At 68.0% G+C, this 55,295-nt stretch carries 53 protein-coding genes and 1 pseudogene (2 of these 54 running past the window's edge); 23 read left to right on the top strand and 31 right to left on the bottom strand.

Translation table 11 applies throughout. From position 1 onward, the window contains the following. The 3 genes and pseudogenes from HUK68_RS18485 to HUK68_RS18475 all read right to left on the bottom strand — a co-directional run. A protein-coding gene (locus HUK68_RS18485) for a GSU2403 family nucleotidyltransferase fold protein (RefSeq protein WP_175505519.1) crosses the window boundary here: on the bottom strand, positions 1-151 show its 5' portion. The gene continues 806 nt to the left of window position 1, outside the view; 151 of the gene's 957 nt are visible here — the first part of the coding sequence; it begins with the start codon at positions 149-151; its stop codon lies beyond the left edge, outside the window. A 348-nt stretch (positions 152-499) separates the two neighbouring features. Further along, a pseudogene (locus HUK68_RS18480) lies at positions 500-1,381 on the bottom strand (magnesium chelatase domain-containing protein); the annotation flags it as partial. 111 nt (positions 1,382-1,492) lie between these two features. Beyond that, positions 1,493-2,419: a LysR family transcriptional regulator gene (locus HUK68_RS18475; protein WP_175505517.1), complete on the bottom strand. Its 927-nt coding sequence runs from the start codon at positions 2,417-2,419 to the stop codon at positions 1,493-1,495. 122 nt (positions 2,420-2,541) lie between these two features. Between HUK68_RS18475 and HUK68_RS18470 the strand changes: the two genes are divergently transcribed. After that, on the top strand, positions 2,542-2,946 hold the full coding sequence (locus HUK68_RS18470) for a RidA family protein (RefSeq protein WP_175505516.1): 405 nt from the start codon (positions 2,542-2,544) through the stop codon (positions 2,944-2,946). A 37-nt stretch (positions 2,947-2,983) separates the two neighbouring features. On the opposite strand, the gene HUK68_RS18465 is transcribed toward HUK68_RS18470, so the two are convergent. The 3 genes from HUK68_RS18465 to HUK68_RS18455 are packed head-to-tail and all read right to left on the bottom strand — an operon-like array spanning position 2,984 to position 6,383. Further along, on the bottom strand, positions 2,984-3,979 hold the full coding sequence (locus HUK68_RS18465; protein WP_175505515.1) for a Bug family tripartite tricarboxylate transporter substrate binding protein: 996 nt from the start codon (positions 3,977-3,979) through the stop codon (positions 2,984-2,986). Positions 3,980-4,016: 37 nt separating this feature from the next. After that, positions 4,017-5,183 carry an acyl-CoA dehydrogenase family protein gene (locus HUK68_RS18460; protein ID WP_175505514.1) on the bottom strand — a complete coding sequence of 389 codons (1,167 nt, stop codon included), beginning with the start codon at positions 5,181-5,183 and terminating at the stop codon, positions 4,017-4,019. A gap of 12 nt (positions 5,184-5,195) precedes the next feature. Then, complete coding sequence (locus HUK68_RS18455; RefSeq protein ID WP_175505513.1) at positions 5,196-6,383, bottom strand: CaiB/BaiF CoA transferase family protein; 1,188 nt, start codon at positions 6,381-6,383, stop codon at positions 5,196-5,198. 139 nt (positions 6,384-6,522) lie between these two features. Here HUK68_RS18455 and HUK68_RS18450 point away from each other — a divergent pair, with 139 nt between their 5' ends. Beyond that, positions 6,523-8,118, top strand: a complete 1,596-nt coding sequence (locus HUK68_RS18450) for an IclR family transcriptional regulator (protein ID WP_175505512.1) — start codon at positions 6,523-6,525, stop codon at positions 8,116-8,118. Between the two features lie 7 nt (positions 8,119-8,125). On the opposite strand, the gene HUK68_RS18445 is transcribed toward HUK68_RS18450, so the two are convergent. From HUK68_RS18445 to HUK68_RS18415, 7 genes are all read right to left on the bottom strand, one after another. Then, on the bottom strand, positions 8,126-9,052 hold the full coding sequence (locus tag HUK68_RS18445) for an SMP-30/gluconolactonase/LRE family protein (RefSeq protein WP_175505511.1): 927 nt from the start codon (positions 9,050-9,052) through the stop codon (positions 8,126-8,128). 32 nt (positions 9,053-9,084) lie between these two features. Then, entirely contained in the window at positions 9,085-9,963 is an 879-nt protein-coding gene (locus tag HUK68_RS18440) for an amidohydrolase family protein (RefSeq protein ID WP_434082449.1), read from the bottom strand. Between the two features lie 2 nt (positions 9,964-9,965). Further along, positions 9,966-10,922: a tripartite tricarboxylate transporter substrate binding protein gene (locus HUK68_RS18435; protein ID WP_175505510.1), complete on the bottom strand. Its 957-nt coding sequence runs from the start codon at positions 10,920-10,922 to the stop codon at positions 9,966-9,968. Between the two features lie 22 nt (positions 10,923-10,944). After that, on the bottom strand, positions 10,945-11,913 hold the full coding sequence (locus HUK68_RS18430) for a Bug family tripartite tricarboxylate transporter substrate binding protein (protein WP_175505509.1): 969 nt from the start codon (positions 11,911-11,913) through the stop codon (positions 10,945-10,947). Positions 11,914-11,981: 68 nt separating this feature from the next. After that, positions 11,982-12,911 (bottom strand): NAD(P)-dependent oxidoreductase, encoded by a 930-nt coding sequence (locus HUK68_RS18425; RefSeq protein ID WP_175505508.1) that lies wholly within the window; start codon positions 12,909-12,911, stop codon positions 11,982-11,984. After that, positions 12,908-13,594, bottom strand: coding sequence for an RraA family protein (locus tag HUK68_RS18420; protein ID WP_175505507.1), 687 nt, complete (start codon positions 13,592-13,594; stop codon positions 12,908-12,910). The genes HUK68_RS18425 and HUK68_RS18420 overlap by 4 nt, the downstream gene beginning before the upstream one ends. 225 nt (positions 13,595-13,819) lie before the next feature. Then, positions 13,820-14,824 carry a Bug family tripartite tricarboxylate transporter substrate binding protein gene (locus HUK68_RS18415; protein ID WP_175505506.1) on the bottom strand — a complete coding sequence of 335 codons (1,005 nt, stop codon included), beginning with the start codon at positions 14,822-14,824 and terminating at the stop codon, positions 13,820-13,822. A gap of 116 nt (positions 14,825-14,940) precedes the next feature. Here HUK68_RS18415 and HUK68_RS18410 point away from each other — a divergent pair, with 116 nt between their 5' ends. From HUK68_RS18410 to HUK68_RS18380, 7 genes are all read left to right on the top strand, one after another. Continuing rightward, positions 14,941-15,744, top strand: coding sequence for an IclR family transcriptional regulator (locus HUK68_RS18410; RefSeq protein ID WP_175505505.1), 804 nt, complete (start codon positions 14,941-14,943; stop codon positions 15,742-15,744). A gap of 192 nt (positions 15,745-15,936) precedes the next feature. Further along, complete coding sequence (locus tag HUK68_RS18405) at positions 15,937-16,638, top strand: TorF family putative porin (protein WP_175505504.1); 702 nt, start codon at positions 15,937-15,939, stop codon at positions 16,636-16,638. Positions 16,639-16,679: 41 nt separating this feature from the next. After that, positions 16,680-17,018 carry a P-II family nitrogen regulator gene (glnK, locus tag HUK68_RS18400; RefSeq protein WP_175505503.1) on the top strand — a complete coding sequence of 113 codons (339 nt, stop codon included), beginning with the start codon at positions 16,680-16,682 and terminating at the stop codon, positions 17,016-17,018. Between the two features lie 32 nt (positions 17,019-17,050). Continuing rightward, a complete protein-coding gene (locus tag HUK68_RS18395; RefSeq protein WP_175505502.1) occupies positions 17,051-18,499 on the top strand; it encodes an ammonium transporter in 1,449 nt (482 codons plus the stop codon). 316 nt (positions 18,500-18,815) lie between these two features. Continuing rightward, positions 18,816-19,925 (top strand): glycolate oxidase subunit GlcE, encoded by a 1,110-nt coding sequence (gene glcE, locus HUK68_RS18390; protein ID WP_175505501.1) that lies wholly within the window; start codon positions 18,816-18,818, stop codon positions 19,923-19,925. 25 nt (positions 19,926-19,950) lie between these two features. Next, entirely contained in the window at positions 19,951-21,204 is a 1,254-nt protein-coding gene (gene glcF, locus HUK68_RS18385; protein WP_175505500.1) for a glycolate oxidase subunit GlcF, read from the top strand. Between the two features lie 103 nt (positions 21,205-21,307). Next, positions 21,308-22,240, top strand: a complete 933-nt coding sequence (locus HUK68_RS18380) for a ProQ/FINO family protein (protein ID WP_175505499.1) — start codon at positions 21,308-21,310, stop codon at positions 22,238-22,240. Positions 22,241-22,322: 82 nt separating this feature from the next. Here the strand turns inward: HUK68_RS18380 and HUK68_RS18375 are convergent, their stop codons facing one another. Then, entirely contained in the window at positions 22,323-22,823 is a 501-nt protein-coding gene (locus HUK68_RS18375; protein WP_175505498.1) for a glutathione peroxidase, read from the bottom strand. 97 nt (positions 22,824-22,920) lie between these two features. Further along, positions 22,921-24,213 (bottom strand): lysophospholipid transporter LplT, encoded by a 1,293-nt coding sequence (gene lplT, locus HUK68_RS18370; RefSeq protein ID WP_175505497.1) that lies wholly within the window; start codon positions 24,211-24,213, stop codon positions 22,921-22,923. Between the two features lie 133 nt (positions 24,214-24,346). Between lplT and alr the strand changes: the two genes are divergently transcribed. Next, positions 24,347-25,441 carry an alanine racemase gene (gene alr / locus HUK68_RS18365; protein WP_175505496.1) on the top strand — a complete coding sequence of 365 codons (1,095 nt, stop codon included), beginning with the start codon at positions 24,347-24,349 and terminating at the stop codon, positions 25,439-25,441. A gap of 365 nt (positions 25,442-25,806) precedes the next feature. On the opposite strand, the gene HUK68_RS18360 is transcribed toward alr, so the two are convergent. Beyond that, positions 25,807-26,235 (bottom strand): MarR family winged helix-turn-helix transcriptional regulator, encoded by a 429-nt coding sequence (locus tag HUK68_RS18360; RefSeq protein ID WP_175505495.1) that lies wholly within the window; start codon positions 26,233-26,235, stop codon positions 25,807-25,809. Positions 26,236-26,321: 86 nt separating this feature from the next. Here HUK68_RS18360 and HUK68_RS18355 point away from each other — a divergent pair, with 86 nt between their 5' ends. The 6 genes from HUK68_RS18355 to HUK68_RS18330 all read left to right on the top strand — a co-directional run bounded on the left by HUK68_RS18355 (position 26,322) and on the right by HUK68_RS18330 (position 31,753). Then, positions 26,322-27,116 carry a siderophore-interacting protein gene (locus HUK68_RS18355; RefSeq protein ID WP_175505494.1) on the top strand — a complete coding sequence of 265 codons (795 nt, stop codon included), beginning with the start codon at positions 26,322-26,324 and terminating at the stop codon, positions 27,114-27,116. A 181-nt stretch (positions 27,117-27,297) separates the two neighbouring features. Continuing rightward, a complete protein-coding gene (gene radA, locus HUK68_RS18350; RefSeq protein ID WP_175505493.1) occupies positions 27,298-28,683 on the top strand; it encodes a DNA repair protein RadA in 1,386 nt (461 codons plus the stop codon). Between the two features lie 70 nt (positions 28,684-28,753). Continuing rightward, positions 28,754-29,188, top strand: coding sequence for a glycerate kinase (locus tag HUK68_RS18345; RefSeq protein WP_175505492.1), 435 nt, complete (start codon positions 28,754-28,756; stop codon positions 29,186-29,188). A gap of 35 nt (positions 29,189-29,223) precedes the next feature. Continuing rightward, entirely contained in the window at positions 29,224-30,162 is a 939-nt protein-coding gene (locus HUK68_RS18340) for a branched-chain amino acid transaminase (RefSeq protein WP_175505491.1), read from the top strand. 36 nt (positions 30,163-30,198) lie between these two features. Next, positions 30,199-30,405 carry a zinc-finger domain-containing protein gene (locus HUK68_RS18335; protein ID WP_175505490.1) on the top strand — a complete coding sequence of 69 codons (207 nt, stop codon included), beginning with the start codon at positions 30,199-30,201 and terminating at the stop codon, positions 30,403-30,405. A 223-nt stretch (positions 30,406-30,628) separates the two neighbouring features. Continuing rightward, the gene (locus HUK68_RS18330; RefSeq protein WP_244146204.1) at positions 30,629-31,753 is read left to right on the top strand and encodes a glycosyltransferase; all 1,125 of its coding nucleotides are present in this window, start codon (positions 30,629-30,631) and stop codon (positions 31,751-31,753) included. A 19-nt stretch (positions 31,754-31,772) separates the two neighbouring features. On the opposite strand, the gene HUK68_RS18325 is transcribed toward HUK68_RS18330, so the two are convergent. Together HUK68_RS18325 and HUK68_RS18320 are read right to left on the bottom strand one after the other, a co-directional pair. Beyond that, entirely contained in the window at positions 31,773-32,525 is a 753-nt protein-coding gene (locus HUK68_RS18325; protein WP_175505488.1) for a glycosyltransferase family 25 protein, read from the bottom strand. Between the two features lie 5 nt (positions 32,526-32,530). Beyond that, positions 32,531-33,250 (bottom strand): hypothetical protein, encoded by a 720-nt coding sequence (locus HUK68_RS18320; RefSeq protein ID WP_244146203.1) that lies wholly within the window; start codon positions 33,248-33,250, stop codon positions 32,531-32,533. Positions 33,251-33,357: 107 nt separating this feature from the next. Here HUK68_RS18320 and HUK68_RS18315 point away from each other — a divergent pair, with 107 nt between their 5' ends. After that, a complete protein-coding gene (locus HUK68_RS18315) occupies positions 33,358-34,665 on the top strand; it encodes an O-antigen ligase family protein (protein ID WP_175505487.1) in 1,308 nt (435 codons plus the stop codon). Positions 34,666-34,667: 2 nt separating this feature from the next. On the opposite strand, the gene HUK68_RS18310 is transcribed toward HUK68_RS18315, so the two are convergent. From HUK68_RS18310 to HUK68_RS18300, 3 genes are all read right to left on the bottom strand, one after another. Then, complete coding sequence (locus tag HUK68_RS18310; protein ID WP_175505486.1) at positions 34,668-35,888, bottom strand: ATP-binding protein; 1,221 nt, start codon at positions 35,886-35,888, stop codon at positions 34,668-34,670. A 4-nt stretch (positions 35,889-35,892) separates the two neighbouring features. After that, positions 35,893-36,615 (bottom strand): response regulator transcription factor, encoded by a 723-nt coding sequence (locus tag HUK68_RS18305; protein ID WP_175505485.1) that lies wholly within the window; start codon positions 36,613-36,615, stop codon positions 35,893-35,895. 123 nt (positions 36,616-36,738) lie between these two features. Continuing rightward, a complete protein-coding gene (locus HUK68_RS18300) occupies positions 36,739-38,094 on the bottom strand; it encodes an AmpG family muropeptide MFS transporter (RefSeq protein WP_175505484.1) in 1,356 nt (451 codons plus the stop codon). A 98-nt stretch (positions 38,095-38,192) separates the two neighbouring features. Between HUK68_RS18300 and HUK68_RS18295 the strand changes: the two genes are divergently transcribed. Further along, the gene (locus HUK68_RS18295) at positions 38,193-39,083 is read left to right on the top strand and encodes a M48 family metallopeptidase (RefSeq protein ID WP_175505483.1); all 891 of its coding nucleotides are present in this window, start codon (positions 38,193-38,195) and stop codon (positions 39,081-39,083) included. 403 nt (positions 39,084-39,486) lie between these two features. Here the strand turns inward: HUK68_RS18295 and HUK68_RS18290 are convergent, their stop codons facing one another. Both HUK68_RS18290 and HUK68_RS18285 read right to left on the bottom strand, forming a co-directional pair. Next, positions 39,487-40,125: an MBL fold metallo-hydrolase gene (locus HUK68_RS18290; RefSeq protein WP_175505482.1), complete on the bottom strand. Its 639-nt coding sequence runs from the start codon at positions 40,123-40,125 to the stop codon at positions 39,487-39,489. Between the two features lie 13 nt (positions 40,126-40,138). Further along, entirely contained in the window at positions 40,139-41,047 is a 909-nt protein-coding gene (locus HUK68_RS18285; protein ID WP_175505481.1) for a LysR family transcriptional regulator, read from the bottom strand. A 150-nt stretch (positions 41,048-41,197) separates the two neighbouring features. Between HUK68_RS18285 and HUK68_RS18280 the strand changes: the two genes are divergently transcribed. From HUK68_RS18280 to HUK68_RS18270, 3 genes are read left to right on the top strand one after another with little or no spacing between them, the layout of a single operon-like run. After that, complete coding sequence (locus HUK68_RS18280; protein WP_175505480.1) at positions 41,198-42,373, top strand: porin; 1,176 nt, start codon at positions 41,198-41,200, stop codon at positions 42,371-42,373. Positions 42,374-42,390: 17 nt separating this feature from the next. Beyond that, the gene (locus HUK68_RS18275; protein ID WP_175505479.1) at positions 42,391-43,395 is read left to right on the top strand and encodes a tripartite tricarboxylate transporter substrate binding protein; all 1,005 of its coding nucleotides are present in this window, start codon (positions 42,391-42,393) and stop codon (positions 43,393-43,395) included. A 10-nt stretch (positions 43,396-43,405) separates the two neighbouring features. Then, on the top strand, positions 43,406-44,212 hold the full coding sequence (locus HUK68_RS18270) for a cyclase family protein (protein WP_175505478.1): 807 nt from the start codon (positions 43,406-43,408) through the stop codon (positions 44,210-44,212). 157 nt (positions 44,213-44,369) lie between these two features. Here the strand turns inward: HUK68_RS18270 and HUK68_RS18265 are convergent, their stop codons facing one another. Beyond that, the gene (locus HUK68_RS18265; RefSeq protein WP_175505477.1) at positions 44,370-44,699 is read right to left on the bottom strand and encodes a hypothetical protein; all 330 of its coding nucleotides are present in this window, start codon (positions 44,697-44,699) and stop codon (positions 44,370-44,372) included. Positions 44,700-44,742: 43 nt separating this feature from the next. Between HUK68_RS18265 and HUK68_RS18260 the strand changes: the two genes are divergently transcribed. Continuing rightward, positions 44,743-47,121 carry a membrane-bound PQQ-dependent dehydrogenase, glucose/quinate/shikimate family gene (locus HUK68_RS18260; RefSeq protein WP_175505476.1) on the top strand — a complete coding sequence of 793 codons (2,379 nt, stop codon included), beginning with the start codon at positions 44,743-44,745 and terminating at the stop codon, positions 47,119-47,121. Positions 47,122-47,193: 72 nt separating this feature from the next. Here HUK68_RS18260 and HUK68_RS18255 read toward each other — a convergent pair whose 3' ends face one another. The 4 genes from HUK68_RS18255 to HUK68_RS18240 form a co-directional block, all read right to left on the bottom strand. After that, entirely contained in the window at positions 47,194-48,408 is a 1,215-nt protein-coding gene (locus HUK68_RS18255) for an MFS transporter (RefSeq protein ID WP_175505475.1), read from the bottom strand. A 145-nt stretch (positions 48,409-48,553) separates the two neighbouring features. Beyond that, positions 48,554-49,393: an undecaprenyl-diphosphate phosphatase gene (locus HUK68_RS18250; protein ID WP_175505474.1), complete on the bottom strand. Its 840-nt coding sequence runs from the start codon at positions 49,391-49,393 to the stop codon at positions 48,554-48,556. Positions 49,394-49,428: 35 nt separating this feature from the next. Continuing rightward, entirely contained in the window at positions 49,429-50,955 is a 1,527-nt protein-coding gene (locus tag HUK68_RS18245; protein ID WP_175505473.1) for a tripartite tricarboxylate transporter permease, read from the bottom strand. Between the two features lie 12 nt (positions 50,956-50,967). Beyond that, the gene (locus tag HUK68_RS18240) at positions 50,968-51,414 is read right to left on the bottom strand and encodes a tripartite tricarboxylate transporter TctB family protein (protein ID WP_175505472.1); all 447 of its coding nucleotides are present in this window, start codon (positions 51,412-51,414) and stop codon (positions 50,968-50,970) included. Between the two features lie 394 nt (positions 51,415-51,808). Between HUK68_RS18240 and HUK68_RS18235 the strand changes: the two genes are divergently transcribed. Beyond that, positions 51,809-52,159: a hypothetical protein gene (locus tag HUK68_RS18235; protein ID WP_175505471.1), complete on the top strand. Its 351-nt coding sequence runs from the start codon at positions 51,809-51,811 to the stop codon at positions 52,157-52,159. A 14-nt stretch (positions 52,160-52,173) separates the two neighbouring features. On the opposite strand, the gene HUK68_RS18230 is transcribed toward HUK68_RS18235, so the two are convergent. The 3 genes from HUK68_RS18230 to HUK68_RS18220 all read right to left on the bottom strand — a co-directional run. Next, positions 52,174-53,631, bottom strand: a complete 1,458-nt coding sequence (locus HUK68_RS18230) for a sensor histidine kinase (protein WP_175505470.1) — start codon at positions 53,629-53,631, stop codon at positions 52,174-52,176. Next, positions 53,618-54,358, bottom strand: a complete 741-nt coding sequence (locus tag HUK68_RS18225) for a response regulator (protein ID WP_175505469.1) — start codon at positions 54,356-54,358, stop codon at positions 53,618-53,620. The genes HUK68_RS18230 and HUK68_RS18225 overlap by 14 nt, the downstream gene beginning before the upstream one ends. A gap of 112 nt (positions 54,359-54,470) precedes the next feature. Next, a protein-coding gene (locus HUK68_RS18220) for a putative Na+/H+ antiporter (RefSeq protein WP_175505468.1) crosses the window boundary here: on the bottom strand, positions 54,471-55,295 show its 3' portion. It continues 435 nt past the right edge of the window; 825 of the gene's 1,260 nt are visible here — the last part of the coding sequence; the start codon falls outside the window, past its right edge — the gene reads right to left on this strand; its stop codon occupies positions 54,471-54,473.

Genomic DNA, 55,295 nt, shown 5'->3' with positions numbered 1-55,295 from the left:
GCTGCGCGCGCAGGTACTCCTCGTAGATCGTGGTTGAGTTGATGATCTGGAGGGCTGCACTGTCAGGGATGGGCTGATGGCAGAGTGCTGTCATGAGATTGGCCGTATGAATTGGGAAATAGATTTTTATACGGCCAAACTGAATCGACAAGGCTTTTCCAAGATAGACAGAAGCTTCAAAGATCGGTGCCTCTCGAGCTGTCCTACACTGGAGACAGTTTGCAGTGCGACAAGAAGCTGCAACTCAGCTTTAGAGCCGGTAACACAACCCTTGCTGCGTCGTTGCGTCGCCTTGTCGTGCTACTCGCACTGCCTGCGGCTGCGCGCCTAGCAACAACCGCAAATCTTCGATTTGCTGGGTCGTGTTAGCGGCTCTTAATGAACGGCCCGGTGCGGTTCAGACTGCCAAAGGATCTACAGCCGCAGCAAGTCAAGTCGATCGCAAAATTAGCCAGTCGCATCTATTTCGGAATCGTCTCACTTATTTAGAAAACTCACAGCCCCCGCCGACCAGCGCCACGGCGCTGGCCGTATGGTGCGGGCTGGCCGTGGGGCGCTGCGCCCAGCGCTGCGCGCAAAAGCGCCCGCTCAGGCTGGCCAGCGCCGCGGCCTGCAGGGCTTCATCGACCGACATCGGCGGCAGCAGATCGGCAAAGCGCTGCGCCAGCATCGACTTGCCCGCGCCCGGCGGGCCGACCAGCAGCAGGCTGTGGCCACCCGCCGCCGCGATCTCCAGCGCGCGCTTGGCCTGGGCCTGGCCCTTGACATCGGCCATCTCGGCGCGGCTGTCGCACGCCGGCAGGGGCGCGCTTTCAACGCGCCGCCAGCCGGCGCGATTTGCCGGTTCGGCAAGGTCTTCGGGACGGGGCATGAAGGCCTGGACCACATCGAGCAGATGCCGAGCGCGGAAGACGCGCGCCTCGGGCACCCAGGCCGCCTCCTCGGCGCTGCCCGGCGGCAGCACCTGCAGCACCGGCTCGCGCTGCTGGTGCAATGCCAGGCTGGTGGCCAGCGCGCCGCGCACCGGCCGCAGCTCGCCCGACAGCGACAGCTCGCCGGCGAACTCCCAGCCCGCGAGCCGCGCGGCATCGAGCTGGCCACTCGCGGCCAGGATGCCGATGGCGATCGGCAGGTCGAAGCGCCCCGAATCCTTGGGCAGGTCGGCGGGCGCGAGATTGACCGTGATGCGCTTGTTGCCGGGAAACTCCAGCCCCGCATTGACCAGCGCGCTGCGCACGCGCTCGCGCGCTTCCTTGACCTCGATATCGGCGAGCCCGACCAGCGTGAAGCAGGGCAGGCCATTGGCCAGATGCACCTCCACCGTCACCTGCGGCGCATGCAGCCCGAGCAGGGCGCGGCTTTGAACTTGGGCAAGGCTCATGGGATGGCGCCGCAGCGGCAAGTGGGCCGAGGCGGGCGCGAAACAGTTTGCCATGCGCGTGCATGCGGGCCCGCATGACCTTGCCGGTTGCAGGGCGGGCCGCGCGCGGCGCTACCCGCCGCTGCGGCGCATCACGGGCGCATGCACGTCCATCAGCGCCACCATCCAGTCGATGAACACGCGCAGTTTGGCGCTCACATGCCGGTGGGGCGCGAACGCCAGATACAGCGGCATGGGCTCGAGCTGCCAGTCTTCGAACAGCGGCACCAGTTCGCCGCTTTGCCGGGCGGCCCTGGCCATGTATTCGGGCAGCCACAGCACGCCCAGGCCGGCCAGGCCCGCGGCCAGATAGGCGTTGCCGTCGTCGACCGAAAGCGCATGGCGTCCGCGCACCTCCAGGCTCTCCTCGCCGCGCCGCATGGCATAGGCGGCGGGCTTGCCGTGGCGCGCCCAGTGGAAGCCGACGATGCGCTGGTGCGTGTCCTGCAGCTCGCGCGGGTGCGCGGGCACGCCGGCCAGCGCCAGATAGCCGGGCGCGGCGTAGACCCCCAGCGGCAGGTCGGCGATATGGCGGTGCATCAGCGACTCGTCTGTGAGCCGGCCGCCGCGCACCACGCAGTCGACGTTCTCGCCAATGATGTCCACCATGCGGTCGCTGACGCCCAGATCGAGCTGGATCTCCGGATAGCGCGCATGGAAGCCCGGCAGGGCCGGCACCACGATCAGCCGCGCCAGCGGGCTGGGCATGTCGACGCGCAGCCGGCCACGCGGTGATTGCGCCGCGCCCGACAGGCTGGTCTCGGCATCGTCGACATCGGCCAGCACGCGCAGCACGCGCTCGTAATACGCCGCGCCATCGGCGGTGACGTTGACCTTGCGCGTGGTGCGATGCAGCAGCCGCACGCGCAGCCGTGCCTCGAGCTGCTGCACCAGTTGCGTGACGCTGGTCTTGCTCATGTGCAGGGTTGCGGCGGCCTTGGTGAAGCTGCCGGTTTCCACCACCCGGGCAAACGCCTGCATGGCGTCGAAGCGGTCCATTCGCACTCCAGATGCTGTGATGATTGTTTGGATTCTACGAACAATGATGCACAGGCTTGCTGGTTTATCCAGCGCGCCTGGATGCCTACAGTGGGCTGCATCTCCACTGCAGAAAGATTCCCATGACGCAACGCGATGTCGTTTTCCCGCCGGGCCGCCAGGCGCTCTATGAACGCAACCGCTATTCGCCGGCGGTACGCGCCAATGGCCTGCTGTTTGTCTCGGGCCAGGTCGGCAGCCGCGAGGACGGCTCGCCCGAACCCGAACTCGAAGCCCAGGTGCGGCTGGCGTTTTGCAACCTGAATGCGGTGCTGCAGGCGGCCGGCTGCACGTTTGCCGATGTGCTGGACGTCACCGTGTTCGTGGTCGACCCCGAGGCCCATTTCGAGACCATCTGGAAGATCGTTCCCGAGTTCTGGGGCCAGGCGCCGTATCCGGCGCTGACCGGCGTTGGAGTGACCTGGCTTTACGGCTTCCAGTTCGAGATCAAGGTGATCGCCAAGCTGCCGGAGGCGGGCCGGGCGTGAAGCCCCAGCCCATGCTTCGCCGGGCCAGGCCGGCGCTTCAGTCGGCCTTGATGCCCGCGGATTTCACCACCGCCGCCCACTTGCCGGTCTCGTTCCGGATCAGGGCGGCAAATTCCGCGGGCGAGCAGCTCTCGGGCTCGATGCCGACGCGGGCCAGTTGCTCGCGCATTTGCGGCGTTGCAAGTGCCTCGACCATCGCCTGGTTCACCTTGGACAGCACCTCCGGTGGTGTGCCTGCGGGCGCCAGCAGTCCCCACCACGAAAACGCCTCCATGGCATAGCCAAGTTCGCCCATCGTCGGCACTTGCGGCATCAGCGCACTGCGCTTTGCCGCGGTCAATGCGATGGCGCGCAGCTTGCCGGCTTTGAGCATGCCGCTGATCGGCGTCAGATTGTCGAAGCTCAGGTCCAGTTGGCCGCCCACCAGCGCCGCGACGGTCTCGGAACTGCCCTTGTAGGGAACATGCTGGAGGCGGACGCCGGCAAGCGAGGAGAACAGCTCGCATGCCAGATGCGGAATGCTGCCGTTGCCGGGCGTGCCGTAGTTCAGCCCGGCCTGGCTGGCCTTGGCGTGGGCAATCAGGTCCTTCAGGTTTTTGATCGGGGAGTCGGCACGGACGACGACATAGACCGGCGCCTTGGTGATCAGGGAAATCGGCGCCAGGTCCTGCACGGCATCGTACGGCAGCTTCTGGTACAGCGCGGCGTTGGTGGCGAGGTTCGCCGTGCCCAGCAACAGCGTATGGCCGTCGGCCGCGGCGCGCGTCACGGCGACCGTGCCCGCCTGGGTGGCGGCGCCCGCGCGGTTCTCCACCACGAAGTTCTGGCCCAGGCTTTCGGCCAGGCGCTGGGCAATGGCCCGCGCCGCCGTGTCGGAGCCGCCGCCGGGCGCGTACGGCACGACGATGCGCACCGGCTTGGCCGGGTAGGCCGCGGCTTGCGCCGGCAGGTGCAGCGCGCCGAGAGCCAGCATTCCGACAACGCAACGGCGCGACAGCGCCGGGGCCGGGTTGGATGCATCTGTGTCAAACATGGGCCATGTCTCCTGTAGTTTTTACGACCAGGCCGCGTTAGCCGCGGTATCCGGCACGCGCCAAGGTGCGCTTGGCGATATTGAGCTGATGCATCTGGCTGGTGCCTTCATAGAGGCGGAACAGGCGCACGTCACGATAGAAGCGCTCGATGGCGTGTCCCCGGATGAAACCCGTGCCCCCCAGCATCTGCACGCAGCGGTCGGCGATCCGTCCGCAGGCCTCCGAGGCGAAATACTTGCAGATCGAGGCCTGCATGGTCACGTCCTGGCCGTCGTCGCGGGCCCGGGCCGTCTCCAGGATCAATGCCCGCGCGGCATGGATGTCGGTCTGGCAGTCGGCGATCAGGGCCTGAACCAGCTGGAACTCTGCCACCGGCTGGCCAAACTGCCGGCGCTGCGTGACATGCGCCACGGCCTCGTCGAGCATGCGGATGGCCGGGCCTATGCACAAGGCCGCCAGGTGGATGCGCTGCTTGTTCAGCACCTTCATCGTCGTCTTGAAGCCCTGACCGATGTTGCCGCTACCGCCGATGATCTGCCGGGACGGTACGCGGCAGTTGTCGAAGTAGACCTCGGACACCGGGGAGCCGGCCTGGCCCATCTTGTCGTAGGGCGCTCCGGTGCTCAGGCCCGGTGTGTCCCGTTCGACCAGGAACGCCGTGATGCCGCGCGCCGTGCTGTCTTCGGGGTCGGTGCGGGCCAGCACGGTGAACAGGCCGGCAATCGGCGCATTGGTGATGAAGCACTTGCTGCCGTTGAGCACGAAGTGATCGCCGTCCCGCAGCGCGCTGGTCTTGAGGGCGACGGCGTCCGATCCGGCTTCCGGCTCGGTGAGCGCCAGGCAGCCGGTTATCTCCCCGCTGGCCATGCGCGGCAGGTACTGGCGTTTTTGCTCGGGCGTGCCGTCGGCCACCAGCGCTTCCGAGCCGATTCCGGTGTTGGTGCCGACGCGGGCCCGAAAGGCGACCGAGGCCTGCGACAGTTCCAGGGCCGCCAGCACCAGCTCTTCGGTCGTGAGGCCGGCGCCGCCGAACTCCTGCGGAATCGACCAGCCGAAGTAGCCACCCGAGGCGAGTTCCGCCACCAGGTCGGCGGGCACCTCGTCCAGGCGTTCGACCTCGGCCTCGCGCGGAATCATGCGTTCGTGCACCTGGCGGCGCACGTTCGCCAGGAAAGCGGCGAAATCTTGCGGGTTTCGAATCATGGTCTTGATGGGTTAGATGACGCGCGCAGCGCGCAGCTTGGCCAGATCGGCCGCGGTGAGTCCGAGCGGCCCATAGATGGCAGCGTTGTGCTCGCCGGTGGAAGGGCCGGTTCTCGGCGCCGCTGCCGCCACGGCGCCGAAGCGGGGCACCGCCGCCGGCGCTGGCACGGAGCCGAGCTCCGGGTCGGGCAGGCGCACGATGGCCTGCCTGGCGACGAAGTGCGGGTCCTCGATGACGTCGGCGATTGAATAAATCTTGCTGAAGGGCACCGCGTTCGTCTCGAGGCAGGCGCCGAGGTCCGTGAATTCCCGTTGTGCGCTCCATTGCGCGATGATCGCGTCCAGCGCCTCGAGATGCCGCACCCGGCCGGGGTTGTTCGTGAAGCGTGCATCGGTTGCCAGTTCAGGCATCTCCATCGCCGCGCACAGGCGCCGGAAGATCGCATCCGAGGATCCCACCAGCGTGAACCACTGTTCGTCGCGGGTACGGTAGATGTTGGAGGGCGCGGTATAGGTTGCCCGGGCCCCGGCACGGCTGCGGACCACATCCTCGAATTCATGCTCCGCGGCCAGCGGCTCCAGCACGCGCAGCAGGGCCTCGGTGGCGCTGAGGTCCACATCCCGCCCCGGGGCCTCGGGGCACAGGGCGCGCTCGTGCGCCAGGCTGGCGATGGCAAACGCCGCGAACAGGCCGGCAATCGAATCTCCCAGCGGGAAGTTGATGTGCAGCGGGCCGCCGCCGGACTCGCCGGTGAGGTTCGCCAGGCCGCTCATGGCTTCGAAGATCCGGGCGAAGCCCGGCCGGCCCGCGTAAGGCCCGGTCTGGCCAAAGCCGGTCAGCCGCAGCACCGACAGCCTGGGGTTGTGGCGCTGCAGGGTGTCCCAGTCGAGCCCCCATTTGTCCAACGTGCCCGGCCGGAAGTTCTCCACCAGCACATCGAAGTCGGCGATGAGCTTCAGGAACAGCTCCCGGCCCGCAGGCTGCCGGACATCCAGCGAAATGCCTTTTTTGCCGCGGTTCAGAACCTTCCAGTAGAGCGCGGTGGGAGCGAGGCCGCGCAGCGCGTCATTGCCTTCGGGAAGCTCGAGCTTCACCACCTGCGCACCGGCATCGGCACAGAGCGTGGCGCCAAAGGGCGCGGCCACCACGGTGGCCATGTCCAGCACCCTGAGCCCGGTCAGTGGTCCTGCCCTGGTCATGCGCCCTCTCCCCGCCCCGTGGGGTGATCGGTCTCGTTCATCTGGTCTCCCACTTCGCGGTGACGCTGCAAAGCGCAGCACAGCCAAGGTTAGTGACGGGCTGGTGGCAGTGCAACACCTGTTTCGGTATATTGAACGCATGAATGACCCGCGCTTTGCCTCCAGCCTCGCCCACGGCATGTCGGTCCTGGACGCGTTCCGTGACGCCGCCGACGGGTTGACGAACAAGCAGCTGGCGCAGCGCTCAGGCTTGTCGACGGCCAGCATCTCCCGGCTCTGCGTGACCCATGTCGATCACGGCATGCTGCGCTTCGATGCCGCCGCGGGGCGCTATTGGATAGGCCCGGGCGCGCTCACCCTGGCTTATCCATTCCTGGCGCGCCTGGGCCTGCGCCGGGTCGCGCGGCTGCCGATGGCGCGCCTGGCGGCGGCACTCGGGGGGACCATTTCGCTGGTCATGCGCGATCGCACGCAGATGGTGTATGTCGAGACTTGCTGGGCGAATCGGCCCAGGTCGTTTCGCCCGGACGTGGGGGCGGTGCTCCCCATGCTGCAGACGGCGGCGGGGCGTGCCTGGCTGGCAAGTGCCGAAGCCGCCGAACGCGACGAGGTGCTGGCGCAGTTGCAGGCTGCGTCCCCCACGGCGCTGCGCAAATGGCGGCCGCAGGTGGCGCAGGCCGCCAGCGATCTGCAGAAGCAGGGCTTTTGCGTTTCGCCGGGCCACTGGCTGCCTGACGTCCATGCGGTGGCCATACCGTTGGGCATCGATTTCAGCGGCCACCGCATGGTGTTGAACTGCGGCGTGCCCGCGGCGCGAGCCCAGGAGGGGCGTCTGCTCGGGAAGATCGGCCCCGAGCTGCGGCAACTGGCGGCGCAGATCGAGCAGGAGTGGCGCAGCGCGCCTCAAGCCACCGAGCCTGGGGTGGTCGCGCGCGGCCCGAGCCGGCATGTGCAGCCGCCGCCCTCCCGTGTGCGCTGTGCCCCTGACTCGGCCCAGACGCTGGGCCGGGGGCTGGATGTGCTGGCCTGCTTCACTCCAGACCAGCCGGTGCTGGGCAACGCCGCGCTCGCCCGGCAGGCCGGCGTCTCGCCGCAGACCATGGTCCGGCTGACCTACACGCTGGTGCAGCTCGGTCTGCTGCAGCGCAGCCGGCACGCAGCGGGATACAGCTTGGCGGTGGGCTGCGTGGCCCTGGCCTATCCCATGCTGGCGAACCTCAGGATGAGAACGTTGGCGCGGCCGGGAATGATGGCCCTGTCGAAGCAACTGGGTGGGGCCGTGTCGCTCGGGCTCCAGCATCGCCTGGGCATGGTCTATGTCGAAACCGCATGGCGCACCGATGGCCGCTACCTTCCGCCGGACACCGGAGCCGTCATGCCCATGCTGGCGACAGCCATGGGCCGGGCCTGGCTGGCACAGGCCGCGGCCTCCGAGCGGCAGGCATTGCTGAACCAGATCGATGTGCTCGATCCGGCGATGGCGGCGCGCTTCGGGGCGGAAGTGCCGAAGGCCTTGAAGCAGTACGACAAGCACGGCTACTGCAGTTCCCGGGACTTCAGGCCGGACATCGAGGCCATCGCCGTGGCGTTCAGCCGGCCCTGCGGCGGAGTGCGTTTCGTGATGAACTGCGGGATCCACGCGCCCAAGCCGTTGTCGGCGGCTCAGAGAACAGGCATAGGGAGCGCGCTCATGGAACTGGTCGCGGGCCTGGAGGAAAAATGCATCGGGCTCTGAGAGGACCTCAGGCCGCGTTGCGCCGGGCGTGCAGCGCCAGGCCCGGCGCATCCATCTGCGTGCGCAGGATGCTGCCATGCGTCGAATCGGTCACATACAGCGTTTTGCGGTCGGCACCGCCAAACGCCAGATTGGTCGTCGAGCTGCCGGCCGCGCCGCGCAGGACTTCGACCGGCTCGGCGCGCGCGTTGAGCACCCAGACATAGCCCAGGCCGGGGTTGGCCACCAGCAGCCGGCCCTCGGCATCCACGGCCAGGCCATCGGGGCCGCTCGGGCCGTAGGAGGTGAAGAACTGGCTGACCTTGGCCACGCTGCCGTCGGGCAGCAGCGGCACGCGCCAGACGCAGTTGCCACGCGTCACGGCCAGGTACAGCACGCGGCCGTCGGGCGACAGCGCGACACCGTTGGGGCTGGGCACATTGGCCAGCAGCAGGTCGAGCTGGCCGTTCGGGCGCAGCCGGTACAGGCGGCCGCTCGGGTCGTGCAGGCCGCTCTGGCCCTGGTCGGTGAAGTACAGGTTGCCTTCGGCGTCGAAGACCAGGTCGTTGACGCCCTTGAAGCGCTCGCTGTTGCGGCGCTCGAGAAACGGCGTGACCTTACCGCTGGCGAGATCGAGGCGCATCAGGCCGTTCTTGTAGTCGGTGATCAGCAGCGTGCGTTCATCGAGAAACTTCATGCCGTTGGGCTCGCCGTCGTACTCGGCCACGAGATGCCACGCGCCCTGCGCGTCGATGCGCAAGATGCGGCCCCAGGGAATGTCGCTCACATAGAGATTGCCGGCCGCATCGAACACCGGGCCTTCGAGAAACGAGTCGCTGATCGCGCCGCCGCGGTTGGCGTCGGCCCAGGCGCTGCGCTCGCGTCGGCGCAGCGATTCTGGCATCGAGGTGAACAACTCCAGTTCACGGACTTGGGGGGCTTGCAGCAGGAACATCAAAAGCACTTTCTGGGTGTGGCGCGCAAGGCTCAGGCAGGTGGGAAGCCATACAGCCGCGCCGGGTTGTCCACCAGGATACGGTCCATCGTGGCGTTCGAATCGCAGTACGCCTGCAGCAGGTCGACCAGGTCGGCGTCGTTGACCGTGCCCGGCGTTTCGGTAGTGTGCGGCCAGTCGCTGCCCCACACCAGCTGCCCGGGCGACGCTTGCACCAGCGCGCGGCCCCAGGCCAGGGTGTCGGCATAGCCGGGACCATGCACCGCCGAGCGCATGTAGGCGCCCGAAAGCTTGACCCAGCAGTGGCCGGTTTCAAGCAGCCGCAGCACCAGCGCCTGGGCCTGCGTGTCCGGCACGGCGGGATCGTTCAAGCCCATGTGATCGATCACCAGCGGCACCGGCAGCGACTGCAGCACGGGTGCGAGCGCGACGATCTGCTCAGGGCTGGCAAACAACTGGATATGCCAGCCCGAGCCCGCGATCTTGCGCGCCAGGGTCTGCAGCATTTGCGGCGTGGTGTCGCCCCAGGATTGCGGCGAGACGAAATTCACGCGCAGGCCGCGCACGCGCTGCGCATCGAGCCGCGCCAGTTCCGCGTCGCCGACCTCCTGGTCCACCACCGCCACGCCGCGCGCGCCGTCGCCGAGCTGGCGCAGTGCATCGAGCGTGCAGGCGTTGTCGGTGCCGTAGGTCGACGGCGTGACCACCACGCAGCGCGCCGTGCCCAGGCGCTGCTGCAGCTGGCGGTAGTCGCCCACGCGCGCCACCGGCGGCGTGCGCGGCCAGTGCGGCGACGGCGCGAACTCGGGCGCGAAGATATGCATGTGGGCGTCGCAGGCGAGTGCGGGCAAGCGCCGTGCGGGACGGTTCAGGCCCACGGAATGCGGCACGGCTTGGGGCAGCTCGGGCATGTTCAGTCCTGCTTGATGTCGCCCTTGCGCACGACCTCGCCCCACTTGGCATCTTCCTTGGCCAGGAAGCTGGCGAACTCGGCGGGCGTGGAGCCCACGCTCCTGGCGCCGATGTCGGCCAGGCGCTGCTGCACGGCGTCTTCCTTGAGCACCTCGACCACGGCCTGCTGGAGCTTGCCGGCAATGGGCGCGGGGGTGCCCGCGGGCAGGAACATGCCGTTCCATTCATAGACTTCGTAACCCGGGATCACCGTCTCGGCCACGGTAGGCACCTCGGGCAGGCGCTTGGAACGCTCGGGCGCGGAGATCGCCAGCGCGCGCAGCTTGCCGCCGGCCACCAGCGAATACGACGCGGCGACGGTGCTGAACATGAAGTCCACCTGGCCGCCCATCACGTCGGCAATGGCCGGGCCGCCGCTCTTGTAGGGCACATGCACCATGTCGAGCTTGAGTTGCTGGCGAAACAATTCCGAGGCCAGGCGCTGCACCGTGCCGCTGCCGCCGGACGCGAAGTTGATCTTGCCCGGCTGCGCCTTGGCCTTGGCTATCAGGTCGCCGACGTTCTTGAGCGGCGAGTTGGCGGGCACGATCAGCAGGTTCGGCGCCAGCAGCACCAGCGACAGCGGCTGCAGGGCATTTGCCGCATACGGCATCTTGGGGAACAGATGCGGGTTGATCGAATACGGCGTCGCGTCGTAGAGCATGGTGTAGCCGTCGGCCGGCGCCTTGGCCACCGCGCTCGCGCCAATCGTGCCGCTCGCGCCCGCGCGGTTCTCGACGATCACGCTGGTGCCCAGCTTGGGGCCCATGTGCGTCGCGATCAGGCGCGCGACCGCATCGGCGGCGCCACCCGGCGCATAGGGCACGACGATGGTGATCGGCCGGTCGGGATAGGCCGCCTGCGCGGCGGCGGCGGCAAGGGCCAGGCTGGCGATGAGGGTGTTGGCAAAGGCACGCATGGGATGTCTCCGGTTCTTGGGTCTAGTTGGCTTGCAGGTTCAGGTCTTTGGCGATCTGCGAGTAGGTCGTGACTTCGCGCCCGAGCTGGGTGGCAAACGCCGCGCCGCAGGTGGCGGACGTGTCGAGGCCCAGCTGGCGCAGCTTCTGCACCGTGGCTTCGCTGCTGGCGAATTCGGTGGCCGTGCGCTCCAGGGCCTGGGCCACCGGGGCTGGAATGCCCGCGGGGGCGAGCACGCCATACCAGGCGTCGGCCGCATAGCTGCCGCCGCCGGCTTCGGCGAATGTCGGCACGCCGGGCAGCAGTGGCGAACGCTGCGGCGCGCCCACGGCCAGCGCGGCCAGCTTGCCGCTCTGGATCTGCGGCAGCACCGAGCCCAGCGTCGCGAACGAGCTGTCGATCTGCCCGCCCATCAAATCGGTGATGACCGGCGCCGCGCCCTTGTAGGGCACATGGTTGAGATCGATGCGCTGGGCGCGCGCGAAGATCTCGGTGGCGAAATGTCCCGAACTGCCGCTGCCGGCGCTGCCCGCGGTCACGCGGCCGGGTTCCTTCTTGGCCTTGTCGATGTACTGGCCCAGGGTCTTGATCGGCATGGAACGGCCCACCACCAGCACCGTGGGGCTGGTCGCGACGCTGCAGACCGGGCGGAACGAGCGCTGCGCATCGAACTTCACCTGGCTGGCGTAGAGCGCGGGAATCATCGTGTGGTTGGTGGCGGCAAACAGCAGCGTGTAGCCGTCATTGGGCGCGGCGGCCACGGCTGCGGCCGCGAGAATGGTGTTGGCGCCGGGCTTGTTCTCCACCACGAAGGGCTGGCCCAGCGCGCGGCTTGCATGGTCGGCAAACGCGCGCGCCACCACGTCGGTCGGGCCGCCCGCGGCAAAGCCCACCACCAGCTTGACGGGCTTGGCGGGATAGGTCTGCGCCTGGATGCCGGGCGCCGTTGCCGCAAGGGCCAGCAGCGCCAGCGCGTGGTATTTCTTGAACATTCTTGTCTCCTGGTTCATCGGGCGGGCCTGGCGCCGCGGCAACCCCGCCGCGGCGCCAGGCCCTCGCGTCAGTGCGCGGCTGCGCCGCTGCGCGCCAGCACCTGCAGCAGGTTCTTTGCCGCGCCCACGCCCATGTTCACGTAGGCATCGCTGGTCACGCCGCCGATATGCGGGCTCAGCACGAAGTGCGGCTCGTGCTGGAACGGATGGCCGGCGGTCATGGGCTCGACCGCAAAGCTGTCGAGGCCGGCGCTCATCACCTGGCCCGAGCGCACGGCGGCAAGCAGCGCGTCTTCGTCGACCAGGCCGCCGCGCGCGGTGTTCACCACGATCACGCCGCGCTTGCACTGCGCCAGCGTCTGCGCATCGAGCAGGCCGCGATTGTCGTCCGTGAGCGGACAGTGCAGCGAGATGGCATCGGACTCGCGCCAGATCGTTGCGAGGTCCACGCTCTGCACGTAGTCGGGCAGCTTGCGCGCGTACGGATCGAAGCCGATCACGCGCATGCCCAGCGCATCGGCCATGCGCGCAAAGCGCAGGCCGATCGCCCCCAGGCCGACCAGGCCGATGGTGCGGCCCCCCAGTTCGAGGCTCTTGTGCGTGGACTTGTCCCAGTGGCCGTCGTGCATGCGGTCATTGAGTTCGACCACGGACTTGGCGCAGGCCAGCAGCAGTGCGAGGGCCTGCTCGGCCACGGCGGCGGCATTGGCGCCGACGGCGGCAACGACTTCGATGCCGCGCGCCTGGGCCGCGACCTTGTCGATGGTGTCGGTGCCGCTGCCATGCTTGGAGATCACTTTCAGCGCGGGCGCGGCGTCCATCACCGCGGCGCCGACCTTGCCGTAGCGCACGATGATGGCCACCGGGTCATGCGCGCGGCACAGCGCGACCAGGCTGTCCTCGGTGGGCGTCTTGCCGGCGTAGACGATGTCGTAGTCGCGCAGCAGTTCCAGCGCCGGCGCTGCCAGGTCGGCTCCGGTAATGAGAATGGTGCTCACAGCGACTCTCCGTCCTTGAGCACGCCGGCGGCGCGCAGCGCGGCGGGCAGCCACTTCGAGGCGGTGTCGCCGCGCGCGATCGCTTCGATGCGTGCGGCCTCGTCAGCGACCTTCTTGTCGGCCAGCGCCAGCATGCCCGGCGCCTTGGCGCGCTCGATCACCACCACGCCGTCGGCATCGCCAACCACCAGGTCGCCCGGGTTCACGCTGGTGCCGCCGGCCGAGATCGGGTGGTTGATGCGGCCGGGCACGTACTTGGTCGGGCCCGCGGGATTGAAGCCCGCGCTGAACACCGGAAAGTCGAGTTCGAGGATTTCAAGCTTGTCGCGGATCGCCGCATCGACGATCACGCCGGCCAGGCCCAGCTTCTTGCAGGCGCTGAGCATCAGCGTGCCCATCAGCGCTGCCGCCAGGTCGCCCTTGCCGTCGATGACCAGCACGTCGCCGGGCTGGGCCAGCGCGATCGCGGCATGGATCATCAGGTTGTCGCCGGGGCGCACTTCGACGGTGAATGCCGGGCCGGCCACCTTCATGTTTTGGTGCACGGGCGCGACGCGGCCGTGCATGGTGCCGCGGCGGCCGGCGACGTCGGCCAGGATCGCGGCCTGGAAGCTCGCGGCCTGGCGCACGACGTCGGGGGCCACGCGTTCGATATCGCGGATGATTTCGGGGAGTTGGGTCATGGTGCTGTGGTCCGGTTGAAATGAAATGGGCAGGGTGGGACGCGTGTAACAGGACGCAGGCAACAGGCGCGTGCAACAGGCGCGTGCAACAGGCGCGTGCAACAGGCGCGGGCAATGGGCGCGGGCAATGGGCGTGCGCATCCCGCGGACATGCCGCCGGGGCATGTCCTGTGATCTGCGGTGGTGGTGTGGGCGCGCCGGGTCGGCGCGCCGGGTTGCCAGGCGTCAGTCGAGACCGGCGCCCGAGTCCTTGACGATCTGCGCCCAGCGCGGGATTTCCGCCTTCAGCAGCTGCTGGAAGTTCTCGACGGAGCCGCCCAGCACTTCGCCGCCTTCGGAGCGCAGGCGTTCGGCCGCATCGGGCTGCTGCAGCGCCTGGTTGATGGCCTTGTTCAGCTGCTGCACGATGGCCGGCGGCGTGCCTGCGGGCGCGAGCACGCCGAACCAGGTGATGGCCTCGAAGTTCTTGTAGCCGGATTCGGCCAGTGTCGGCGTCTGCGGCAGTTGCACCGAGCGCTTGGCCGAGGTGACCGCGACCGCGTGCATCTTGCCGTTGCGCACCTGGCCGATCAGCGTGGGAATGGACGACACATAGAGATCGATCTGGCCGCTGACCACATCGGTCAGTGCCTGGGCCGCGCCCTTGTAGGGCACATGGCGCAGCTTGATGCCCGTGGCGTTCTGGGCCAGCTCGCCCGCGAGGTGGGCCACGGTGCCATTGCCGGGATAGCCCAGCGTGATGCCGTCGGGCTTGGCCTTGGCCGCGGCCACGACATCGGCAATCGTCTTGTAGGGCGAACCGGCGGCCGTGACCATCACGATGGGCGAGGACGACACCAGCGCCACCGGCGTCAGGTCCTTGAGCGGGTTGTAGGGCAGCTTGGCGTACAGCGCGGCGTTGATGGCCAGGTTGCTGGTCTGGCCCATGACCAGCGTATAGCCATCGGGCACGGCCTTGGCCGCGGCATCGACACCCAGGTTGCCGCCCGCGCCGGGGCGGTTGTCGATCACGACCGTCCATTTGTTCAGGTCGGTGAGCTTTTGCGCCACGGTGCGCGCGATCATGTCCGTGCCGCCACCGGGCGGGAAGGGCACGATCAGGCGGATCGGCTTGGCAGGATAGGTGGCCTGCGCGTGCGCGCTGGCCAGGGGCAGGGCGGCTGCCACGAGGCCCAGGGTGGCGGCGCACAGCGGCGCGAACAACGCGTGACGGCGAAAAGTCTTTGGCATGTTGTCTCCATTGATTTAGTTGTCAACTACCTCAATGCGCTTTGGTAGTTGCGTGCAGTTTAAAAAAACGTTTCAACCCATACAATGCCGTTTCGTACAGCGAAACATGTTGCGCCATGAAGTCATCCGCCTCCGATCCCAAGAACTTGTCCACGGCCGCCGTGGCGCAACCCGATGCGTCCGCAGCCGAGCCGGCCGGCTCCAATGGCGCGGTCACCGCGGTGGCGCGCGCGCTGCAGATCCTCGACGCCTATGCACTGGGCGAATCGCACCTGTCGCTGGCCGAGCTGAGCCGGCGCTGCGGGCTGCACAAGACCACGGTGCTGCGGCTTGCGCGCACGCTCGCGCTGTCCGGCTACATGGTCCAGCGCGAGGACGGCGACTGGCGCCTGGGATCGGCCGCGGGCTGGCTGGGAGCACGCTACAAGGCGGGTTTCGATATGCAGAACGTGCTCGAGCCGGCGCTGCGTGCGCTGACGCTGGCCTGCGGCGAAAGCGCGGCGTTCTATGTGCGCGAAGGCAATGCGCGCACCTGCATCGTGCGCGTCGAGGGCCCGCAGGCGCTGCGCCACCACGTGCGCATGGGCGAGGAACTGCCGCTCGACAAGGGCTCGCCGGGCCGCGTGATCCTGGCGTTCTCGGGCGAACCCGGCGCGCTCTACGAGGAAATCCGCGAACGCGGCTACCACTACTCGATTGGCGAGCGCGAGCAGGGCGTGGCCACGGTGTCCGCGCCGGTGTTCGGCATGCACTGGCGCCTGTTCGGCTCGGTCTGCATTTCGGGCCCGGCCTCGCGCCTGCCGGTGCAAAAGCTCGAAGCGCTGGCCCAGGCGCTGCTGGCCACGGCCAAGCAGCTGTCGTATGAACTGGCAGGCACGCCCAGCACCGCGGCGGTGCGCGGTTCCCGCTGGCATCCCTGAGCGCAGGCGCCGTCCACTTTGGTGCAGCCCGCCACCAGGGGAACGCCGGTCTTTTTGCACCAACAAGGTGCATTCTCCTGAATGCGCACCGCGCCGGACATGCGGGCCCACGGTGGCGGCTTCGACCGACATTGGCTGGCACAGTTCATGCTTTTCTCCGTTTGTCGAAAATTTTTACAACTGGAGAGCCTCATGTCCCGTGCCTGGATGAAGACCGTCGGTGTTGCCTTTATCGCCGCCCTGCCCATGTTGGCCAGCGCCCAGCTGACCGCCAACGTCAGCGTGACCAGCAACTACAAGTTCCGTGGCCAGGACCAGGACACGGGCCGTACCAAGGCGTTCAAGCCGGCGCTGCAGGGCGGCTTCGACTACAGCTTTGGCGAGACCGGCTGGTATGTCGGCAACTGGAACTCCAGCGTCAACTGGCTGCCCAATAATTCGCTGGAAAGCGACTTCTACGGCGGCTACAAGTTCGAGGGCGGCGGCATTGCCTGGGACCTGGGCGCGCTGACCTATGTCTACCCCGGTGCCAGCGACGCCAACACGACCGAGCTGTACCTGGGCGCCGGCTTCGGCCCGCTGACGGCCAAATATTCGCACACCGTGTCGAAGAAGTACTTCGGCACCGCCGAAGGCCGCAACACCGGCTACTTCAACCTGGCATTCGCACAGGAAGTCATGCCCAAGGTCACGCTCAAGGCCGCCGTCGGCTACACGCGCTTCTCCAGTGACGTCGAAGGCGTGCCCAACTATGTCGACTACAGCGTCGGCGGCGCCTATGACTTCGGCGACGGCCTGTCGCTGGGCGCGGCCGTGGTCGGCGCCAACAAGAAGAACTTCTTCGGCGACATCAACAAGAACCGCTTTGTCGTCACGCTGACCAAGGCCCTGTAATGCAAGGGGCGCGGCGCGCCCCGTCCAAGGAGGAACGAATCATGAAAATGGTGACCGCCATCATCAAACCCTTCAAGCTCGACGAAGTGCGCGAAGCACTGTCCGACATCGGCGTGCAGGGCATCACCGTGACCGAGGTCAAGGGCTTCGGCCGGCAGAAGGGCCACACCGAGCTGTACCGCGGCGCGGAATATGTCGTCGACTTCCTGCCCAAGCTGAAGATCGAAGCCGCGATTGCCGACGACATGGTCGACCGCGCGCTCGAAGCCATCGAAGCCGCGGCGCGCACCGGCAAGATCGGCGACGGCAAGATCTTCGTCTCCCACCTCGAGCAGGTGGTGCGCATCCGCACCGGCGAGACCGGCCAGGAAGCCCTCTGAGGCCTGCATCCGTACCGATCAGAAAGATTGCCATGAAAAAATTGCTTGCCTCCCTGTGCCTCGGCCTGGGCCTGCTGTCGGGCGGTTTCGCGCTGGCGCAGACCGCGCCTGCCGAAGCCCCTGCCGTGACGACCACGGCGGAACCCGCTGCTGCCGCCCCTGAAGCCGCAGCGCCCGTAGCCGCCCCGGCCCCCGAGGCCGCTGCAGTGGCCGCTCCGGCTCCCGTTGCCGAGGCACCTGCCGCGGCCGAAGCCGCCGCGCCCACGCTCAACTCCGGCGACACCGCCTGGATGCTGACCTCGACCATGCTCGTGATCCTGATGATCATCCCCGGCCTGGCCCTGTTCTACGGCGGCCTGGGCCGCTCCAAGAACATGCTGTCGGTGCTGATGCAGGTCTTCGTGATCTTCTCGCTGATCACCGTGCTGTGGACCATCTACGGCTATACGCTGACCTTCGGCGGCGCGGGCAAGTTCTTCGGCGGCTTCGACAAGCTGTTCCTCAAGGGCATCACCCCCGACACGCTGTCGAGCGCGCTGGCGACGATTCCCGAATACGTGTTCGTGTCCTTCCAGGCCACGTTCGCGGCCATCACCGTGGCGCTGATCGTCGGCGCCTTCGCCGAGCGCATCAAGTTCGCCGCCGTGCTGATCTTCGCCGTGCTGTGGTTCACCTTCAGCTACATCCCGATGGCCCACATGGTCTGGGGCGGCGGCCTGCTGGCCGAAGACGGCGCGCTGGACTTCGCCGGCGGCACCGTGGTGCACATCAACGCCGGTATCGCCGGCCTGATCGGCGCCTACGTGATCGGCAAGCGCCTGGGCTTCGGCAAGGAATCGATGGCCCCGCACAGCCTGACGCTGAGCATGGTCGGCGCCTCGCTGCTGTGGGTTGGCTGGTTCGGCTTCAACGCCGGCTCCGCCGGCGCGGCCAACGGCATTGCCGGCCTGGCCTTCGTCAACACCATCGTCGCCACCGGCGCCGCCACCCTGTCGTGGCTCGCTGCCGAAGCGCTGCACAAGGGCAAGGCCTCGATGCTGGGCGCGATCTCGGGTGCCGTGGCCGGCCTGGTCGCCATCACTCCCGCCGCCGGCTTCGTCGGCCCCATGGGCGCCATCGTGATGGGCCTGATCGTCGGCCCGCTGTGCGTCTGGGGCGTGGGTGGTCTCAAGCGCATGCTGGGTGCCGATGACGCGTTCGACGTGTTCGGCGTGCACGGTGTCGGCGGTATCGTCGGCGCCATCCTGACAGGCGTGTTCTGCGCCGCCAGCCTGGGCGGTGTCGAGCCGGCCAACTACTCCATGGGCCACCAGGTCTGGGTGCAGATCAAGAGCGTGCTCGTGACCCTGGTGTGGTCGGGTGTCGTGGCTTTTGTCTCCTACAAGATCGCGGATCTGCTGGTCGGCCTGCGCGTCAGCGAGGAAGAAGAGCGCCAGGGCCTGGACATCAGCTCCCACGGCGAAACCGCTTACGTCCGGTAAGCCCCCGGAACAGACGGCCTCTGGCTGGTGGCAGGGCCGTCTGCTTCCCCGCATTGCGAATACCAGGTTCTCCTCGGACGCTGGAACTTGGCCCACTTCGGTGGGCCTTTTTTTGGCCTGGAGAAACTTCCACACTTCGACAGGATGCCTTGTGCCAAGGTCAGTGCCAAAGGAAGCAACCGTTCGTCCTGAGCCTGTCGAAGGATGACGGGCCTCGCCTCCGGTGCCCCCAACGGCCCAACCTTCACACCCTGCGTGCAAAAAATTCACGCGCCCCAGGCAGCCGCGTGGCGCCCCCTGCCGCTACGATCTGGGCATGGATTCAGCCCTCAGCCAGATCACCGAGCGCGTGCGCGCCGCCATTGCCGACCGCACCCCGCTGCGCCTGCGCGGCGGCGGCAGCAAGGACTTCCATGCGCGCGCGCTTGCCGGCGAGATTCTCGACACGCGCGCGCTGCAGGGCGTGGTGAGCTACGAGCCCAGCGAGCTGGTCGTGACCGCGCGCGCCGGCACCGCGCTGGCCGAGTTGCAGGCGCTGCTGGCCGCGCAGGGCCAGTGCCTGCCGTTTGATCCACCACACTTTTCCCTGGATTCGACCGTCGGCGGCATGGTGGCCGCAGGCCTGAGCGGACCGGCGCGCGCCAGCGTCGGTGCGGTGCGTGACTACATGCTGGGCGTCGAGCTGCTCAATGGCCGCGCCGAGCTGCTGCGCTTTGGCGGCCAGGTCATGAAGAACGTGGCCGGCTACGACGTCTCGCGGCTCATGGCCGGCTCGAGGGGCACGCTGGGCCTGATCACCGAGGTCAGCCTCAAGGTGCTGCCCATGGCCCCGGCCGAGGCCACGCTGCGCTTCGAGTGCACGCAGGCGCAGGCGCTGCAATGGCTCAATACCTGGGGCGGCCAGCCGCTGCCGCTCAACGCCAGCTGCTGGCTCGAGGATGCGGGCCGCGGCACGCTGTTCCTGCGCCTGCGCGGCGCCAAGGCCGCGGTGCAGGCAGCCTGCAGCCTGCTGGGCGGCGAGCGCCAGGACGATGCGCGCGTGGCCGCCGACTGGGATGCCTGCCGCGACCAGCAACTGCCCTGGTTCAAAGAGCGTCTGGCCGACCCGGCGCTGGCGCTGTGGCGGCTGTCGCTGCCGGCCCATGCCCCGGTGCTGGCGCTGCCCGAAGGCGCGCGCGGGCCGCTGATCGAATGGCATGGCGCGCTGCGCTGGGTGCAGGCGCCGCGCGCGCTGGGCCCGCAGCTGCAGGCGCTCGCGGCGCAGGCGGGCGGCACGGCGCAGATGTTCCAGCCAGAAGCGGCCGCCGCCACCGCCACATCGGCTACGGCGCTTGCGCCCGCGCTGGCCGCGCTGCAGGCGCGCCTGCAGCAGGCCTTCGATCCCGCCGGCATCTTCAACCCCGGGCGGCTGCTGCCGCTCGCCTGAGCCAGGTCTTCCAAAGACAGTAGCCATGCAAACCCAACTTGCCCCCGCCTACCAAGGCACGCCCGAGGGCGCCGAGGCCGAAGCCATCCTGCGCAAATGCGTGCACTGCGGCTTCTGCACCGCGACCTGCCCGACCTACCAGCTGCTGGGCGACGAGCTCGACGGCCCGCGTGGCCGCATCTACCTCATCAAGCAGGTGCTCGAAGGCCAGGCGCCGACGCGCTCCACCCAGCTGCACCTCGACCGCTGCCTGACCTGCCGCAACTGCGAAAGCACCTGCCCGAGCGGCGTGCAGTACGGCCATCTGGTCGATATCGGCCGCAAGGTGGTCGATGCTCAGGTCGAGCGGCCCCTGGCCGAGCGCGCCAAGCGCTGGGCCTTGAAGGAAGGCCTGAGCTCGCCCTTGTTTGCCCCGGCCATGAAGCTGGGCCAGGCCGTGCGCCCGCTGCTGCCCAAGGCGCTGCAGGCCAAGGTCACGGCGCCGCGCCCGGCCGGCGCCTGGCCCGCCCGCGAACATGCGCGCAAGCTCATGCTGCTGGCGGGCTGCGTGCAGCCGGCGATGCTGCCGCGCATCAACTACGCCACGGCGCGCGTGCTCGACGCGGCCGGCATCCAGACCGTGATCGCGCCCAAGGCGGGCTGCTGCGGCGCGGTCAAGTTCCATCTCAATGACGAGGACGGCGCGCTGGCGCAGATGCGTGCCAATATCGACGCCTGGTGGCCGCAGGTCGAGAGCGGCGCGGTCGAAGCCATTGTCATGAATGCCTCGGGCTGCGGCGCGATGGTCAAGGATTACGGCCATGCGCTGCGCAATGACCCGGTCTATGCGGCCAAGGCGGCGCGCATCAGCGCGCTCACGCGCGACCTGAGCGAGTTGCTGCCGGAGCTGCTGCCCGAGCTGGCGCAGCGGCTGCAAGGCAAGATCGTGCCGCCCGCGGGCGTCATGGCCTACCACCCGCCCTGCACGCTGCAGCACGGCCAGAAGCTGCGTGGCGGTGTCGAGACCTATCTGGGCCAGCTGGGCTTTGCGCTGCGCGTGGCGCGCAACGAATCGCACCTGTGCTGCGGCTCGGCCGGCACCTATTCGGTGCTGCAGCCGGAAATCGCCACGCAGCTGCGCGAGCGCAAGCTCGATGCGCTGGGCGAGGCCTGCGGCGAAGCGCCGCCCGTGGCCATCCTGTCGGCCAATATCGGCTGCATCACGCACCTGCAAAGCGGCACCGAGGTGCCGGTGCGGCATTGGGTGGAAGTGCTGGACGAGGCCTTGCCGGCGCGCTGAGCGCGCAGCCCGCGCGCCGTGTAGAGACAACGCCGCTGTGCAGCGTATGCCAATGCTGGCATGATGTGAGGTTGTCTTTTATTTCGCCGAGCTGCGCTACGCCATGACTGAACCCGTGTCTGAACCTCAAGAACAGAATGCCGCGATCCCGGCCACCGGGAACGCCCCGGTCGCTGCTGCCGCGCAGGCTGACACCGGCGCCGGGGCTTCTGCTGCAGCCGGCTCCTCGGAGGCCGGCGCCCCGGCCACCGATTCCGCGGCGGGTGATCCCGCGCGCAAGCCGCGCCGCCGCGGTGGCCGCGGCCGCAAGGCCAGCGCCGGTGCGGGTGCCGAAGCACCTGCCGCGCAGCGCGCCAAGCCCGCTGCCGCCGCGCCCGCCAATCGCACGGCACAGGCGCCGCGCAGCCAGCACCCGCTGCTGCTGCAACTCGCCGAGCTGTATCCGCAGCTGTTCGGCGAAACGCCGCTGCCGATGAAGCGCGGCATCTTCCAGGACCTGCTCGACGCCCAGCCCGAGGTCTTCGACCGCGACGGCCTCAAGGTCGCGCTGTCGATCCATACGCGTTCGTCGCGCTACCTCACGGCCGTGGCCGCGGGCCAGCCGCGCCACGACCTGCAGGGCCAGCCGGTCGAGGCCATGGCACCCGAGCATGTGCACCACGCGCTGCTCGAAGTGTTCCGCCGCCGCCAGCAGCGCTCCAACGAAGACCTGCGTCCCAAGCTGCTCAACCGCATCATCCAGGCCTTCGACGCCTCGGGCCTGAGCCGCGAGGCCTATGCCGAGCGCGTGCAGACGCGCGATGATGCCACCAACGCCCTGGTCGACGAAGCGCTGGCCGAAGCCGCAACGCGCGCCGCCAAGGACGAAGCCCTGCTGCGCGCCTTCGAGGCCAGCGGCCAGGACCTCGCGGCGTTTGCCGACATGTATGGCATGGTCGCGCGCAGCGCCGCCCAGACCATCGAGCGCGCGCGCCGGCGCAAGGCGCTCGCGGCCCAGGTGGCGGCCGCCGCGCCCGCGGCCGACGACCAGGCCTGACGCCCGGCGGCGCAGCCGCCGCCACGCTTCATCAAGCCCCGTGCGCGCCAGCGCCCGGGGCTTTTTTCCTGGGGCCGCGCGATCAGCCCAAGGCCGCTTCGATGTCCTTGGCCAGCTTGGCCGGTGCATCCTGCGGCGCATAGCGGCGAATCACCTGGCCGTCGCGGTCCACGAGGAACTTGGTGAAGTTCCACTTGATGGCCTTGCTGCCCAGCAGCCCGGGTGCCTGCGCTTCGAGCCAGCGGTACAGCGGATGGGCATTGGCGCCATTGACGTCGATCTTTTCCATCAGGGGAAACTGCACGCCGAAATGGCGTTCGCAGAAGCCCGCGATCTCCTCGGCGCTGCCGGGCTCCTGGTGGCCGAACTGGTTGCATGGAAATCCCAGCACCGTGAGCCCCTGGCCTGCGTATTGTTCGTGCAGCGCCTGCAGGCCTGCGTATTGCGGCGTGAAGCCGCAGGCGCTGGCGGTGTTGACGATCAGCAGCACCTGGCCCTCGTAGAGCGACAGCGGCACTTCGCGGCCCTGGATGTCGGTGGCGGTGAAGTCGTAAACGGAGCCGGGGGTGTCGTCATCAGCCATGGTTGTCCTTTGGGTGTCGTGCCGGCCAGCTTAAGCCGGCTGCCGGCACGGCGCCTGTACGAAGGCATCCCGGCTGGATGCACGCCAACGCAGCGCGTCAGTGGGAATCGTCCTGGCGGGCGATTTTGCGCAGCCGCACCACTTCGCGCGGATAGCGGCGCACGTTGTACGCATGCCAGCGGCCGATGCACAGCATGATGCCGGCCACGGCCAGGCCGAACAGCGTGATCGCGCCAAACGCCGACAGGCCCAGCTTGGTCGACAGGCTGTAGAACGCGCCCAGCAGCAGGATGCAGGCCTGCTCGTTGAAGTTCTGCACCGCGATCGAGCGGCCCGCGCCCATCAGGTTGTGGCCGCGGTGCTGGAGCAGCGCGTTCATCGGCACGACCAGGAAACCGCCGAGGCCGCCCAGCACGATCAGGAAGGGCACGGCAATCCAGATGGTGTCGATGAAGTTCATGCAGATCACCAGCACGCCCATGGCGATGCCCAGCGGAATCACGCGGGTCGCGGTTTCCAGCTTCATGTAGCTCGAGGCCGCGACCGCGCCCACGGCGGTGCCGATGGCCACGACGCCCACCAGCGAGGACGCCTGCGTGGTGCTGTAGCCCAGCGCCGCGGCGCTCCAGGCCAGCACGATGTAGCGCAGGTTGCCCGAGACGCCCCAGAACAGCGTGGTGGTCGACAGCGAGATCTGGCCCAGCTTGTCGCTCCACAGGCGCTGGCTGCAGTTCCAGAAATCGGGCAGCAGCGCCAGCGTGTTGCTCAGCAGGCTCTTGCCCGGGTCCTGGCGCAGCGGGCGCATGGCCACGCCGGTATGCGGAATGCGGGTGTTGATCCACGCGGCCAGCACATAGATCAGCACCAGCGCGGCAATCGAGGCTTCGGCCGCGTTCTCGACGCCCGGCAGATTCAATGCCAGCAGATAGGACGACAGCACGGGGCCGACCAGTTGGCCGCCCAGCAGCACACCCAGGATGATCGAGGTGATGGTCAGGCCCTCGATCCAGCCGTTGGCCTTGACCAGTTGCGACGCGGGCAGCAGCTCGGTCAGGATGCCGTATTTGGCCGGGGAATAGGCAGCCGCGCCCAGCCCGACCACGGCATAGGCCACCAGCGGATGGTGGCCGAACAGCATCATCAGGCAACCGACCACCTTGATCGCGTTGCTGAAGAACATCACGCGCCCCTTGGGCAATGCGTCCGCGAAGGCTCCGACAAACGGTGCCAGGATCACGTAGAACAACGCGAACATGGGCACCAATGCGGCACGCTGCCACTCGGGTGCGCCACCGGTGCGCAGCAGCTCCACGGCGGCCACAAACAAGGCGTTGTCGGCCAGCGAGCTGAAAAACTGCGCCGACATGATGGTGTAGAAACCGCGCTTCATGAAATGGCTGGAACGGGCATCAGCAAGGCCTTTGCCGGGGTAATGGGGGACGCAAACGCAGTGAGCGCTGGTTATAACACGCAGCTTCGGCCCGGCAATGCCAGAATTCCCTGTCTCCGTTTGCTTCTGAACCATGCCGCGTCCCATCCTCGCCACCATCCATTCCAGCGCCCTGCGCCACAACCTCGAGCGCGTGCGCCAGGCCGTGCCCGATGCCAAACTGTGGGCGGTCATCAAAGCCAATGCCTATGGGCACGGGATCGAACGCGCGTTTGACGCGCTGCGCGGCGCCGACGGTTTCGCGCTGCTCGACCTGGCCGAAGCCGAACGCGTGCGCCAGCTCGGCTGGCGCGGGCCGATCCTGCTGATCGAAGGCGTGTTCGAGGCGCGCGACCTGGAGCTGTGCTCGCGCCTCGGGCTGTGGCATGTCGTGCATTGCGACGAGCAGATCGACTGGCTGGCAGCGCACAAGACCCAGGTCGGCCACCGCGTGTTCCTGAAGATGAACTCGGGCATGAACCGCCTGGGTTTTCCACCCGAGCGCTATCGCTCGGCCTGGGCGCGGCTCAATGCGCTGCCGCAGGTCGACGAGATCTCCTTCATCAGCCATTTCAGCGATGCCGACGGCCCGCGCGGCGTCGGCCACCAGCTGCAGGTGTTCCACGCGGCGACGCAGGACCTGCCCGGCGAGCGCAGCCTGTGCAACAGCGCCGCGACGCTGGCGCTGGCGCATGACGCGCAGGTGCGCTGCGACTGGGTGCGCCCGGGCATCGTGCTGTACGGCAGCTCGCCCGACTATCCGCTGCACAGCGACCAGGACTGGGGGCTGCAGCCCGCCATGACGCTGTCGACGCGCGTGATCGGCGTGCAGCAGATGCGTGCCGGCGACACGCTGGGCTACGGCTCGATTTTCACCGCCGACGCGCCGATGACCGTGGGCGTGGTGGCCTGCGGCTATGCCGACGGCTATCCGCGCTCGTGCAGCACGGGGACACCGGTCCTGGTCGACGGCCAGCGCACGCGCGTGCTGGGGCGCATCAGCATGGACATGCTCAATGTCGACCTGACATCGATCGACGGCGCGGGCGTGGGCAGCGAGGTCACGCTCTGGGGCAATGCCTCCAACGGCGCGCGGCTGTCGATCGACGAGGTCGCGCACGCGGGCGGCACGCTGGGCTACGAATTGATGTGCGCCGTGGCGCCGCGGGTGCCGGTGGTGGTGGATTGAGGGCAGGGCCGTTCATGGTTCAACCCTTGGACGCGACCGACGCGCCTGACGCGCCTGCTCAGGGCCCACCACGAACGTCGATACCATTCAACTGAGAGCGAAAAACCGTTCGTCCTGAGCTTGCCTCGCCGGCCGCGTCGAAGGATGGATGGCCGGCGCTCGACTCATGAGGACGGGACGTTCATGGTTCGACAGGCTCACCACGAACGGTGGATGACAGGCTCACCCCGAACGGTGGATGACAGGCTCACCACGAACGGTGGATGACACGCTCACCACGAACGGCTGCTACCACCCAACGGTGCGCTAAGAGCCGGTCTTCCTGAGCCTGCCTGCGTGGCCCGGTCGAAGACATCGACCGCCACTCAAGCCCCCGCCAGGTCCCCCAGCATCCGCTCCAGCAGCCCCTGCAGCAGCAACTGTTCGTCCTCGGACAAGCCCTGCAGCAGCTGCACCGTGATCCCGCGCCGGCGTTCACGCATGCGCTCGAACACCGCCTGACCGGCGCGGCTCAGCGTGAGGCAGCGGCTGCGCGCATCCCGGGGGTGGGGCAGTCGCTCGAGCCAGCCTTTTTCCTCCAGCGTGCCGAGCATGCGCGCGATCTGCGCCTTGTCGGCACCGCTGTGCTGGACCAGCTCCTTCTGCGTGCGCATGGGATGGCGGCCGACGAACATCAGGGCGCGCATTTCATTGGCCGTGAGCTCGGTCTGCATCGCTGCGCGCATGCGGTGGCGGTAGGCATGCATCAGGTCATGCATGGCGTCAAACACGTCGGCGGGGGTCTTGTCAGTCATCGCAGTGGGGATTTTATAGTTGACAAAATCAACGAGGTCGCGGATATTTCGTTGACTAAATCAACATTTTAACGCCAGAGGCCTGCATGAGCACTTCTTCTTCCGAGACCACCCTGCGCGTCGAGCGCGAACGCCATCCATTTGCCGCGCGCCACGTGCAATTGCTCCGGCGCGAAGCCACCACGCCAGGCTTTGTGCGCGTCACGCTGGGCGGGCCGGAGCTGGCCGGCTTTGTCAGCACCGGTTTCGACGACCATCTGAAATTCATCCTGCCCCAGCCCGGCCTGGAGCGGCCCCATCTGCCGAAGATCGTCGACGGCCGCCCGAGCTTCGAGGGCGAGCGTCCGACCACGCGCGACTACACCCCGCTGCGCTACGACCCCGAGCGCAACGAACTGGAGATCGAATTCGCGCTGCACAACACCGGCCCCGCGGCCGACTGGGCAGTCAATGCGCCGCTGGGGCAGTGGGTGGGCGTGGCCGGCCCGCGCGGCAGCCTGGTGATTCCCAAGGCCTTTGCATGGCACTGGCTGCTGGGCGATGAAAGCGCGCTGCCGGCCATCGAGCGCCGCCTGGCCGAGCTGCCGGCCACGGCCAGGGCCACGGTGCGCATCCAGGTGGCCGATGCGCGCGACCAGCGCCCGCTGCCCAGCGCCGCCCAGGTGGACCTGCAGTGGGTGGATTCGCTCACGCAAGCCGCCGAGCAGCTCGAGCTGCCCGAGGGCGACGGTTTCATCTGGGCCGCAGGCGAGCACAACGACATGGCGGCGCTGCGCCGCGTGGTGCTGGCCAAGCCCGGCGTCGACGCCAAGCGCATGCGCATTGCGGCCTATTGGAAGCGCGGCGAGGTGGCGCACCACGCTGAACTCAACGAGGGTTGAGTCCCACCCTTCGACACTTCGGCCCTTCGCCAGGCGCAGGGCTCCAAGTGAAAACCGTTCGTCCTGAGCTTGCCTCGCCGGCCGCGTCGAAGGATGAAGGGCCTGTGCTCCAGATGCGAGGCCAGGGGGGGAACTCCGCGGCCCAGCCTGGGACTCTGCTGCGCCACGATATGCTCGCTCCATGGCCAAAGAGAAAACCCAATATGTCTGCAATGCCTGCGGCGCGACCAGCCCGCGCTGGCTGGGCAAGTGCCCGTCCTGCGGGGCCTGGAATTCGCTGATTGAATCGGTGCCCGAATCGGCCAGCGGCGGCAAGAACCGGCTGAGCGCGCCCCAGGGCTATGCCGGGCTGGCCAATGCCCAGCCGGTGACGCCGCTGTCGGCCATCGAAGCCACCGATGTGGCGCGCACGCCCAGCGGCATCGAGGAGCTGGACCGCGTGCTCGGCGGCGGCATCGTCGAAGGCGGCGTGGTGCTGATCGGCGGCGACCCCGGCATCGGCAAGTCGACGCTGCTGCTGCAGGCCATGGATGCGCTGCACCGCAAGGGCCTGCCCACGCTGTATGTGACGGGCGAGGAAAGCGGCGCGCAGATCGCGCTGCGTTCGCGCCGCCTGGGGCTGGACAACAGCCAGGTGCAGGTGCTGGCCGAGATCCAGCTCGAGAAGATCCTCGCCACGGTGGAGGCCACGCAGCCGATGGTGGTCGTGGTCGACTCCATCCAGACGGTCTATTCCGACCAGCTGTCGTCCGCGCCGGGCTCGGTGGCCCAGGTGCGCGAGTGCGCGGCGCATCTCACGCGCGCCGCCAAGACCACGGGCATCTGCGTGATCCTGATCGGCCATGTGACCAAGGAAGGCGCGCTGGCCGGCCCGCGCGTGCTCGAGCACATGGTCGACACCGTGCTGTACTTCGAGGGCGACACGCACAGCAACTTCCGGCTGGTGCGCGCGATCAAGAACCGCTTTGGCGCCGTCAACGAGATCGGCGTGTTCGCCATGACCGAAAAGGGCCTCAAGGGCGTGACCAACCCGAGCGCGATCTTCCTGAGCCAGCATACCGAACCCGTGCCCGGCAGCTGCGTGCTGGTCACGCTCGAAGGCACGCGCCCAATGCTGGTCGAAATCCAGGCCCTGGTCGACCAAGGCGGCCCGAGCCCGCGCCGGCTGTCGGTCGGTCTGGACAAGGACCGGCTGGCGATGCTGCTGGCCGTGCTCAACCGCCATGCGGGCGTGGCCTGCGCCGACCAGGACGTGTTCGTCAACGCGGTCGGCGGCGTGCGCATCAACGAACCGGCGGCCGACCTGGCCGTGATGTTGGCAATCACTTCGAGCCTGCGCGGCAAGGCGCTGCCGCGCGGCTTCATCGCGTTTGGCGAAGTCGGCCTGGCCGGCGAGGTGCGGCCCGCGCCGCGCGGCCAGGAGCGGCTCAAGGAAGCCGCGAAGCTCGGCTTCACCATGGCGGTCGTGCCCAAGGCCAACGCGCCCAAAAAGGCGATTCCCGGGCTGACCATCCATGCCGTCGAGCGCGTCGATGAGGCCATGAACATCGTGCGCGGCATCAGCTGAAGCAAGGGTTTCAGGGTTATACGCACTCACCACAACCGCGGGGTATGGCGTCCATAAGACAATCTAGGCCATGAATTTGCGCAAAATCTGGGTCCCCGTGGGACTGGCAGTGCTGTTGTACGCTGCCTATACAAGCTATGGCTGGCTGGGTGTGGCCGGCGTCGGCGGCGGTATCGTCATGTGGCTGCTGCTGCACTTCAACCGGCTGATGGCCGTGGTGCGCAAGGCCTCGAACATGCCGATCGGCTATGTCGCCAGCGCCGTCATGCTCAATGCCAAGCTGCGTGCGGGCGTGAACATGATGCATGTCGTGGCCATGACGCGTGCGCTGGGCAAGCAGCTGTCGCCCCAAGGCGAGCAGCCCGAGATCTTCCGCTGGACCGACGGTTCGCAGTCCCATGTGACCTGCACCTTCAACCATGGCCGCCTGGTCTCCTGGGAGCTTTACCGCCCCAGGCAGGAAGAAGCCCCCGCGCCCGCGATCGAACACACGCCCACGCCGTAGAATCTCCTTTTTGCGATCATGCACAAAGGATTCCCATGAGCTCCGCAGTTCCTTCGATGGCCGACCGTGACGGCAAGATCTGGATGGACGGCCAACTGGTCGAGTGGCGCGATGCCAAGGTCCATGTGCTGACGCATACGCTGCATTACGGCTGCGGCGCGTTCGAGGGCGTGCGCGCCTACGAGACGGACCAGGGCACGGCCATCTTCCGCCTCGAGGACCACACGAAACGCCTGTTCAACAGCGCCAAGATCCTGCGCATGAGCATGCCGTTCACGCAGGACGAGGTGAACCAGGCGCAGATCGAGGTGGTGCGCGCCAACCAGCTCAAGTCCTGCTACCTGCGCCCGCTGGCCTGGATCGGCGACCGCAAGCTGGGCGTCTCGCCCAAGGGCAACGACATCCACCTGATGGTCGCGGCCTGGGCCTGGGGCGCCTACCTGGGCGAAGAGGGCATGGCGCGCGGCATCCGCGTCAAGACCAGCAGCTACACGCGCCACCATGTGAACATCACCATGAGCCAGGCCAAGGCGGTGAGCAACTACACCAACTCCATCCTGGCCAACACCGAAGCCCTCGACGATGGCTACGACGAGGCGCTGCTGCTGGACGCGGCCGGCTTCGTCTCCGAAGGTTCGGGCGAGAACATCTTCATCGTCAAGGACGGCGTGGTGGTCACGCCCGACCTGTCGGCCGGCGCGCTCAACGGCATCACGCGCAACACCGTGTTCGCGATCTGCCAGGACCTGGGCCTGCAAGTGCAGCAGCGCCGCATCACGCGCGACGAGGTCTACATCAGCGACGAGGCCTTCTTCACCGGCACCGCCGCCGAAGTCACGCCGATCCGCGAACTCGACCGCATTGCCATCGGCAGCGGCAGCCGCGGCCCGATCACGCAACAGATCCAGGCGGCCTTCTTTGACATCGTCAACGGCCGCAACCCCAAGTACGCGCACTGGCTCACGCTGGTGTAAGCGGTTTTTCCAGCCCCCCGAGACAAGAGAACGAAAATGACCCAAGCCGTCGTAGAACTGGCCGCCAAGGACCTCAACACTTTTGGCGGCGTGTATTGCCCCAGCCCGCGCGCTGACATGAAGCTGTGGAACAGCCATCCCAAGGTCTACCTGGAAATCGCCCACACCGGCGAAGCCAAGTGCCCGTATTGCGGCACGCTGTACAAGCTCAAGGCGGGTGAGGTGGTCGGCCACGGGCATTGACTCCGCAGCGCGGATGAAAAAGGGGCCTGGTGCCCCTTTTTGCTATCTGTGTCAGGCCTTGGGGTTGCTCGGCTCGCAGCGAGCGATTTCCATTTCTCGAGTGGGCCCTTCATCCTTCGACGCGGCCGGCGAGGCAAGCTCAGGACGAACGGACTAAAACCGTTCGTCCTGAGCCCTGACGATGGGGCGAAGGATGGACGGCCAGCTTCCAAAGGACAACGCCGTGCGCGTATTGCATTTTGTGACCGGTGGATTTTCCGGAGCGACCCAGGTCGCGGTCGATCTGTGCCTGGCGGCGCAGCGCAGCCAGTCGATGCCGGTGCTGCTGGTGCTGCGGCGCAAACGCAATACCGATGCCGCGCGCGTGCAGGCGCTGCGCGACCAGGGGCTCGATGTGCGCGTCGTGCCGGGCTGGTCGCATGCGGCCACCATCTGGGCGCTGCGCCGCATCGCGCTCGAATGGCAACCCGACATCCTCGTCGCCCATGGCTTCAGCGACCATCTGTGGGGACGCTATGCGGGTCTGCTGGCCGGCGTGCCGAAGCTGGTGCATGTGGAGCACAACTCGCGCGAACGCTACACGCGCTGGCGCCTGAAGCAGGCGCTGTGGCTGGACCGGCGCAGCGCGGCCAGCGTGGGCGTCTCGCGCGGCGTGCGCGACCGGCTGCTGGAGCTGGGCTTCGCGCGCGAACGCTGCGTGGCGATCCCCAACGGCATCGACCTGGCGCGGTTTCCCGCCTCGCAGCTGCAGCCCTGGGCGCAGCGCGCGCCGGCCATCGTCATGGCCTCGCGCTTCGCGCGCCAGAAGGACCATGCGACGCTGATCGATGCGCTGGCGCTGCTGGGTGAGCAGGGGCTGCGGCCGCGGCTGTACCTGGCCGGCGGCGGCAAGGCGCGGCTGCGCGACCAGGCGATGGCCCAGGTCGAGCGGCTGGGCCTGGGCGCGCAGGTCGAATTCATGGGCCAGGTGGCGCAGCTGCCGCAGTTCCTGATGCAGCAGCAGTTGTTCGTGCTGTCCACGCACTATGAAGGCATGCCGCTGGCGCTGACCGAGGCCATGGCCGCGGGCTGCGCCTGCATAGGCAGCGATGTGGTCGGGGTGCGCGAGGTGATCGATGCGGGCCGCACCGGCTTGCTGGTGCCCGAAGGCGACGCGCCGGCGCTGGCGCAGGCGCTCAGGACGCTGCTGGAGCAGCCCGCGTACGCGCAGGCGCTGGCGCAGGCGGCGCGCGCCGAGGCCGAAGCCGCATTCGATGTGTCGGTCATGCAGGCTGGCTACGAAGCGCTGCTGCGGCGTGTGCATGCGGGGGACGCGGCTTCGACAGGCTCAGCCCGAACGGATTCCTAGGCGCTGGCTGCGATGCTGGTTACAGCCCGCGCTGCGTGCGCCGGTGGCGCGCATTGCCCAGCGTCAGTTGCAGCTTCATCGCGAACTTGCGCAGCTTCTGCAGCAGCGGCACGCGCGGGCGCTCGCTCCAGATGGTGCTTTCCAGGCTGGTCTCGTCGAGGACCAGCAGCGCCGGCAGCGTGCCCAGGATGCGCAGCTGGTTTTCCCACCAGAAGCGCAGGTCGACGTCGATCGGCCGGCCGAAGGGCACGCGCGTCTGCAGCAGCCTGGCGGCACCCGCGCGGCTGATCACGTAGCCGGCCGTCATGCTGGGCACGCGCTGGTATTCGATCAGCGCGACATCGGGCAGCAGCGGACGCTGGCTGCGCACCTTCTCGTGCTCGCGGCCGATCAGCTTGACCATGTCCCAGGGAATGTCGAGCGCGGCAATCGCGGCAATGCCGTCGGCAAGGCGGTCGTCGAGGCGCACATCGTCCTCGAGCACGACCATGGCCGGCGCGTCGCTGGCCAGCAGCTGGCGCCACGCCTGGATATGGCTCGCATAGCAGCCCTTTTCGCCATTGACCAGCGGCTTGTAGTACTGGCGGCGGTTCAGTTCCGCGCTGTAGAGCGCGTCCTGCTGCGCCGCGGGTACATCGGCCCACCAGACCGCATGCAGGCGCGCGCCGCGCAGATGGAGCCGCGCGAGCTCGGCTTCGAGCCGCTGGCGCCGCTCGGCATCGCGGTCGAGGTTGACGAAGACCAGCGGCAGGGAGACGGAATCGGCGGCCATGCGCTTCACTTCCACAGCCGTTTCCACCAGGGCCGGCGGCGCGGCGGCTGGCCGCTTTCGGCGGCCTGCAGCTGCTCGACGATCTCGAGGTAGTGGCGGAAGTTCAGCGGCCGGTCGGCCAGCACGTCGTCGGCCACCGCATGGAAGATGGCTTCGTAGGCCGGCTTGCGCGATTCGAACAGATGGAAGAACTCGCGCTGGCCATAGAAGGTGCCGATGCCGAAAACGCCTTCGTTGCCCAGCGACCATTTGGGCAGCAGGCAGGCGCACACCGAAGGCATGACCACCGGAATGCCGGCTTCGCGCGCCAGCACCGACATGACTTCGGCCGCATCGTGCAGTTTGCTCGAGCGCATGGTGGGACGGCCCAGTTGCATCCACATACTTTTGCGAAAGGCCATGAACATCGGTCCCGCATACACTTGCGTGCCCTGCTTGTGGTTGGAGAACTGGGCCAGCCCGAACAGCGCGCCGTTCTCGGCATGCTGCACGGCCGCCAGATAGGCGGCGCGGTTCAATGCCAGCGCGTCGATGTCGCAGAACACCACGATGTCCTCGGGCGCCATCCGCTCGAGCACCTCGTTCATCCAGAGACCATGCGGCTGCTGGTCGGCACGTTCCTGCTGCAGCGGAATGTCGAGATGCGCGAAAACCTCGCGCTGCTTGGACAGTATGCTGCCGGGAATGTTGTCCCAGTACATGGCGTGAACGGTTGGATTTTTCATAGTCGGATTGTTACCCAATACCTGTGCAGCAACGCACAGCCTGGATTCAAGGCGTCTCCCGCATGGCTGGGGCCAGGCGGCCATAAAAACGTTTTTGCATTTTCTCCATGACCTTTGCTCTTCGCCGCATGCAGGCGTTTTCCGAATCCGCCGCATTGGCCTGCCTGGTGCTGGTGTTCCTGTCGTTTCCCGTGGCGATGGCGCTGGGCTATGTCGCGATGGCGCTGGTGCTGCTGTTCGGGTTGCTCAGCGGGCGCATCTGGCAACGCTGGCCCACGGTGCGGCGCGCGCCCGTGGTCTGGGCGGCGCTGGGCCTCTACGCGCTGATGCTGGTCGGCACGCTCTACACGCCGGCCAGCCACGACGACATCGTGCTGCATCTGTCCAAGTACAGCAAGCTGCTGTGGGTGCCGGTAGGCATTGCGCTGCTGTCCGACCAGGCCTGGCGCCGGCGCTGCATGAATGCCTTTGCGCTGGCCATGCTGTTCATCCTGGTTTCGGTCTACGCCAACATCTTCTGGGACCTGCCCTGGTCCAGCACCCACAACCAGGGCTGGGGGCAGAACCATACGGTGATCGGCGACTACATCACGCAGAACGTGATGATGACCTTCTTCGTGGTGCTGGCCATGGACCGCGGGCTGCGCGCCAGCGCGGCGGTCTGGCAGCGCGGCGCCTGGTGGCTGGCGGCGGCGCTGGGCGCGCTGAGCATCACCCATCTGTCGAGCGGGCGCACCGGCTATCTGCTGTTGTTGATGGCCCTGCTGGCATTCTTCATCCTGGCCACGCAGGGCTGGAAACGCTGGGCGGCGCTGGGCCTGCTGGGCCTGGGCCTGCTCGTGGTCGGCGCGACGTCGGTCGAAGTGCAGCAGCGCGTGCAGCTCGCGGTCACCGAAGCGCGCAACAGCGACAGCATGGAGATCACCAGCATCGGCGGGCGCATCAACTTCTGGAAGAACACCTGGGCGCTGGTGGCGCAGAAGCCGCTCACCGGCTGGGGCACGGGCAGCTACCACGATGCCTGGTGCGCGCAGGTCACGGCCGAGGGCTGGTGCGCGTTCGGACGCTGGCATCCGCACAACCAGTACCTGTTCCTGTGGATGGAAAACGGGCTGCCCGGGCTGCTGCTCTTCCTGGCGCTGATCGGTGCGCCGGTCTGGGCCGCGCGCCATGCGCAGCCGCACCAGCGGCGTCTGCTGCTGAGCTTTGCGGTGATCTTTGCCGTCAACAGCCTGATCAATGCCTCGCTCTGGAGCTCGCGTGAAAGCCACTTCTTCGTGCTGCTGCTGATTCTGCTATGCGCCGATGCGCTGTACACGCGCCGCGCCGCGCCTCAGCCCGCCGCGCCTCAGCCGGCCGCGCCTCAGCCGGCAGCGCCCGATCCCCTCGGCGTGGCTGCGCAGTCCCTGCGCTGAGCTCAGGCCAGCGGCAGGCGCAGCACGAAGCAGGCGCCGGGCTGGCCGTCGCTGCGGCCTTCGCAGTGCACGCTGCCGCCGTGGCGCTCGGCAATCGAGCGCACCAGCGCCAGGCCCAGGCCCACGCCGCCCGAGCGCTCGCTCGCGCCGGGCAGGCGGTAGAACTTCTCGAAGATGCGCTCGCGCTGGTCGGCCGGCACGCCCGGGCCCTGGTCGCTGACGCGGATCTCGGCGCAGCGTCCGTCCGAGGACAGCTCCAGCGTGATCTCGCCCTGGCTGTAGCGGCGCGCGTTCTCCAGCAGGTTGCGCACCGCGCGCCGCAGCAGCTTGGCGATGCCCGGCACTTCGAGCGCCGCCAGATCCTGCAATTGCAGTTCGGCATCGACGCGCGCGCATTCCTCGGCACCCAGGCCGATCAGGTCGACCGATTCGGTGGTGCCGACATCGACCTCGCGGGAATCGAGCCGGCTGGCCAGCAGGATCTCGTCGACCAGCTGGTCGAGTTCGTTGACATTGCGCAGGATCTCGGCGCGCGAGGCCGGCGAGGGCTGGCCGCCGGCCATCAGCTCCATGCCCATGCGGATGCGCGTGAGCGGCGAGCGCAGTTCATGCGAGGCATTGGCCAGCAGCGACTTCTGCGAGGCCATCAGCGCCTCGATGCGCTCGGCCGAGGCGTTGAACTGGCGCGAGAGGTCGGCCAGCTCGTCGTTGCCATGCACCGGCACGCGTGTGGCCAGGTCGCCCTCGCCAAAGCGCTGCACGCTGCGCTGCAGGTTCTCGAGCCGCTTGAGCAGCCGGCGGATGATGGGGAACACGCCCAGCGCCACCGCCAGGCCGACCAGCGCCAGCATCCACAGGAACCCAAACGGCCGCAGCCAGAACGCGGCCGGGCCATGCGGCGGCGGGCGCTCGCCGCGCTGGGTGCGCGGCGCCATGTGCAGGCTGAAGTTCGTGCCGTCGGCGCCGGCGATGTCGAAGCGCAGGCCTTCGGACGGGTCGCCGGGGCGGCGTATGCCCAGGCCCTGGGCCAACACCTGGCCGTTGCCGTCGCGCAGCACGATCTCGCGCGCCGGCGCGGCGCTGGCGCTGTTTTGCTGGGCGTTGAACTCGGCCGCGGTCTGCCAGGCCCAGGCCACGAGCAGCGTCAGTACCGCGACGCCGCCGACCACGGCCAGCCAGATGCGCAGGTACAGGCGGCGGGAGAACAGGCGCAGCAGCGACATGGCGTCAGTCCTGCTGCTTGGCAAAGACATAGCCCACGCCGCGCACCGTCAGGATGCGCTTGGGGGCCTTGGGGTCGGCTTCGATGGCCGCGCGGATGCGGCCCATGTGCACGTCGATCGAGCGGTCGAAGGCCTCTAGCTCGCGGCCGCGCACGGCCTCCATGATCTGCTCGCGCGACAGCACGCGGCCCGCGCGCTCGGCCAGCGCCACCAGCAGGTCGAACTGGTAGGAGGTCAGCTCGCTGGCCTGGCCGGCCACGGTCACGGTGCGCGCATCGCGGTCGATCTCGAGCGAGCCGAAGCGCAGCGCCTGGCTGGGCGCCTCCACCGCGCCATGGCCCTGGCGCCGCAGGATGGCGCGGATGCGCGCCAGCAACTCGCGCGGCTCGAAGGGCTTGGGCAGGTAGTCGTCGGCGCCGATCTCCAGGCCGATCACGCGGTCCATGGGGTCGCCCTTGGCGGTCAGCATCAGCACCGGGATCTGCGCCGCGGCGCCGGGCAGCGCGCGGATGCGGCGGCAGACTTCGAGGCCGTCGATGTCGGGCAGCATCAGGTCGAGGATCACCAGGTCGGGCAGCGTCTGCGGGTCGATGACCTGCAGCGCGGCCAGGCCGCTCAGGCCGTCGCCGCGGTGCTCGAGCTTGAGGCCGTTCTGGCCCAGGTACTCGCCGACCATCTCGGCCAGGCGGGCGTCATCTTCAATCATCAGCAGGTGGTGCACGCTCATGGATTCGGGCGGGGATAGTGAGGAAGAAAGCAGGGCCATGCAGGCGATGGTCGCGCCGCGGTGTCGCGCTGGCTTGTCGCCTGCGTAAAGATGGGGTAAATCTCGCAGGCCCGGCGGCCGCTGTCAATCCTTGCGCAGCGGCACGCGCGCCGCGGCCCAGACCAGCAGCAGCACCGGCAGGCCCAGCAGCGCGGTGGCGACAAAGAAGCTCGCATAGCCATGCGCGTCGACAAACACGCCGGAGAAGCCGGCGATCCACTTCGGCGCCAGCAGCATCATCGAGCTGAACAGCGCATATTGGGTCGCCGAGTACTGCACATTGGTCAGCGCCGACAGGTAGGCAATGAAGGCCGCCGAGGCAATGCCGCCGGCGAGGTTGTCGGCCGAGACCACGAACACCAGGCCCGTGAGGTCGTGGCCGCGCGTGGCCAGCAGCGCGAACAGCAGGTTGCTCGCGGCCGACAGCACGGCGCCCAGCATCAGCACGCGCATCACGCCCCAGCGCATGGCCATGGCGCCGCCGAGGAAGGCGCCGGCCAGCGTCATGACCACGCCGAATACCTTGGTCACGGCCGCGACCTCGTCCTTGGTGAAGCCCATGTCGACATAGAAGGGATTGGCCATGATGCCCATCACCACGTCGCTGATGCGGTAGACCGCGATCAGCGCCAGGATCAGCGCCGCCTGCCAGCGGTAGCGGCGGATGAAATCGGCAAACGGCTCGACCACGGCGCCGCGCAGCCATTCGCCGGCATTGCGCGCGCGCGGCAACGCGCGCGGCGCAGGCTCGCGCGACAGCAGCACCGTGACCACGCCCAGCAGCATGCTCGCGGCCATGGCGCAGTACGCGACCTGCCAGGCGTTGTGCAGATAGCCGCTGGCGTCGCCCTGCGCGCGCGCCGCGATCCACAACACGCCTGCGCCGGCCCAGATCATCGCCAGCCGGTAGCCGGTCTGGTAGGTCGCGGCCAGCGCCGCCTGGCGGTCGGCGTCGGCCGATTCGATGCGGAAGGCGTCGAGCGCGATGTCCTGCGTCGCCGAGCCAAACGCCACCGCCAGCGCGCACCAGACCACGGGTTGCAGGCTGCTCAGCGGGTCGTTGAACGCCATGCCCACCAGGCCGGCCATGACCAGCAGCTGCGACAGCAGCAGCCAGCTGCGCCGGCGCCCCAGCCGGCGCGTGAGCAGTGGCAGCGGCAGATGGTCGACCAGCGGCGACCAGAGCCACTTGAAGGCATAGACCAGGCCGACCCAGCTCAGGTAGCCAATGGTCGCGCGGTCGATGCCGGCCTCGCGCAGCCAGAACGACAGCGTGCCCAGCACCAGCAGCAGCGGCAGTCCCGCCGAGAAGCCCAGCGCCAGCATGCGCCAGCTCGCGGGCTCGCGGTAGACACGCCAGGTGGCGCGCCAGCTGCGGGTGGGGGCGGGGGCTGCGTCGGGCGCGGCGGGCGCGGCGGGGGAGGAGGTGGATTGGTTCATGGCGGTCGGAGGCTGCAAGGCCATTATCCCGTGCGCGCAGCCCGGGGTGGCGGTGTTGTCTGACGGCCCGCAGTGGCAGAACCGCTAGACTTTTGCGCATGCAGCATCTCGACCATTCCACTCTTTCCTCGGCCGCCAGTTGCTGGCATTGCAGCTGCGCGGCCGCAAGCCCGTGGCAGGCGCGGCGCGCCTTCCTGCGCCTGGGCGGCGCGGCGGCACTGGCCACGGCCGGCGGCGCGGCGCTGGCCCAGGTCGATGTCGGCGGCGGCTCGCGCCTGCGCCAGCTGGTGCCCGCCGAGACGCTCGAGGAGGCGGCCACGCAGCAATACCAGCAGCTGCTGGCCCAGGCCAAGGCCCAGGGCGCGCTTGCGCCCTCGACCAACCCGCAGCTGCGCCGCCTGCACACCATTGCGGGCCGGCTGGTGCCGCAGGCCACGCAATGGAACGAGCGCGCGCGTTCCTGGCGCTGGGAAGTGAATCTGATCGGCAGCAAGGAAATCAACGCGTTCTGCATGCCCGGCGGCAAGATCGCGTTCTACACCGGCATTCTCGACAAGCTGGCGCTGACCGATGACGAGGCGGCCATGATCATGGGCCACGAGATGGCGCACGCGCTGCGCGAACATTCGCGCGAGCAACTGGCCAAGAACCAGGCCACCAACATCGGCTTGTCGCTGGGCGCGCAACTGCTGGGCCTGGGCGACCTGGGCAACGCCGCGGCCAAGCTCGGCTCGCAGCTGCTGAGCCTGCGCTTCAGCCGCGCCGATGAAAGCGATGCCGACCTGGTGGGCCTGGAAATGGCGGCGCGCGCCGGCTACGACCCGCAGGCCGCGGTCACGCTGTGGCAGAAGATGGGCCAGGCCACGGGCGGCGGTGGCGGCAACGGCCTGGCTTTTCTCTCCACCCACCCGAGCGGCCCGGACCGGATTCGCGAACTGCAGAGGAATGTGCCGAAAGTCGAGGGCTTGTATCGGCAGGCGAGGAAATAAACCCCCACGTTCGCCCACTGCGTGTGGCTCTCCTGGGGGGCAGAGCCCCCCAATCGCGTTTTGCCTTGGGGGGGGCCGCCCAGGCCGGCCCGGCGGCAAAACAAGCCCCCACGTTCGCCCACTGCGTGTGGCTCTCCTGGGGGGGCAGAGCCCCCCAATCGCGTTTTGCCTTGGGGGGGGGGCCGCCCAGGCCGGCCCGGCGGCAAAACCAGGCCCCCAAGTTCGTCCGGGGCTCGAATCATGCGTGCGGGCCGTTCATGGTTCGACGGGCTCACCACGAACGGTTTGATCACACGGACGGTTTGGTCGCCACGAACGCTTTGAAGGCTAGCGACCTACTCCCTCCGTTCGTCCTGAGCCCGTCGAAGGATGAACGTCCTATGCTCAGGAAAGCCGCGCGCCCTCAGGTCCCGCCCACATAAGGGTTGCTCAAGCGCTCGCGCCCGAGCGAGCTTTCCGGCCCGTGTCCCGGAATGAACACCGTGTTCTCGCCCATGGGCCACAGCTTCTCGACGATGCTGGCAATCAGCTGCTCGTGGTTGCCCTGGGGAAAATCGGTGCGGCCGATGCTGCCCGCGAACAGCACGTCGCCGACGAACACGCGCTCGATCTGCGGTGCGTGGAACACCACATGGCCGGGCGTGTGGCCCGGGCAGTGGCGCACGTGCAGTGTTTCGCGGCCGATCTGCACGCTGTCGCCGTCATGCAGCCAGCGCGTGGGCGTGAAGCGCTGCGCGGGTGGAAATCCGAACATCGCGCTTTGCTGCGGCAGGCCGTCGATCCAGAACTGATCGCCCTCCTGCGGGCCGATGATGGGCAGCGCATGCGACTGCGCCAGCTCGCCCGCGCCGCCTGCGTGGTCGATGTGCGCATGCGTGAGCCAGATCGCGCGCAGGTTCAAGCCCAGGCGCTCGGCCGCGGCCAGGATGCGCGGCAGGTCGCCGCCCGGATCGATCACGGCCGCGTCGCGGCTTTCGCTGCACCAGACCAGCGAGCAGTTCTGCTGGAAGGCGGTGACAGGGATGGTGAGGTATTCAAGCATGGTGCCTATCTTCTCAGATCGCGCGGCCCACGCGCAGCGCGAGTTCGCGCAGCCATTGCAGCGCCGGATCGGCATCGCGGTGCCGGTGCCACTGCAGCGTCTGCACCAGCGTCGGCACTTCGAGCGGCGGCGGCCACAGCCGGATCGGCAGCACTTTTTCCGCCTGCAGCGCCAGCCGCCGGTGCATGGTGGCGATGCGGTCGGTGCCAATCACCATCTGCGCCAGCGCCGTCATGCTGGGCGCGGACACCTCGACGCGGCGCTTGATGCCGAAGCGCTCCAGGAACCAGCCGTCGAATGCCGCGCGCTGCTGGCCCGTGGCGTAGTTGGCCACGACATGGCCGCACTCGACATAATCCTCGAAGGTCAACTGCGTGCGGATGCGGCTGTTGCCGTTCCAGGTCACGCACAGGTATTCCTCCTCGAACAGGGGCTGCGACGGATGGCCCGGCGCGGCAAACTGCGCGGGAATGACCAGCAGGTCGGCGTCGCCCTGATCGAGCTGCTCGCCCGGCTTGTCGTTGAGCGCGCGCAGCTCGATGCCTATGCCGCGCGCCTCGCGGTACAGCGCCTCGAGCAGCGGCGGCACGAACACCGCGGTGGTGAAATCCGACAGCAGCAGCACGAAGGTACGGGTGGCGCTGGCCGGATCGAACACCGGCGGCGTGGTGATCGTGCTGTCGATGCGTGCCAGCACCTCGCGCACCGGCTCGATCAGGCCCAGCGCGCGCGGCGTGAGCACCATCTGCCGCCCCTGCACGGCCAGCAGTTCGTCGCCGAAGTAATCGCGCAGCCGCGCCAGCGCGTTGCTCATCGCGGGCTGGCTCAGGTGCAGGCGCTGGCCTGCACGGCTGATGTTGCGTTCGGCCAGCAGCGCATCAAGCGCCACCAGCAGGTTCAGGTCGAGTTTGTTGAAGCGCATGTCCCAGGGTTCTTATTGGTATTCATCGCATGGATTGCTGGAATTTAAAGAATCCATTTCAGGAATACAAGCCAAGTCTCTAGAGTGCATCCCTGTTGCCGGCGCCGAGGCCGGCGGCAGCAAAAACAATATCAACGGGAGACAAACACCATGCAAAACCATGCCGACACGGCAGGCGTGCCCGCGTCCATGCGGCCCAGGCGCCGCAACACCGTCCTGCTGGCGCTGGCCGCAGCCGCCATTTCCGGCGCCCACGCCCAGGGCGCTGCCGGCTCCAGCCTGCAGTTCTATGGCCTGATGGACGCCGGCGTGGGCCGCTTCAAGGGCGCGCCGGGCGGGGTCAACGCGCAGGACGAGGCCCAGTCCAAGCTCAACAGCGGCAACCTGTCGACCAGCCACTGGGGCCTGCGCGGCAGCGAGGACCTGGGCGGCGGGCTCAGCGCCGCCTTCGAGCTGTCGTCCTTCGTGCGCAACGATACCGGCCAGCTCGGGCGCAACGATGCGATCGGCGCACCGGTCAACGTCGCGGCCGATCCGGCGTTCTCGCGGTTCGCCTGGGTCGGGCTCGCGCATCCCGCCTGGGGGCGCGTGCGCCTGGGCAACATGTCCTCGCTGCTGTTCGTCAACAGCATCACCTCGAACGCGTTTGGCGACTCCACGGCGCTGAGTCCGCTCAACCTCACGACCTTCATCGGCAGCCCGCTCACGGGCGGCACGGGCTGGGCCAATTCCGTGACCTATGAAACCCCGGTCTGGAGCGGTGTCAGCGCCGCGGCCGCCTATGGGTTTTCCGAAGGCCAGGGCGGCGGCAACAGTGCGCTGCGCCTGGCCTATGCGCAGGGTCCGCTGGCGGCATCGCTGGCGCTGCAAAGCGTCAAGCGCAACCCGCTGACATTTGCCGACGGCACCTCGCCCAACGACACGCGCGCCTGGCAGCTGGCCGCCTCCTATGACTTCAGCAGCGTGAAGCTGTTCGCGCACCTGGGCGGCATCCAGAACCGCGGCACGGCGGCGCAGCCGCTCGATATCGGCTACCGCCTGTGGGAGCTGAGCGCTGCGGTGCCGCTGGGCGCGGGCCGGCTGCTGGCGGGCTATGCCTCGCGCCGCACCGGCGACGCGGTGCTGGCGGTGCCGGCCACGGCCGCCGGCGGCAACCTGCAGCGCAAGCTGCTGAGCCTGGGCTACGACCATCTGCTGTCCAAGCGCACCGATGCCTACCTGGTGCTGATGCGCGACCAGACGCGCACCCAGACGCTGGGCGCGCCGGCGCAGGCCGTCGAGGCCCGCGGCACCAGCGTGGCGCTGGGCATCCGGCACCGGTTTTGAAGCACAGGGAGCAGTTCATGAATCACGCACAACAGGCCTTGCCGGCAACCCGGCGTTCCATGCTCTTGGCGCTGGCCGCGAGCGCCTTCGGGCCGCGGGCACTGGCGCAGAACGGGCGCCATTTCTCGATCATCGTGCCCCAGCCCGCGGGCAATCCCAGCGATGTCTTCGCGCGCAAGCTCCAGCAGCTGATGCAGCAGTCGCTGGGGCAGACCGTGATCGTCGAGAACCTGCCCGGCGCGGGCGGCGCCATCGGCGTGCAGCGCATGCTCAATGCGCCCGCCGACGGCATGACCGCGGTGATGGTCTCGCAGACCGAGCCCATCCTCACCCCCGCGACGCTGCTCAGCGTGCGCTACAAGCCCGGTCAGATGCGCGCCGTGGGCCTGCTGGGCCGCACCAGCTATGTGCTGGCCGGCCGGCCCGACCTGCCCGCGCAAAAGCATTCGGAACTGCTGGCGCTGGCGCGCCAGGCCGACAGGTCCGGCAAGCCCTTGAGCTTCGGCCATATCGGCCAGGGCTCGATGATCCACCTGATGGGTGCGCAGTGGGCGCAGCTGTGCGGCGTGGAGCTGGCGTACATCCCCTACCGCGGCGTGCCGCCGGCGGTGCAGGACCTCGCGGGCGGGCAGATCGACCTGTCGTTCGTGCCGCTGGGCGGGCTGGCGCTCGATCTGATCATGACCGGCAAGCTGCGTGCCTTCGGCAGCACCGCCGAGCAGGCGCCGGCGCTGCTGCCGCAGGCCACGCCGCTCAAGACGCTCGAGCCCGCGCTGAAGAACTTCGTGCACACCGCCTGGGGTGCGCTGCTGGTGCCGCGCAACGTGCCAGAGGCCGCGGCGCAGCGCATCAACACCGCCTTCGAGTCCGCGATGCGCGACCCCGACGTGCAGGCCTTCCTGCGCAGCCAGGGCACCGATCCGCAGGGGCCGATGACCCTGGCCGCGCTGGAGCAGTTCTATCAGAAGGAAATCCAGGTCCACCAGGCACTGGCGCGCGCCGTGGGCGTGGTGGCTTCCTGAGGAGATGCGCATGAAGAAGCCCAAGCACCGCTTTGTCGACCTGTCGATCTATCTCGAGAACGACGTGCTCTCGGACCCGCCGCCGCTGGCGCCCAAGATCACCTACCAGAAGCACGCCGACACGCTGCCCGAGTTCATGGCGATGATCCCGGGCACCACGCCCGCGGACTATCCCGATGGCGAGGCGGCCGCGGCCGAGTGGGTCACGCTCACGACGCACAACGGCACCCACCTCGATGCGCCCTGGCATTTCCATTCGACGCAGGATGCCAAGCTGGGCGGCGCGCGGCCGTCGATCACCATCGACCAGGTGCCGCTCGAATGGTGCTTCCAGCCCGGCGTGAAGCTGGACTTCCGCCACTTTCCCGACGGTTACGTCGCCACCGCGGCCGATGTCGAAGCCGAACTGCAGCGCATCGATTACGAACTCCAGCCACTGGACATCGTGGTCGTGAACACGCGCGCCGGCAGCCGCTACGGCCACCCCGACTATCTGGGCGCGGGCTGCGGCATGGGCTACGAGGCGACGATGTACCTGCTCGAGCGCGGCGTGCGCCTCACGGGCACCGATGCCTGGAGCTGGGATGCGCCGTTCTCGTACACCGCGGCGCGCGTGGCCGAGACCGGCAACAAGGCGCTGATCTGGGAAGGGCACAAGGCCGGCCGCGACATCGGCTACTGCCATCTGGAGAAGCTGCACAACCTCGAGGCGGTGCCGGCCACGGGCTTCATGATCAGCTGCTTTCCGCACAAGATCCGCGGCGCCTCGGCCGGCTGGACGCGCGCGGTGGCGATCTTTGCCGACGAAGCGCCCTGAGCCTGCCGCGCCTGCATCGCTGCTGTCCATAATGCTTCAGCGCGGCCGGTGCGCGCATCCTCGGATATCCGGCTTCTCAACGCCGAGCCGTCTTTGGTTCTCGATGGCTGATTTTCGGTGGATTATGGGGCGTCGCGGGGATCATTAACACCGCTGATTATTTACGGCTGTCAGATAATGTGCCGTCTTTTGCGCGCATTCTGAAGTGCGGATTTTTCTGCAGAGGTCCGATGCCGTATGCGGCAAGTGTTTCCCAGGCCATCGCTTGGCGCGGCCGGCTTTGGCAGAGTGTGGGATGCATTTTTCCGCTTCGGACACAGGTGTCCGAAATAGTAACGCTGGCAACAAGCTCTTTCCCGCGTAAATAAGATGGCGACCCGGGCGGCATTGCTGCGGGCGCCTCTTTCGCATTTACCTCGCGCGCATGCGAATCGCGCCGCGCCAGCGCCGCATATTTCTCCAACCATGCACAAAAACCATATTTCAAACATGGCCTCAAACCTCTCATTCATCTGCGGGAAGGGCGCGTCATGCGTGTCTTGACCTTGCTGCTTCTGGCGCTGCTGGGCCTGCCGCTCACCGCGGGCGGCGTCTATCTGCTGACCCTGGGCGGCAGCCCGTTCTATCTGTTCAGCGGCCTGGTCGTGCTGGCCGTGGCCGTTGGCGTGTTCCAGCGCAAGCGCTGGGCCACGCCGCTGTACGCGATCTGGCTGCTGGTGCTGCTGGCCTGGTCGCTGTGGGAAGCGGGCCTGTACTGGTGGCCGCTGGCCACGCGCCTGGGCCTGCCGGTCATCGTCGGCCTGGTCATGGCGATTCCGGCTTCGCGCCGCAATGCGCAGGGCACGGGCCACTTCGGCCTGGGCTGGCCGGTGCTGGGCACGGCGCTGCTGTCGGCCGTGGTCGCGCTGGTGGGCATTCCACGCCACCTGCATGAGACCGAAGGCACGCTGGCGATGGACATCGTCAACGCCGACCCCAAGCTGGGCGACAGCCCGCTGGCCGAAGGCGAATGGACGGCCTATGGCCGCACCCAGCATGGCCAGCGCTTCACGCCGCTCAAGCAGATCACGCCCGAGAATGTCGGCAAGCTCGACGTTGCCTGGCAGATCCGCACCGGCGACATGCGCGGCCCGGGCGACGTCGGCGAGACCACCTACCAGGCCACGCCGCTCAAGATCAACGACACGCTGTACCTGTGCACGCCGCACAGCCTGGCCATTGCGCTCGATGCCGACACCGGCAAGGAACGCTGGCGCTTCGATCCGAAGTCGGGTCTGGAAAAGCAGCGCCAGCACCAGACCTGCCGCGGCGTGTCGTATCACAGCGATGCGCCCGTGGCCGCCGGTACGCCGGCCGCCGGAGCGCCGGCCGCCGGTACGCCGGCCGCCGCCCCGGCGCTGTGCGCCAAGCGCATCTTCCTGCCCACCTCCGATGCCAAGCTCTACGCGCTCGATGCCGCCACCGGCAAGCCCTGCGCCGACTTCGGCAAGGATGGCGCGCTCGACCTGACGCACAACATGCCGTTCAAGCAGTCGGGCTTCTACTACTCGACCTCGCCACCGGCCGTCGCGGGCGACCGCGTGATCGTCGCCGGTGCGGTGAACGACAACTACGCCGTGAACTCGCCCTCGGGCGTGATCCGCGCGTATGACGTGCACACCGGCAAGCTGCTGTGGAACTGGGACTCGGGCAAGGCCGGCGACACCACGGCCTTCGATCCGAACGACCGCAGCCAGACCTATACCGCCTCGTCGCCCAACAGCTGGTCGGTGGCCAGCGTCGACATGGAACTGGGCATGGTCTACTTCCCGATGGGCAACCGCACGCCGGACCAGTTGGGCATCTACCGCAATGCCGACGAGGAAAAGTACGCGACGTCGGTCGTGGCCCTGGACCTCGCCACCGGCCAGGTGCGCTGGGTGCAGCAGTTCGTGCACCACGACCTGTGGGACATGGATTCGCCGGCCCAGCCCGTGCTGCTCGACCTGGATCTCGCCAAGGGCCGGACCCCGGCCATCGTGGTGCCGACCAAGCAGGGCGATGTCTATGTGCTCGACCGCCGCGACGGCAGCCCGGTGCATGCCATCACCGAACGCGCCGCGCCCCAGGGCACGGAGATTCCGGGCCAGACCGTGGCCGCGATGCAGCCGACCTCGGCACTGAGCTTCGAGCCGCCGCCACTGCGCGAATCGGACATGTGGGGTGCCAGCCTCATCGACCAGATGATGTGCCGTATCGCGTTCAAGAAGCTGCGCTACGAGGGCCGCTACACGCCGCCGTCGCTGCAGGGTTCGCTGGTCTATCCGGGCAACTTCGGCGTCTTCAACTGGGGCAGCGTCGCGGTCGATCCGCAGCGCCAGGTGATGTTCGGCATGCCGACCTATCTGGCCTTCGTCTCGACGCTGGTGCCGCAGGAGCATGTGCGCGGGCAGCAGACCAATGCCGGCGAGCAGGGCCTGAACGCCAACGTCGGCGCCGACTACGGCGTGCGCATGCATCCCTTCCTGTCGCCGATCGGCGTGCCCTGCCAGGTGCCGCCATGGGGCACGGTGGCTGCTGCCGACCTGCGTACCGGCAAGATCGCCTACCAGTACCGCAACGGCACCATCCGCGACCTGTCGCCCGTGCCGCTGCCGATCCGCGTCGGCGTGCCCGGCATCGGCGGCCCGCTGATGACCGCGAGCGGCGTGGCCTTCCTCGGCGCTGCCGTGGACAACAACTTCCGCGCCTATGACGTGGCCAGCGGCAAGATCCTGTGGGATGTGCGCATTCCCGCGGGCGGCCAGGCTACGCCCATGAGCTACCTCAACAGCCAGGGCGAGCAGATGGTCGTGCTGGTGGCCGGCGGCCACGGCTCGATCGGCACCAAGGCCGGCGACTATGTGGTGGCGTACAAGCTCAAAAAGTAAACGCTCAATCCCGGCCCGGCAACGGGCCGCGCCATGCAAGACGCCCTGTGCAGCGATGCCCAGGGCGTTTTTTCATGCCTGCGGCGTGCGCGCCGGCACCCAGCGCGCCATCAGCGCCGCGGCCGTGAACGCAATCGCGCCGGTCGCGCCCACGCCCAGCGGCAGCGATACCGCGGCCGCGAGCAGCGCCACCAGCGCCGGCCCGGCCGTCGAGCCGAGATCCGCCATGAAGCGCCAGACGCCGAGGAAATAGGCGCGGCCGTGGCGCGGCGCGTGGTCGGCGCCCAGCGTCATGATCAGGCCCGAGCCGATGCCGTTGGCAAAGCCGATCGCCATGGCCGCAATTAGCAGGCTGGTGAAGCCGGTGGTGAACGGCACCAGCGCCAGCGCCGCGCCCATGATCAGCATCGAGGGCAGCGCGACCCAGCGCCGGCCCCGCGCATCCATGATCTTGCCCGCGGGATAGAACAGCAGCATCTCGATGCCGCCCGCGAGGCCGTAGATCAGCGAGGCCGCGGCGGGCGCGAGCAGCAGATGGTCGGCCCACAGCGGCAGCACCGCCTGGCGCGAGGCGCGCACCGCGCTCACCAGCAGCACCGCCAGGCCCAGCGTCAGGAACACGCGGCGATGCTCCCGGAGGATCGTGCGCCAACCGGTAGGGACCGGCGCCTGCCCCGCGGGCGGCGCCGGCTCGGGCAGGTCGGGCACGCGCATGCCGATCAGCGCGGCGCCGACTACGCCCGCAATGCCGACCCAGAACGCTGCCGCCATGCCATAGGCATGCACCACCGTGGCCGCCAGGAAGGGCCCGACGAACAGGCCGATGCGCATCACGCCGCCCAGCGTCGACAGCGCCCTGGCGCGATAACCGATCGGCACCGCCGCCGTGAGATAGCTCTGGCGCGCGATGTTGTAGACCGACTGCGACATGCCGACCATGAAGCAGCCCAGTCCGAACAGCTCCAGCCGGCGCGTCAGCAGGCACAGCAGCATCGCGGCAGCGCTCCAGAAGCCCGCGGCAATGATCGCGCCGCGCTCGCCCCAGCGCATGGTGATGAACGAGGCCGGAATGTTGTTGAGCAGCGAGCCCAGGCCCAGCAGCGTGACCATCAGCGCGGCCAGCGCAATGCTGGCGCCGAGTTCGCGCGCCATCAGCGGAATCATCGGCAGGATCGCGCCTTCGCCGATGCCGAACATCAGCGAGGGGCCGAAGGCAGGCAGGGCGATGCGGCGCAGCGAGAAGGCACTGGAATCGGCGTATCCAGCGGTATCGTCGGTCGAGGGCATGCGGTGGTCCGAAGAGGGCGGCGGGCCGGTCACCTGCCTGTGGCGTGGATGGTACTCCGTCCACTTGCCGGCTGCGGCGGCGTGGCGCGATCCACGGCCCGTGGGGCCCTGCGCCGGCGCGGCCGCCAGCTCGCCGGGGCGACCCTCAGAGGGGCGCGAGCCAGCCCATTTGCAGCGCCACGATGACGGCGACGCCCAGAACGATACGGTAGTAGACGAAGGGGCGAAAGCTCTGGCGCGAAATGAACCGCATGAAGCCGGCGATCGCGATGTAGCCGACGGCGAACGCCACCGCCGTGGCCAGCAGCGTCGGGCCGGCGCCTACGGGCCCTGGCTGGCCCCAGGACCGCAGCAATTGATAGAGGCCAGACGCCAGCACGGCGGGAATGGCGAGCAGGAACGAGTAACGGACCGCCGCCTCGCGCGTGTAGCCCAGCAGCAGTCCGGCGGTGATGGTGCCGCCAGAGCGGGAGACGCCGGGAATCAGTGCGAGGGCCTGGGCAAAGCCCATCAGGATGCCGTGCTTTACCGTCAGCGAGGACATCTCCCGTGCCCTGCGCCCTATGCGATCCGCCCACCCCAGCACCAGGCCGAAGCCGATCAGCATCGCCGCCGTGAGATACAGATTGCGCAGGCTGTGCTCGATGAAGTCCTTGAGCAGCAGGCCCAGCAGCGCAATCGGCAGGGTTCCCAGCAAGACCAGCCAGCCCAGGCGAGCCGCCTGCGCGTCGACGCCGGCGCCGCCGCGCAGCGAGCGGCACCAGTGGCTTGCAATGCGCCAGATGTCGGCCCGGAAATACAGCAGCACCGCCAGCTCCGTGCCCAGCTGCGTGATGGCCGTGAAGGCCGCCCCCGGGTCAGCCCCCGAGACCAGCAAGGGGCCGAAGATGCGCAAGTGGGCGCTCGAGGAGATGGGAAGGAACTCCGTCACCCCCTGCAAGATGCCCAGCAGCAGGGCATCGAGCCAACCGAAAACCTGATCCATAGCGGGTTGCCCGGTTGCACTCAGCATTCACATCCTTAACTTGACAGTTGTTCGGCCACCTCGAGTTCGCGCTTGGCTTTGATGGACTTGCGCACCGTCGACCAGATCGCCCACATCAGCATGGCAGCGGTACATGCCAGCAGCGTGGCGCTGATGGGGCGCGTGACAAAGACCATCGGGTCGCCGCGCGAAAGCAGCAATCCCCGGCGCAGATGCTCTTCCAGCATCGGCCCGAGAATGTAACCCAGCAGCAGCGGCGCGGGCTCGAAGCGCAGCACCATCAGCGCGTAGCCCATCACGCCCAGCACCGCCACCGAATAGATATCGAAGGTGTTGTTGTTGACGCTGTAGACCCCGAGGGCGACGAACACCAGGATGGCGGGATACATCCATGCGAATGGAATGCGCAGCAGTGCGACCCAGAGCCCGATGGTCGGCAGATTGAGCACGACCAGCATGATGTTGCCGATCGCAAAGCTCATGATCAGTCCCCAGAACAGGGCCGGCTGCTCGGTGATCAGCATCGGTCCGGGCTGGATGCCATGGATGATCAGCGCGCCGAGCATGATGGCCATCACCGCGTCGCCAGGGATGCCCAGCGACAGCGAGGGAACGAAGGCCGTCTGTGCCGCCGCGTTGTTGGCGGACTCCGGCGCGGTGATGCCTTCGATGGCGCCCTGGCCGAAGCGGCTGGGATCCTTGGCGACCTTCTTCTCGATGGCATAGGCCATGAAAGCGGCAATCGAGGGGCCCACGCCCGGCAGGGCGCCCAGGGCAGCGCCCAGCGCGGAGCCACGCGCCATGGGCTTCACGGTCGTCTTCAGTTCTGCCCGCGTGGGCATCATGGAAGCCAGCGATACCTTCTCCAGCTTGCGATTGAGGTCGGCAGAGTTGATGCTGCGAACCACCTCCGCCACGCCGAACAAGCCCATTGCCAGCGCGACCAGATTGATGCCATCCGTCAGTTCCGGCACATCGAAGCTGAACCGTGCCACGCCCGAGTTCACATCGGTTCCCACCATGCCCAGCAGCAGGCCGAAAACCACCATGCACAGCCCCTTGGCGGGCGAGCCCGCGGTCATGGAAGAGGCGGCCACCAGCCCCAGCACCATCATCGAGAAGAACTCTGCCGGACCGAACTTCAGTCCGATTTCCGCGATCAGCGGCGAGAACAGCACCAGCAGGACCAGGCCCGACATCGCGCCCGCCAACGAGGCGATGGTGGTCACGAACAGCGCCAGCCCCGCCTTGCCCTTCTTGGCCAGCGGATAGCCGTCCAGGCAGGTGACGGCCGAGGACGGCGTGCCCGGCAGGTTCAGCAGGATGGAGGCGGTGGAGCCGCCATACTGCGCGCCGTAATAGACACCGGCCAGCATGATGATGGCCGCGGCGGGAGTCATGTGATAGGTCAGGGGCAGCAGCAGCGAGATGGCCGCGAGGGCGCCGATTCCGGGCAGCACGCCAACGACGGTGCCGAGAAATACGCCGAAGAAGCAGTACGCCAGCGTGATGGGCTCACCGGCCACTTGCAGGCCAAGCCAGAGATTTCCTAGGAGTTCCATAGTCGTACGCGCTCAAGCGCTCCAGGGCCACAAGGGAAGAGCCATCTGCAGGCCCAGCGGGAAGATGAGAGCGGTCAGCAGCGCCACCGAGGCGCAGACCACCAGCCGGGTGCGCAGGCGCATGGGCGAAGGCACCAGGGCCAGCAGGCAGGCGGCAAAGGACGCCGGAACGACGCCAAGCCGGTTCAACGCCGCGGCGAAGAACACCAGCGCGAATATCGACCATCCCAGGTTCTTCCACTGGACCTCGATTGCCTGCCCCCGCCGCCACCACGCGGGCAGGGCGACGAGCAGGCCCAGAACGAACAGAACGCAGCCCAGCACGACCGGAAAGTAGCCTGGACCCATGCGGGCGGTGGTTCCGAACGCATATTGGGAGCCATGAACGGCAAAGTAGAGCCCGGCGGCCGCCATCAGCAAGCCGCCCACCAGATCATGAATGTCTCTTGTGATTTTCATTTTGAAAGCGTTGAGAGTCGAATGACTCGAGAAGGAGGTTCCGATGCCCGGGCGCATCGGGACTGCCAAGCACGGCGGTGCCGCCGGACCACTGGTAGGCCGGAGTCTAGGACTGCGCGGAGCGCGGGCGGAGGGCGTTTGTATTGGAATATGTTGGCCCGCAGGGCGGCAATATTTCAATTCAAAAGGAGGCTGCAAGCGCATCGCCGCGGCTTCGGGGCGCCGATAAATTGATGCGGTGCCGAGACATCTTTACCTCCCAAGACCAGACCCGCGGCTGGCCCGATTTCTTTCGGGCGCCTATTTCTGTGCGTTTGGCACAGCTCTGGCGTGCGCTGCACGCTTCGTCGATCGCGGCGCCGAAGCTGCCTGGTCCGCGGTCCCGCACCCGGTCGTGGCGGGCATCCTGTGCGCATTGGCCGGCGACATCGTGATGGCCATGACGCTGCTGCAGCGCAACCCTTTGCGCGTCGGGCCGCGCCTGGCCACCAGCCTGCTCGCGGTGCTGGGCGGCAACGCCCTGTTTGCCATGGCGCTGGGGGGATTCTCGGACTATGGCCTGCCCGCCATCGGCATGGTCAGCGGCATCTACCTTGCGGGGTTTGCTTGGCGCCTGTCCGGGGAGGACATCCGGCCTGCGGCCCTGCTGGCGTTTGCCGGCGTGCTGGGTCTGGGCAGCTATCTCGCCCATGTCGTGACACTGGGAATTCCCATGCCGCTGTGGCCCAGCTTCATCGTCGGCTAGCAGGGCCGCCCGTGCTAGATGCGAGGAATGGTCAGAACGGCCTCCAGGCCCCTGGGGGAACGGTTGCGCAGTTCCAGCGTGGCGCCATGGGCCTGTGCAATCGAGCGTGCAATCGACAAACCCAGGCCCGATCCCTTGAGCTCGGCGTTGCGCGACGACTCCACGCAGTAGAACGGTTCAAACACCAGTTCCATCGATTCTTCGGGAATGCCCGGGCCGTCGTCGACGATGGCGATGCGCAGTTCCCGGGCGCTGTCGGCCACATGGATCTCCGCCGCGCCGCCGTAGCGGATCGCATTCTCGAGCAGATTCTGCAGGCAGCGCCGCAGGCTGGCGGCATACGCGGACAGCGGCAGCCGCGCCTGCCCCTGCAGCGCCAGCTTTGCGCCAGCTTCCTCGAAGTCCGCGCGCAGCCCGGCGAGCAGACCGTTCACGTCGACCTTCTGGCGGGCTTCGGCATGTTCTTCCCCGCGCATGAAGTCGAGCGTGGAGGACACCATCTGTTCCATCGCCTCGAGATCCTGCCTGAACCTGGCCTGCAGCGGTCCGGACGGCAGCAGTTCCGTGCGCAGGCGCAGGCGGGTGATGGGCGTGCGCAGGTCGTGCGACACCGCCGCCAGGAAGCGCGTGCGTTCACGCCGGTCCTCCAGCAGTCGGCGCTGCATCAGGTTGAAGGTCTGCGCCGCCTGGCGCACTTCGCGCGGCCCGTCCTCGGGCAGCGGCGCGCGGTGGAGATCCCGTCCCAGGGCATCGGCTGCGGCAGCCAGCCGGCGCATGAGCTGCAGCACCCAGCGCACGGCCAGCAGCGCCACGGCAATGACCAGCAGGATGCGCAGGACGTAGATCCGCAGCACATAGTCGATGATCATGCTCACCGGCTCGGCCTCGATACCGCCCTGCGCTTCGGACGCCACCACCTCCAGCCACTGCCCTGGCTGCGCCGGCAGCGGCACCGCTATGCGAAAGTGGCCGACCGGCTCGCGTGCCGCCAGCAGGCGCCAGAGGGTTGCCGTCCTGCCGTGGTCGTCGATCAGTTCGGCCGCGAGTACCTGTGCGTGGCGCTGCACGCCCAGCCGGTCGCTGAGGGATTGGTTCAAGATGTCCTCGACGGAGCGGATGAGGTCATCGGGATCCTCCCCGCTGGGCATGGGCCCATGGCGCAGCGTGAGCTGGAACTGCCCCGACTCCAGGCTGGCGAGTTGCTGCGCGGCGGGCAGCGCCGAAGCCAGCTCGAGCGTGCGCAGGGTGTCGGCCAGCTGCACCGAAACCAGCCGAATCGGCATTTCCATGGCGTGCCGGTAGCGCAGATCGAACCATACCGAGCTGGTGACCCCCTGGGTAATCAGCATGCCCAGCCCCAGCACCCAGGCCAGGCGGCTCCAGAGGGAGTCGCTCCAGGGGCGCAGCCACCGGCAGCACCGCTGGCGCCAGCGCTGCCTTCCCGCCGGCGGGTGGCCGTCAGGCGGCGGCATGTCCGTGCGCGCCTTCCTGCACGTCCGCTGTCAGCACATAGCCGGCATGCCGCACCGTGCGGATCAGGGCCGGGCGACGGGCATCCTCCTGGAGGGCCATGCGAAGGCGGCTGATGCACACATCGATGGCGCGGTCAGTCGGTGCCCGCTCCTTGCCGAAGACCTGCTCGATCAGGAAATCGCGGCTCAGCGTGCGGTGCGGATTCTGCAGCAGCAGGCGCAGCACCTGGTAATCCGAATCGCCCAGCGCAATGACGATTTTCTGCGGCGAAAGCAACTGGCGCTGGCGGGTGTTGAGCTGCCACCCGCAGAAGTGCACCACCGGCGCGGCCTCGGCCTCGCGTGCCGGCGGAAAGCTGTGGGTGCGGCGCAGCACGACCTTGATGCGCGCCAGCAGCTCGCGGGGATCGAACGGCTTTGGCAGATAGTCATCGGCGCCCATCTCCAGGCCGACGATGCGGTCGAGTAATGCACCCCGGGCCGTGAGCAGAATGACCGGCGGGCCGCCGCGCGCACTCAGGTTGCGGCACAGCGTCAGCCCGTCCGTGCCCGGCATCATGACGTCCAGCACGACCAGCGAGATCGCGTGCTGGGCGAGCTGCTGCTGCATTTCCGTCCCGTTGGCGGCGGCGGCAATCCTGTAGCCCGCCGCCGCCAGGTATTCGCACAGCAGGCCGCGGATTTCGGGATCGTCATCGACGATCAGGATGCGTTCTATGGATTGCATGGAGATGTCACTGCCTGGTGTGCCCTGCCGGACGTCAGTCGCTGGCATCCTCTGCCGCCCCGGCGTCGCAGCGGCCCGCAAGCCCATGTTTCAGCCGCGGCTGCATGGGGTTTCAGAGGAAAAGCAGTGCCAGGGCCGCCACGCTGGTGGGCAGCAATGCCCCCAGAAGCAGGCCTGCCGCACTCACGGTCTCCTCCGTGAAGCCGCGCTTCAGCAAGGCCACCCCGGCTGGATTGGGCGCGTTGGCAATCACGGTCAGGCCGCCACCCGCCACCGCACCGGCGACCAGCATGTACTTGGACTCGTCGGAGATGCCCTGGATCAAAGAACCGAGATATGTGAGCGCGGCGTTGTCTGTGATCGCCGTCAGGCCCAGCGCGCCCAGAAACAGGGCGATGGGCTCCAGTCCGGAAACGATGGGTTGCAGCCACCACCGCTGCATGCCGCCGAGCACGACCAGCCCCGCCAGGAAGAACGCCACCAGCAGCGCCTCCTTCAGGATCAACGGCGACTGATGGCGGGCGTAGGCATGGGTATAGCCCATGAACATCAGGAAGAGGCCCAGAAACACCACCGGATGGTGGGCAAATACCACGACGGCGGCAAGCAGCAGCAGATGGACGGCGACAACCGTGAGGGGGATGGATTCCCTGCCGGCATCCTGCATGTCAGCGGGGGCATCCTTCAGGTGCGGGCGGATCACCAGCGTCGCAAGGGTGGCGTTGACGAGCACCGCCAGCGCCGCTTTCCAGCCAAAGTTCTGGAACATGAAGGCACTGTCCCAGTTCCAGGCGCTGGCCACCATCAGCACGGGCGGCGCGGCATAGGCCGTCAGCGTGCCACCGATGGAGATGTTGACGAACAGCACACCCAGGGCCAGGTACTTGGAGCTTGCGGGAATGTCCGTGCGAAAGGCCAGCGGCGCGAGCATCAGGGC

Source organism: Comamonas antarctica (assembly GCF_013363755.1).
Classification (GTDB): domain Bacteria; phylum Pseudomonadota; class Gammaproteobacteria; order Burkholderiales; family Burkholderiaceae_C; genus Comamonas; species Comamonas antarctica.
The sequence above is the reverse complement of the archived record's forward strand: the minus strand, read 5'-3'. Positions and strand labels throughout refer to the sequence as shown.

Coding starts and splice junctions, on each gene's coding strand:
- HUK68_RS18475 (WP_175505517.1), bottom strand. CDS start 2,419: ATGGACCGCTTCGACGCCATGCAGGCGTTTGCCCGGGTGGTGGAAACC.
- HUK68_RS18470 (WP_175505516.1), top strand. CDS start 2,542: ATGACGCAACGCGATGTCGTTTTCCCGCCGGGCCGCCAGGCGCTCTAT.
- HUK68_RS18465 (WP_175505515.1), bottom strand. CDS start 3,979: ATGTTTGACACAGATGCATCCAACCCGGCCCCGGCGCTGTCGCGCCGT.
- HUK68_RS18460 (WP_175505514.1), bottom strand. CDS start 5,183: ATGATTCGAAACCCGCAAGATTTCGCCGCTTTCCTGGCGAACGTGCGC.
- HUK68_RS18455 (WP_175505513.1), bottom strand. CDS start 6,383: ATGACCAGGGCAGGACCACTGACCGGGCTCAGGGTGCTGGACATGGCC.
- HUK68_RS18450 (WP_175505512.1), top strand. CDS start 6,523: ATGAATGACCCGCGCTTTGCCTCCAGCCTCGCCCACGGCATGTCGGTC.
- HUK68_RS18445 (WP_175505511.1), bottom strand. CDS start 9,052: ATGTTCCTGCTGCAAGCCCCCCAAGTCCGTGAACTGGAGTTGTTCACC.
- HUK68_RS18440 (WP_434082449.1), bottom strand. CDS start 9,963: ATGCCCGAGCTGCCCCAAGCCGTGCCGCATTCCGTGGGCCTGAACCGT.
- HUK68_RS18435 (WP_175505510.1), bottom strand. CDS start 10,922: ATGCGTGCCTTTGCCAACACCCTCATCGCCAGCCTGGCCCTTGCCGCC.
- HUK68_RS18430 (WP_175505509.1), bottom strand. CDS start 11,913: ATGTTCAAGAAATACCACGCGCTGGCGCTGCTGGCCCTTGCGGCAACG.
- HUK68_RS18420 (WP_175505507.1), bottom strand. CDS start 13,594: ATGACCCAACTCCCCGAAATCATCCGCGATATCGAACGCGTGGCCCCC.
- HUK68_RS18415 (WP_175505506.1), bottom strand. CDS start 14,824: ATGCCAAAGACTTTTCGCCGTCACGCGTTGTTCGCGCCGCTGTGCGCC.
- HUK68_RS18410 (WP_175505505.1), top strand. CDS start 14,941: ATGAAGTCATCCGCCTCCGATCCCAAGAACTTGTCCACGGCCGCCGTG.
- HUK68_RS18405 (WP_175505504.1), top strand. CDS start 15,937: ATGTCCCGTGCCTGGATGAAGACCGTCGGTGTTGCCTTTATCGCCGCC.
- glnK (WP_175505503.1), top strand. CDS start 16,680: ATGAAAATGGTGACCGCCATCATCAAACCCTTCAAGCTCGACGAAGTG.
- HUK68_RS18395 (WP_175505502.1), top strand. CDS start 17,051: ATGAAAAAATTGCTTGCCTCCCTGTGCCTCGGCCTGGGCCTGCTGTCG.
- glcE (WP_175505501.1), top strand. CDS start 18,816: ATGGATTCAGCCCTCAGCCAGATCACCGAGCGCGTGCGCGCCGCCATT.
- glcF (WP_175505500.1), top strand. CDS start 19,951: ATGCAAACCCAACTTGCCCCCGCCTACCAAGGCACGCCCGAGGGCGCC.
- HUK68_RS18380 (WP_175505499.1), top strand. CDS start 21,308: ATGACTGAACCCGTGTCTGAACCTCAAGAACAGAATGCCGCGATCCCG.
- HUK68_RS18375 (WP_175505498.1), bottom strand. CDS start 22,823: ATGGCTGATGACGACACCCCCGGCTCCGTTTACGACTTCACCGCCACC.
- lplT (WP_175505497.1), bottom strand. CDS start 24,213: ATGAAGCGCGGTTTCTACACCATCATGTCGGCGCAGTTTTTCAGCTCG.
- alr (WP_175505496.1), top strand. CDS start 24,347: ATGCCGCGTCCCATCCTCGCCACCATCCATTCCAGCGCCCTGCGCCAC.
- HUK68_RS18360 (WP_175505495.1), bottom strand. CDS start 26,235: ATGACTGACAAGACCCCCGCCGACGTGTTTGACGCCATGCATGACCTG.
- HUK68_RS18355 (WP_175505494.1), top strand. CDS start 26,322: ATGAGCACTTCTTCTTCCGAGACCACCCTGCGCGTCGAGCGCGAACGC.
- radA (WP_175505493.1), top strand. CDS start 27,298: ATGGCCAAAGAGAAAACCCAATATGTCTGCAATGCCTGCGGCGCGACC.
- HUK68_RS18345 (WP_175505492.1), top strand. CDS start 28,754: ATGAATTTGCGCAAAATCTGGGTCCCCGTGGGACTGGCAGTGCTGTTG.
- HUK68_RS18340 (WP_175505491.1), top strand. CDS start 29,224: ATGAGCTCCGCAGTTCCTTCGATGGCCGACCGTGACGGCAAGATCTGG.
- HUK68_RS18335 (WP_175505490.1), top strand. CDS start 30,199: ATGACCCAAGCCGTCGTAGAACTGGCCGCCAAGGACCTCAACACTTTT.
- HUK68_RS18325 (WP_175505488.1), bottom strand. CDS start 32,525: ATGGCCGCCGATTCCGTCTCCCTGCCGCTGGTCTTCGTCAACCTCGAC.
- HUK68_RS18320 (WP_244146203.1), bottom strand. CDS start 33,250: ATGAAAAATCCAACCGTTCACGCCATGTACTGGGACAACATTCCCGGC.
- HUK68_RS18315 (WP_175505487.1), top strand. CDS start 33,358: ATGACCTTTGCTCTTCGCCGCATGCAGGCGTTTTCCGAATCCGCCGCA.
- HUK68_RS18310 (WP_175505486.1), bottom strand. CDS start 35,888: ATGTCGCTGCTGCGCCTGTTCTCCCGCCGCCTGTACCTGCGCATCTGG.
- HUK68_RS18305 (WP_175505485.1), bottom strand. CDS start 36,615: ATGAGCGTGCACCACCTGCTGATGATTGAAGATGACGCCCGCCTGGCC.
- HUK68_RS18300 (WP_175505484.1), bottom strand. CDS start 38,094: ATGAACCAATCCACCTCCTCCCCCGCCGCGCCCGCCGCGCCCGACGCA.
- HUK68_RS18295 (WP_175505483.1), top strand. CDS start 38,193: ATGCAGCATCTCGACCATTCCACTCTTTCCTCGGCCGCCAGTTGCTGG.
- HUK68_RS18290 (WP_175505482.1), bottom strand. CDS start 40,125: ATGCTTGAATACCTCACCATCCCTGTCACCGCCTTCCAGCAGAACTGC.
- HUK68_RS18285 (WP_175505481.1), bottom strand. CDS start 41,047: ATGCGCTTCAACAAACTCGACCTGAACCTGCTGGTGGCGCTTGATGCG.
- HUK68_RS18280 (WP_175505480.1), top strand. CDS start 41,198: ATGCAAAACCATGCCGACACGGCAGGCGTGCCCGCGTCCATGCGGCCC.
- HUK68_RS18275 (WP_175505479.1), top strand. CDS start 42,391: ATGAATCACGCACAACAGGCCTTGCCGGCAACCCGGCGTTCCATGCTC.
- HUK68_RS18270 (WP_175505478.1), top strand. CDS start 43,406: ATGAAGAAGCCCAAGCACCGCTTTGTCGACCTGTCGATCTATCTCGAG.
- HUK68_RS18260 (WP_175505476.1), top strand. CDS start 44,743: ATGCGTGTCTTGACCTTGCTGCTTCTGGCGCTGCTGGGCCTGCCGCTC.
- HUK68_RS18255 (WP_175505475.1), bottom strand. CDS start 48,408: ATGCCCTCGACCGACGATACCGCTGGATACGCCGATTCCAGTGCCTTC.
- HUK68_RS18250 (WP_175505474.1), bottom strand. CDS start 49,393: ATGGATCAGGTTTTCGGTTGGCTCGATGCCCTGCTGCTGGGCATCTTG.
- HUK68_RS18245 (WP_175505473.1), bottom strand. CDS start 50,955: ATGGAACTCCTAGGAAATCTCTGGCTTGGCCTGCAAGTGGCCGGTGAG.
- HUK68_RS18240 (WP_175505472.1), bottom strand. CDS start 51,414: ATGAAAATCACAAGAGACATTCATGATCTGGTGGGCGGCTTGCTGATG.
- HUK68_RS18230 (WP_175505470.1), bottom strand. CDS start 53,631: ATGCCGCCGCCTGACGGCCACCCGCCGGCGGGAAGGCAGCGCTGGCGC.
- HUK68_RS18225 (WP_175505469.1), bottom strand. CDS start 54,358: ATGCAATCCATAGAACGCATCCTGATCGTCGATGACGATCCCGAAATC.